The sequence below is a fragment of the Luteibacter sp. 1214 genome (assembly GCF_031455395.1).
GTDB lineage: Bacteria > Pseudomonadota > Gammaproteobacteria > Xanthomonadales > Rhodanobacteraceae > Luteibacter > Luteibacter mycovicinus.
Map to the genome: position 1 here is coordinate 230,409 of NZ_JAVDSQ010000006.1, position 57,671 is coordinate 288,079.

Genomic DNA, 57,671 nt, shown 5'->3' on the forward strand with positions numbered 1-57,671 from the left:
ATCATGATCGCGACGGTCAGCGCCAGTACCGGCGCCGATGCGACGCTCTGCAGGAACGGAATGCGTCGCGTGCGGATCATGTGCACGACCAGCGTCTGCGAAAGCAGACCCTCGATGAACCAGCCGGACTGGAACAGCGACTGGTGAGCGACATCGTTCGCCCCGAAGTAATGCCACATCAGCCAGAACGTCGTGATGTCGAACACCGAGCTGACCGGACCGATCCACACCATGAAACGACCGATATCGCCCGCGTCCCACTTACGCGGCACACGCAGGTATTCCTCGTCCATGCGGTCGAACGGGATGGACAGCTGCGACAGGTCGTACAGCAGGTTCTGCACCAGGATCTGCAGCGGCAGCATCGGCAGGAACGGCAGGAACGCGCTCGCCACCAGCACGCTGAACACGTTGCCGAAGTTGGAGCTGGCGGTCATCTTGATGTATTTCATGATGTTGCCGAAGGTGATACGCCCTTCGATCACACCCTCTTCCAGCACCATCAGGTTCTTTTCGAGCAGGATGATGTCCGCCGACTCCTTGGCGATATCGGTCGCCGTATCGACCGAGATGCCCACGTCAGCGTCGCGCAGTGCCGGCGCGTCGTTGATGCCGTCGCCGAGGAAGCCCACCGTGTGACCACGGCGCTGCAGCGCCTTGACCACGCGCGCCTTCTGCACGGGCGACATCTTGGCGAAGACCGTGGTGCGCTCGACCATCGCGTCGAGAGCATCGTCGTCGAGCTGCTCGATATCGCGGCCCAGGACGGACTCCTGCACATCGAGACCGACCTCGGTGCAGATCTTGCGCGTCACCGCCTCGTTGTCGCCGGTTATGACCTTCACCGCCACGCCGTGGTGGTTCAGCGCGCGAATGGCGGTCGCTGCGGAGTCCTTCGGCGGATCGAGGAACGCGAGGCAGCCGACAGCCGTGAGGCCCGCTTCGTCCGCCACGCCATAAGCGCGGTCGCCGGTGGGATCGCGACGCACGGCGACGATCAGCACGCGCAGCCCGTCCTCGTTGAGGCGATTTGTCATGGCGCGGATCTCGGCGCGCTTCTCCGAGGTCATCGGCTCCGTGACCTCACCGATGCGGGCCTCGCTGCAGATCGCCAGCATCTCTTCCACGGCGCCCTTGCAGACCAGCAACTGCTCGCCCTGCCCGTCCGCCACCACCACCGACATGCGGCGGCGCTGGAAGTCGAACGGAATCTCGTCGACGACGTGGAAGCGACGTGCCACCGGCTCGAGGTCGCGGTGGGCCAGCACGGCCTTGTCCATCAGGTTGCGCAGGCCGGTCTGGAAGCGGCTGTTGAGGTAGCCGTATTCCAGCGCGTCGTCGGAGTCGTCGCCGTTGAGGTCGACGTGACGCTCGAGCACGATCTTGTCGAGCGTCAGGGTGCCGGTCTTGTCCGTGCACAGCACGTCCATGGCACCGAAGTTCTGGATCGCGTTGAGGCGCTTCACCACCACCTTGCGCTTCGACATGGCGATGGCGCCCTTGCCGAGGTTGGCGGTGACGATCAGCGGCAGCATTTCGGGGGTCAGGCCCACGGCGACCGACAGGCCGAACATGAAGGCGCCCAGCCAGTCGTGCTTGTCGAAGCCGTTGATCAGGAAAACGACCGGCACCATGACCGCCATGAAGCGAATCAACAGCCAGCTCACCGAGGAGATACCGCGGTCGAAGCTGGTCTGCACGCGCTCGCCCGAGAGCGTGTGCGCCAGCGAGCCCAGGTAGGTGCGCGCACCCGTGGCCATCACCACGGCGGTCGCGGTGCCGGACACCACGTTGGTGCCCATGTAGCAGACGGTGGGCAGGTCGAGCGGACCGTTGGCGTCGCTGGCGAGAGTGGCGCCGGCCGCGGGCGCGACTTTCTCGACGGGGATGGACTCACCGGTCAGGATCGCCTGGCTGATGAACAGGTCCTTGGCCGCCAACAGGCGGAGATCGGCGGGCACCATGTCGCCCGCCCCGAGATGAACGATGTCACCGACGACGAGTTCCTCGACCGGCACCTCGATACGCTCGGCGTGGCCGTCCTCGGCGCGGCGGGTCACCGTGGAGGTATTGCGGACCATAGCCTTGAGCCGCTCGGCGGCCTGCGACGAGCGAAACTCCTGGGTGAACGACAGCAGCACGCTGATGCCGACCATCACGCCGATGATGATCGGCCCGGTGTAGTCGTCCTCGGTGAACAGCTGCACGACCGCGAGCACGAGCAGCACGATGATGAACGGGTTGCGAAAGGCATGCAGCAGCTGGATCGACCAGTGCGGCGGCTTCTCGTGGCCCACCTCGTTGATCCCGTCACGGTCGAGCCGCTCGGCGATGGCCTCTTCATCCAGGCCGTCCGGCCGGGAATGCAGCGCGCGCAGCAACTCGTCCGCCGGACGGTAGGCGTCCGCGGCGACGGTGGTGAAGGTCTTGGCGGCGACGGCCGCCTGCGAGGTGTGCTTCTTCATGACTCGCTGCCTTTCCGGACGCGGTGTCCGGTAGGGCGCGGGCGGCTCTCAGCGCTTAGCTGAAGGCGTGCGCGCCGGCGCGGAGCCGACGTTCGGTGTTCCGGGTAAACGTGAGGAACGGCGTAAGCCGCGCCGTAGTGTCTATGTCGCTGTTCATCGTTACGGGAGTTTGACGTCAGCCGGTTTCGCCTGGCTTTCCGCAAGTTCCAGCGGACGCGGCACGGTGATCGTGCGCTTGGCCGGGGCGGAGGCAGCGCCACGACGGCGGGCGAGAGCAAAAGCGAGACGGCGACCGAACATGCGCGGGCCGGTCTTTTCGATCTGGAGGTTCATGGCTCAATCCTCGGATAGCGGAAGCTCACGGCTTCCGACCGGGGAGAGCCGGACTTTCCCTAGCGGAGGAAAGCGCCGGCCGACCGGGTACGGTCGCCGTAGGCGTTGTTGTTTGCCAGCGCCGGGACCCGATGCGTGCGGGAGCCGGCGCGTCGACTAGGGTAGACGTCCATATGCCTGGGTAAGCTAAGAAGGGTGCCAGCCGAACCTGAGACGGCTCGGTAGCCGGGCAATTGTCGCGCCGCAGCGAAGATCGGTCAAGGGGTGGCGACGTTCCTACGCCGGTAGCGGGGCGGCGTCGGTGATTCGGGCCTCATACTCACGCGCCTCGCCCAACAACCATTCGCGGAAGCGCCCTACGCCACTGTGTGACTCGGACCGCTTCGGATACACGAGGTAATACGCTTCCGCCACGCGCAGCCTCTCCTTGCACAACACGGTCAGCGCGCCGCACTCGATCAGCGACCGCGCCATGACCAGACGTCCAAGCGCGACGCCCATGCCTTCGAGCACCGCGCGCTGCAGGTGCTCGGTATTGTCGAAGCGGGCGACATATCGGGAAGGCAGTGGCATGCCGAACGCCTCGGCCCAGTCGTTCCATCGACCCGACGGATCGCCCAGCAGCGGCCAGCCTGCCAGCGACACGTCCGGCAGGCCGCCCATCTTGCGCACCAGCGACGGACTGGCGATCGGAACGATGTACTCGCCGAACAGACGATCCGACTTCGTACGCGGCCATGACCCGAGCCCGTAGCGGAACGCGACGTCGATCGTGGGCTCGCGGTCGAAGTCGACCACCGAGACGGATGATGAGAGGCTGAGCTCCAGTTCGGGATGCGCGCCCACCAGTTTCGGCAGTCGCGGTACGAGCCAGCTCGAGGCCACGGAAGGCATCACGCTGAGCGTCACGGCGTCCTCGTGGCGACTCTCGTAACGATTGAGCGCGTGCTCGATTCCCTCGAAATGATGGCCGATCGCATCGAGCAGATGGGCGCCATCCGCCGTGAGGGTCACGCCGCGCGGACCCCGGTCGAACAGCGACCGCCCGAGACGCTCCTCCAGATTGCGGATCTGATGGCTCAACGCGCTGACCGTGAGGTTCAGATGTTCCGCGGCGCGCGACAGCTTGCCCGTGCGGGCGACCAGGACGAACCCCTGAAGCAGACCGAGCGGGAGGCGGGACATGTGAATTTTCCTCAAGGCCGGGTTGCAAACATATCGCTTTTTGGCGTCTTGCGGAACGGGCACCCTTTAGCTCACTGATAGTCGCAAGGGGTTGCGACTCCACCGCACGGGAGCACTCTCATGGCATCGATCTTCACCGGCCTCGCCTTCATGCACGGTCACATCGTGGACCGCGATCTGGTCATGCGCCTGGGTCGCGATGAGCCGACGCCGCAGGCAGGTGCGGGGGCCCCGGCGCCGGTCGCCCGTCCGCGAAAGGAATGGCCCCGAACCGTCGACGCAACCGCGGTGCACGCCGCGTGCCCCACCTGCTGCTGACCGACACATCACGTGAACCTTGCGTGCTTCACCATGGGGGTTTCCGCCCACATCGGAGAGACGCATGAAGCATCGTCAACTGGGACGCTCGTCCCTGCAGGTCGCGCCACTGGCGTTCGGTGGCAACGTGTTCGGCTGGAGTGCGGACGAAGCGCGCTCGTTCGAACTGCTGGACGCGTTCGTCGATCACGGGCTCAACCTGATCGACACGGCGGACGTCTATTCGCGCTGGGTCGAGGGTAACGAAGGGGGCGAGTCGGAAGCCATCATCGGCCGCTGGCTGAAACAGTCGGGCAAGCGTGACAAGGTGCTGATAGCGACCAAGGTGGCCAAATGGGACCGCTATCCCGGCCTGTCGCCGATCAACATCAGGGAGGCGGTGGAGGATTCGCTGCGTCGGCTTCAGACCGATCACATCGATCTGTATCAGGCGCATGAAGACGATCCGAAGGTGCCGCTGGAGGAAACCCTGCGCGCGTTCGACGACCTCGTGCAGGCGGGCAAGGTACGCGTCATCGGCGCATCCAATTTCGAAGCGACGCGTCTGGACGATGCATTGAAGACGAGCGAGGAAAAAGGCCTTTCACGCTACGAATCGCTGCAGCCCGAATACAACCTGATGGATCGCGCGGGGTTCGAAAGCGCTCTGCAACCGCTCTGCGTCAGGGAGCGCGTTGGAGTGATCAGCTACTACTCGCTGGCCAGCGGGTTCCTCAGCGGCAAGTACCGCAGCGAAGCGGATCTGAGCAAGAGCAAGGCACGCGGCGGCAAGGTCAAGGCTTACCTCAACGACCGGGGCTATCGCGTCCTTGCCGCGCTGGATCAGGTTGCCGAAGCCCACAGCGCAAAGCCCGCGCAGGTGGCGCTCGCCTGGGTGATGGCGCAGCCTTCCATTGCTGCCGCCATTGCCAGCGCAACGACGGTGGAGCAGTTGGCGGAACTGGCGAAGGCCGCGGAGCTCACGCTGTCCAGCGAGCAGCTGGACGCACTGAAGCAGGCGTCGGATAGCTGAGGTCTGGCGATCAGTGACTGCCGCGTCGTCAGACGTCGGCCGTGTATAAAAAAACGGGCCCCGGTCGTCATGACGACCGGGGCCCGTGCGTTTCGCGGCCAGGGGCCGCTCCTACATGATCAGCGTGCGGCGTTCAGCGCATCCAGTGCCGCGTTGAGCGTAGCGCTCGGGCGCATCGCCGCGCTGACCTTCGCCATGTCCGGATGATAATAACCACCGATTTCGACGGCCTTGCCCTGCGCACCGTTGAGCTCCCCGATGATCTTGTCCTCGTTTTCAGCCAGCGTCTTCGCCACCGCCGTGAACTTCGCCTTGAGGTCGGCATCGTCGCTCTGTGCCGCCAGCGCCTCGGCCCAGTACATCGCCAGGTAGAAGTGGCTGCCGCGATTGTCGATCTCGCCGACCTTGCGAGCGGGCGACTTGTTGCTGTCGAGGAAACGGCCGTTGGCGATATCGAGCGTCTTCGCCAGCACGCGGGCATGCTTGTTGTCGTAGCGCTCGCCGAGGTGCTCGAGCGACGCTGCCAGGGCGAGGAATTCACCGAGCGAATCCCAGCGCAGGTAACCCTCTTCGACAAACTGCTGGACGTGCTTCGGCGCCGAACCACCCGCGCCGGTCTCGAACAGGCCGCCACCCGCCATCAGCGGCACGATGGAAAGCATCTTCGCCGACGTACCCAGCTCCATGATCGGAAACAGGTCGGTGAGGTAGTCGCGCAGCACGTTGCCGGTGACCGAGATCGTATCTTTCCCCTGGCGGATGCGCTCCAGCGAGAACGTCGTCGCGGCGACGGGATCGAGCACGCGGAGATCGAGGCCACTGGTGTCGTGATCCTTCAGGTAACGCTCGACCTTGGCGATCACCTGCGCGTCGTGCGCGCGGTTCCTGTCCAGCCAGAAGACCGCCGGGGTTTCGGAAAGACGGGCGCGCTGCACGGCGAGCTTCACCCAGTCCTGGATCGGCGCATCCTTGGTCTGACACATGCGCCAGATGTCGCCCTGCTCCACGGCATGTTCGAACACGACCGTGCCGTCGTCGGCGACGACGCGAACCGAGCCATCGGCGGGCACCTGGAACGTCTTGTCGTGCGAACCGTATTCCTCGGCCTTCTGCGCCATCAGGCCGACGTTGGGCACACTGCCCATCGTGGCCGGATCGAACGCCCCGTGGGCGATGCAATCCTCGATCACCGCCTGGTAGACGCCAGCGTACGAACGATCGGGAATCACCGCCTTCGTATCCTGCAACTTGCCTTCGGCATTCCACATGCCGCCGGAGTCGCGGATCATCGCCGGCATCGACGCGTCGACGATCACGTCGCTGGGCACGTGCAGATTGGTGATGCCCTTATCCGAGTTGACCATGGCCAGCGACGGACGGTTGGCGTATTCGGCCGTCAGGTCGGCTTCGATAGCGGCGCGGGTGGCGTCATCGAGTTTGCCGAGCCGGGCGTAGAGGTCACCGATGCCGTTATTGGCGTCGAAGCCGACCTGCTTCAGCGCGTCGGCGTGCTTTGCCAGCACGTCCTTATAGAACTCGCGCACCACGATACCGAACATGATCGGGTCGGAGACCTTCATCATCGTGGCTTTCAGGTGCAACGAGAACAGCACGCCCTTAGCCTTCGCGTCGGCAATCTGCGCATCGATGAACGACGCCAGCGCCTTCCGGCTCATGACCGCGGCGTCGACGATTTCGCCGGCTTTCACCGCGACCTTTTCTCTCAGAACCTTGCTGCTGCCATCCTTGCCGGCAAATTCGATGCGCAAGCTGCCGGCCTTGTCGATGGTCGCCGACTTTTCGCTGCCATAGAAATCGCCGCCCTCCATGTGCGAGACATGCGACTTCGACTCGGGCGACCACTTACCCATGCGATGCGGATGCTTGCGCGCGTAGTTCTTGACCGAAAGCGGTGCGCGGCGATCGGAGTTGCCTTCGCGCAGCACGGGATTGACAGCGCTGCCCATGGCCTTGCCATAGCGCGCGTTGATCTCTTTCTCTTCGTCGGTCGACGGCGCGTCGACGTAATCGGGCAGCGTGTAGCCCTGCGACTGAAGCTCCCGGATGGCCGCCTTCATCTGCGGCACGGAGGCGCTGATGTTGGGGAGCTTGATGATGTTGGCTTCGGGCGTCGTCGCCAGCTCGCCGAGTTCGGCAAGGTGGTCGCCGATCTTCTGCTCAGCCGTGAGGCGGTCGGGGAACTGCGCGAGGATACGAGCGGCGAGCGAGATGTCGCGCGTTTCGACGGCCACACCCGCCGTGCCGGCGAAGGCTTCGACGATGGGCAGGAAGGAGGCGGTGGCCAGGAACGGCGCTTCGTCGGTGAGCGTGTAGATGATCTTGGGCGAGCTGGACATGATTCGGCGAGCCTTATGCTTGAGTGGGCCAGGTCATGGGGGCTGGCCGGCGCAAGCCTCAAGGGGCGCGCCGGCGAGCGGGAAACCGGACCATTGTGGCCCGATTGGGCGACTATCGCCAACAGGCCCGGGCGCCACCGCGGGCTGTCCGACTGACACCCGCCCCTGTCGCCAGCAGGCCTGCATGCCACCCGTCTGCGCCGAGCCGGTGGAGACGCGTCCGTGCTCCCGTGGGAGCCACCCTCCTGGCGATGCGTTACGCGCCGGTATCGAGCGCGAGCCGCCGGGCTTTCCGACGTGCCTTACGCGCTTTCCAACGCTCCGACAGGCAGGCGAAGATCACGTACAACGCCGGCGTCGACAACAGGGTCAGGCTCTGCGAAATCAGCAAGCCGCCGATCATCGCGATACCCAGCGGGCGACGCAGTTCCGAACCCTCGCCCAGGCCGATCGCCAAGGGCAGTGCCGCCAGAATGGCGACCATCGTCGTCATCATGATCGGACGGAAGCGCACCAGGCAGGCCTCACGGATCGCCTCCTTCGAGGTGAGGTGATGCTCGCGCTCGGCCACCAGGGCGAAGTCGATCATCATGATCGCGTTTTTCTTCACGATACCGATCAGCAGCACCAGGGCGATCATCGCCACCACGGACAGTTCGGTATCGGTGATCACAAGCGCGGCCAGTGCACCCACACCCGCGGCCGGCAGCGTAGAGATGATCGTCACCGGATGGATCAGGCTCTCGTAAAGCATGCCCATCAGCAGATACACCACGACGATCGCGGCAAGAATCAGCAGCGGCATATCGCTCTGCGACTGCTGAAAACGCCGGAAGTCGCTGCCGGTATCCAGACGGATGTCGCCCGGCATGCGCATGCCGTCGATCGTCTTCTGGATGATCTCCATCGCCTCACCCATGCTGACGTTGGGCGCGAGATTGAAGCTGACGCCCATGCTCGTGTACTGATCCTCGTGCACGATCTGGCTGGGCGCGAGGCCCGCCTCCTGCTTCGTCACGGCGGACATCGGCACCATCGCGCCGTTGTCGGAACGCACGTAGATCTGGTTGAGCGCTTCCGGGGTCGCCGCGAACTGCGGCAGCGAGTTGACGATCACCCGGTACTGGTTGATATCCGAATAGATCGTGGATACCGCGCGCTGGCCGAAGGCGTTGTACAGCGCCCCGTCGATGTTGCCGATCGACACGCCGAGGCGGGACGCCGTGTCTCGGTCGATCACCATGTTCTGACGCAGGCCCTGCGCGTCGATGTCGCTGCCCACGTCGGTCAGCATCTTGTTCTTCTTCAGCGCATCGACCAGCTTCGGCAGCCAGGTCTGCAGTTCGACGATGTCGTTGCCCTTCAGCGACACCGAATACTGACCGCCCTGCGTCGAACCGCCACCGCCACCGGTCGGCAGGTCCTGAATCGGACGGAGCCGCAGGTTGAGATCGGGGTATTTGTTCGCCGCCGCGGAGAGACGGTCGAGCACGTCGAACGTCGTACCCTTGCGGCCCTCGGCCACCGTCTTCAGCTCGATATTGAACTGACCGGTGGAACCCGTGCGGCTCGTACCCAGGCGCGAGCCCACGGCCTTCACGTCCGGATCGTCGAGCAGCATGGTCGTCAGTCTGGCCTGGCGCGTCTGCATCTCACCGAACGACACGGTGGAGCTGGATGTCGCACGCGCACCGATGAGCCCGGTGTCCTGGGGCGGGAAAAAGCCGCCCTTCACCATGCCGAAGAGGACGATCGTGATGCCGATCAGCACCAACGGCGTGAGAGCCATCAGCAAGGCGTGACGCAAGGTCCAGTCGAGCGCACGGCGGTAGACGCCGACCATGCGCTCGTGCATGCGCTCGAGAGCCAGCCCGAACTTCGACTCCGGCTCGTCGTTTTTATGCGCGGTGAGAAAATGCGCGCACAACGAGGGTGTCAGCGTCAGCGAGATCACGGCGGAGACGAGAATCGCCGCCACCAGCGTGACCGTGAACTCCTTGAAGAACATGCCGATGATGCCCGGCGCGAGCAGCAGCGGAATGAATACCGCGACCAGCGAGCCGGTAATCGAAACGATGGTGAAACCGATTTCGCGCGCACCGAGCAACGCGGCCTCGAATCGGGGAATCCCTTCGTCCATATGACGGATGACGTTTTCGATCACGACGATGGCGTCATCGACGACGAAGCCGATCGCGATGACCAGCGCCAGCAGCGTCAGGTTGTTCAGCGTGTATCCGAACGCATACATCACGACGAACGCGCCGGCCAGCGACAGCGGCACGGCAAGCCCGGCGATCACCGTCGGTGCCAGTCGGCGCAGGAACAGCGCCATGGTCATGATCACCATGGCTAGACTGATCAGCAGCGTCGCCTGTACTTCGTGCAGCGACGCGCGGATCGTGGGCGTGCCATCGAAGAACGAATGCAGCTGGACACCGGCGGGAAGCCAGGTCTGCATCGTGGGGATCTGCGCCTTGATGCGATCCACGGTGTCGATGACGTTCGCGTCCGACTTGCGGAACACGTACATCAGGATACCGGGGCGTCCGTTGAACCACGCCGCCTGGTACGCGTCCTGCTGACCGTCGTACACCTTGGCCACGTCGGACAGGCGGATCGGCACACTGTTGTTCACGCCGATGATCAGCTTGCCGAACTCCTCCGCCGTATGCAGCGAGTCGGTGGCGGTCACCGCCATCGTCGTCTTGCCGTCCGAAAGAAAGCCCTGCGGCGAGGTGACGTTGGCCGCGGTGAGCGCATTACGCAGCTGATCCGGCGACAGGCCCATGGCGTTGAGCGCGCGAAGGTTGACGTCGACACGGATCGCGGGCGTCGCACTGCCCGCGATGTCCACCGAGGCGATGCCTTCCTGCTGGCGAAGGCGCTGGGCGAGGATCGAGTCGGCGACGTTGTAGAGAGCGGTGGGCGCGACGGTGTCCGAGGTCAGCGCCAGCACGATCACCGGATCGTCGTTGGGATTGGCCTTCTGGTACGACGGCGCATTCAGCAACCCGCTGGGCAGGTCCGGCTGGGCGGCATTGATCGCGGACTGAACGTCGCGTGCCGCGGCATCGATATTGGTGCCGTTCTGGAAAAACAGCAGCACGAAGCTGCTGCCCTCGGAGCTGTTCGACCGCATCGACTCCACACCGGGCACCTGGCCCAGGTGGCGTTCCAGCGGCGCGGCTACCGTCGATGCCATCGTGCTGGCGTCCGCACCCGACTGCTGCGCCTGGACGAAGATCGCCGGGAACTGGATGTTCGGCAGCGCGGCCACGCCGAGCAGCGAATAACAGATGACGCCGATCACGAAGATACCGATCGCCAGGAGCGATGTACCGATGGGACGACGGATGAACGGACCGGAGATATTCATGGATGGGAACGGGACATCGTGCTCGGGATGGCGCGGAGTGATCCGTTCCTAACGCGCCATCCGGAAAAAGGTTTCGCCGGGCGGCGAACCGTCCGGCGAAAAAGGGGGTTTCCAGGGGCTTCGAAGCCTGGCGTCATCGGCTAGCCGGCCGGGCCTGCGAGGCTTCCAGTGCCAGGGCGCGTTGTCGCTTGCGCTCCGCCAGCCAGTCGGAGAACCGCTCCATGTAGAGGTAGATGACCGGCGTGGTGTACAACGTGACCAGCTGCGAAAGCAGCAGGCCGCCTACGATCGACACACCCAGCGGCTTGCGCAGTTCCGAGCCGATACCGTTGCCCAGTGCCAGCGGCAGCGCGCCGAGCAGCGCCGCCGCCGTGGTCATCATGATCGGACGGAAGCGAAGCAGGCAGGCGCGGCGGATGGCGTCGTGCGCGTTCAGGCCGGTCCGCTTCGCCTCGATGGCGAAGTCGATCATCATGATCGCGTTTTTCTTCACGATACCGATCAGCAGCACGATACCGACGATGCCGTCGACCGAGAGGCTCATGCCGCAGAGGATCAATGCGAGCAGCGCGCCGACACCCGCGGGCGGCAGCGTCGAAATGATCGTCAGCGGGTGGATGTAGCTCTCATAGAGCACGCCCAGCACGATGTAGATCACGATGATCGATGCCAGCAGCAGCAACACTTCGTCGCCGACGGACGAGGAGAACTCCGCGGCCTTGCCGATGAACTGACCGCGCACCTGCGGCGGGAAGTTGAGCTGCTGCTCGACCTCGTGGATCGCGTCCACCGCGCTGGAAAGCGATTCGCCCGGCGCCAGGTTGAAGGAGATCGTCACCGCGGGTAGCTGCTGCAGGTGGCTGACCACCAGCGGTGCCGTGGTGACGACCGCGCTGGCAAGAGAGGCGATGGGAATGTTGCCGCCTGCACCGACCTGAAAGCCGACGTTACCCGTGTTGCCGATGCCCGACGGGGTCGCCGAGTTGCTCGACGCCAGCTGACCGAAACTGGTCGCGTTGGAACCGGTCAGGGCGCCGTTGCCGTTGCCGCGGACCGTCAGCTTGTTCAGCAGATCGTTGCTGTTGCGGAACTCCGGCGCGACTTCGAGTACGACGCGGTACTGGTTGAGCTGGGTGAAGATGGTCGAGATCTGGCGCTGGCCGTACGCGTCGTACAGCGTGTCGTCGATCGTCTGCACCGGCACGCCGAGGCGGCTGGCGCTGTCACGATCGATGGTCAGCTTGAGCGCGGTGCCCTGATCGGCCAGGTTGTTGTCGACGTCGGCCAGTTCCTTGCGTTTACGCAGCGCGGAAGTCATCTGCTGCGCATAGCCGGCCAGTTCGGTCGAGCTCACGTCCGACAGCGAGTACTGGTACTCCGTGGCGGACACCTGCGTGTCCAGCGTCACGTCCTGCACGGGCTTCAGGTAGAGCGCGACGCCGGCGATACCCGACGCCGCCCGCTGCAGACGTGGCAGGACGGTGTCGAGCGCTTCGCGGTCGCCGCGGTCCTTCAGCACCAGCGACAGCTGACCCTGATTGAGTGTCGGATTGATCGAACCCGCACCGATGAAGGCGGCCACGCCGGCCACGGCGGGGTCCTTGGCCAGGGCATCGGCCACGGCCTTGGTGCGGACTTCCATCTGGGGGAAGGCGACGTTCTGGTCGGCCTGCACGACAGCCGTGATCATGCCGGTGTCCTGCTCGGGCAACAGGCCTTTCGGAATGACGATGTAGAGCACAACCGTGAGGGCGACGGTGAGCGCGGCGACGATCATCGTCAGCGGGCGATGATCGAGCACCCAGTCGAGGCTGCTGCCGTAACCTTCGACGATGCGCGACCACGCGTTGTGCTTGCCCGAGGCGGCCGCGTGCTCGTGCGCGTCTTCCGCGTCCGGCAGTTCGTCGGCCTTGAGCAGGTAGGCGCACATCATCGGCGTGAGCGTCAGCGAGACGAGCATCGAGATGATGACCGCGATCGTCAGCACCCAGGCGAACTCGTGGAACAGGCGACCCGTGACACCCGGCATCAGCAGGAGCGGCAGGAACACGGCCACCAGCGAGACGGTCAGCGACAGCACCGTGAAGCCGATTTCCTTCGCGCCGACTTCCGCAGCGGTCTTCGCGTCCTGACCCTGCTCGATATAGCGGACGATGTTTTCGATCATCACGATCGCATCGTCGACCACGAAGCCCGTCGCGACCGCCAGCGCCATCAGCGACAGGTTGTCCAGCGACATGCCGGCGAAGGACATCACACCGAACGTGCCCATCAGCGACAGCGGCACCGCCACGGACGGAATCACCGTGGCCCACAGACGGCGCAGGAAGACGAAGATCACCGCGACGACGAGGCAGATGGTGAGGATCAGCGTGAACTGCACATCCTCCACCGAGGCGCGGATGGTGATCGTGCGATCCGAGAAGACCTTCAGGTGGACGTCGGCCGGCAGCACCTTCTGCAGATCGGGAATGGTCTGACGGATGGACTGCACCGTCTGCACGATGTTGGCACCGGGCTGGCGACGGATGTCGAGCAGCACGGCCGGTTTGCCGTTGGCCCAGGCCGCCAGCTGATCGTTCTCGACACCATCAATGACATTGGCCACGTCGGACAGGCGCACGGGCGCACCGTTCTTGTAGCTGATGATCGTGCCCTTGTAATCGGCGGCGTCGGCCAGCTGGTCGTTCGTGCCAATGCTGTAGGACTGCGTCTTGCCGTTAAGCGTACCCTTGGGCGCGTTGACGTTGGCTTCCGTGAGCGAGCTGCGCACGTCTTCCATGGTCAGGCCGAGGTTGGCCAGCTGCGCCGGGTTGACCTGAATGCGCACGGCGGGACGCACGTTGCCGGCGATCGAGACCAGGCCCACGCCCTGAACCTGGGCGAGTTTCTGCGCGATGATCGAGTCCGCGTAATTGTTGACGTCGCGCAGCGGCAGGCTGTCGGACGTGAGCATCAGCGTCATGATCGGCGCATCGGCCGGGTTCACGCGGTTGTAGACGGGCGGATACGGCAGGTTGTTGGGCAGCGTGCCGCGTGCCTGGTTGATCGCCGCCTGTACGTCCTGCGCGGCGATGTCGATATCCCGGTCCATGTTGAACTGCAGGATGATCGTCGACAGGCCCGCCGACGAATCCGAGCTCATCGAGGCCAGACCGGAGATCTGTCCGAAGTTACGTTCGAGCGGCGTGGTGATCAGCGCCGCCATCGTGGACGCGCTGGCGCCGGGATACTGCGTGGTGACGACCAGGCTCGGGGCATCGATTTCCGGCAGCGCCGAAACCGGCAGCTGGCGGTAGCCAAGGATGCCGAGCAACAGCACCGCCACCATCAGCAGCGAGGTCGCGATCGGCCGGCGAATGAAGAGTGTCGAGAAACCCACGAGTAAGTCCTGGTGTCGGGACCTTGCGGTCCGTTGGTGGCGCGTCCGTCATGGACGCGCCACGCGCGCTATCAGCCGCGGCGACCGCCGCCCTGGCGACCCTGCTGACCCGTCTTGGCCTTCTGCAGTTCTTCCGCCGTCGGCGCCGCGGGCACCTGGCCCGGCGCCAGCGGGTTCACCTTCGAACCCGGCTTCAGGCGGAACTGGCCTTCGGTGACGATCTTGTCGCCCAGCTTCACGCCCTTGGTCAGCATCACGTGGCTGTCGCCCACTTCCGTGGCGATTTCCACCGTCTGCATCCTGACCGTGTTGTCGCCCTGCACGACGTAGACGTAGTCGCCATCCGGACCACGCTGTACGGCCTGCGAAGGCACCACGAGGCCGTTCTTGACGGTGCGCACCTTCAGCTGCACGTTGACGAACTGGCCCGGCCACAGCTGGGTCTTTTCGTTGTCGAACAGCGAGCGCAGACGGAAGGTGCCGGTCGTGGTATCGATGGTGTTGTCGAGCACGTCCAGGTGGCCCGTGGCGATCGGATGCGCATCGACACGGTCGAGCGCCGACACCTCGAGCTGGGACAGACCGTCGCCACTCACCGAGCTGCGGACCAGGTCCAGGTTTTTCTCAGGGAGGTAGAACATCACGTAGATCGGATGCAGCTCGGTCAGGGTGACGATGGCATCGCCCGACGCGACGATGTTGCCGGCGTCGACTGAGCGGATGCCGGCCAGGCCGTCGATCGGCGCGATGACCTTGGTAAAGCCCAGTTGCACCTGTGCGGCGCGGATGGCCGCCTGATCGGCCGTCACGGTCGAAGCCGACTGGTCGAGGGTGTTCTTCAGGTTGTCCAGGTCCTGCTTGGACACATACTGCTGGCCGCCCTTGCTGACCAGATTCTGGGAACGGTCGAGGTTGTTCTTGGCCGTCGCCACCAGAGCCTGGTCCTGCCTGAGCTTCGCGACGGCCTGGTCGTAGTTGGACTGGATGGTGCGCGGATCGATTTCCGCGATCACGTCACCCTTCTTCACTTCCTGGCCTTCCTGGAAGTTCAGCTTCATCAGCTGACCGCCGACCTGCGGGCGGACCGTGACGGTGTTGCGCGCCTGGACGGTGCCCAGCGCGGTCAGGTAGACGGGCACATCCTGGCTGGCCACGGGCACGACCGTGACCGGAACCGGCGGCTGATCCTTGCCCTGCCCCTCGCCGTTGGCCTGCGCACTGGCCGCGTGGGCGGGGTCGCCCTCCTTGGCACGGTGGCTACGAACGACAAAGAAGCCCGCGATCAGCACGACGACAATGACGGCCAGCGCGATTTTCCAGAAACGCGACATGAAACACTCCCAGGTGGATAACCGGACGAAACAGCGTTCTCGTCCGTGCGCGCCGTGCGCCAGGGGGTTTATAGCCCCTGAAGGTTAAGATTCGACGCCGACAATATAGGGTTAGGGGAACGGCATTGAACAATGCCGGTTGACAGGGGTACAGCATGACTGACGGCACGGGTTGGCGGGTGAGCAGGCCGTTTCGGCAGACCGCCGACTCCCGGGGAGGTTCCGTTATACTCGCCCGGTTCGACGCCGCATCGCGGCTTGCAGGCACGCCGAATCCCGGGGAGGGGGCCGGCACACCCAAATCCAGTGGAGTGAATGCGTGAGCGGTTCTCCAAGCAAGTCCGACCAGAACTTCATGCGTCAGTTTTCCCTGCTGACCGCCGGCCTCAGTGTCCTCGCCATCGTCCTGATGGTCGTGGCGTACCTTATATACAGTCGCATCCCCAAGGATGAGGACCCGGCCGTCGCCAAGCGGACCGAAGCCCGTATCGCGCCCGTCGGCGCGGTCTATGCCGGCGACACGGGCCGTGCGGCCATGCAGGCCGCGCAGGAGGCCGCCGCCAAGGCCGCCGCCGCGCAGGTCGCCTACGGCGGCAGCACCGACGGCAAGACGATTTACGACAACCTCTGCCACAGCTGCCATACGGCCGGCGTCGCCGGTGCGCCCAAGCTGGGTGACAAGGGCGCCTGGTCGGCACGTCTCGCCGAGGGCATCGCGACCCTGACCAAGCACGCCATTGAGGGCTACACGGGCCCGGACGGCAACCACATGCCGGCCAAGGGCGGTAATCCGTCGCTGACGGACGAGCAGGTCACCAACACCGTCAAGTGGATGGCCGACCAGGCCAAGTGATCGCGGCCGGGGCTTCCCCGGTCCGTTCCGCTTGCCGGACGATCAGCTCCGCCCGAGCACCCAGTTCGCCGCGAAGGCCCTGAGTTCCGGGAAGAAACGCTCGAACGTCCCCTTCAGCGCGTCGTCTTCCGAGAGCAAAAGCGGCATGGCATCGCCCACCGGGTTCGCTCGGGAGAGTCGCTGGGAAATCCCGCGCAGCGCCTTGCCGATCGCCTCGGCGTTCCGATAGCCCGCCGGCAGGTCATTGGCGTCCATGTAGCCGAGGAACCGCTTCAGGTGGTCCGGCAGCAGGGCATCGGCCTCGTGCAGCTCCTGGCGTAGCCGGGTCGAGTAGGTCTCCAGCGGCACATCGGACCAGCGGGCGAAGTCGCGCGCCAGACAATGGTCGAACCACATGTCCAGAAGGATTCCCGCGTAGCGGCGGAACGGCGCGGGCATACGCTCGCGGGCGGCACGAACTTCCTCATGCCGGTCGGTGAAGCTGTCGATGGCCCGGTGCAGATGGATCCCGTCGCGGACGCGCGGCGGCAGGTGATCGCCGGGGGTGCCGTGCACGAAGTCCCCCATCGTTCCGCCCAGCCGCAACGCCGCGTCGTCACCCGCCAGCAGGGCGTGGGCGAGGACGTTCATGGCGTGTCACCGCCGCGTCGCGAACGGCCACCGGTTATCATGGAGGGCATGAGCGCACTTCAACCTACAGCGCCGGAGCATTTTCCGGACGAGACCGTGAGCTTCGCGCTGGCGGGTCCCGCAGGCAAGCTCGAATGCGAAGCCAAGCCCAGCGACGCCGAACTCCGCCGCGATGCCATCGCCGTCATCTGCCACCCGTTGTCCACCGACGGCGGCAGCATGCATAACAAGGTGGTCACGATGGTCGAGCGCGCGCTACGCGAGTCCGGCCTGGACACCGTCATCTTCAACTTCCGCAGCGTCGGTCAGTCCGAAGGCGAGTTCGACGGCGGTGAGGGTGAGAGCGACGATCTCGCCGCGGTGGTCGACTGGGCGCGTAAGGCGCGACCGGGCGCCGCGCTCTGGCTCGCCGGCTTCTCCTTCGGCAGCTACGTGACCCTCCGCAACGCCGTGCGCCTCGACGCCCGTGCGCTGATCAGCATCGCGCCTCCCGCCGCCGGTCGCGGCTGGGATTTCTCACAGGTCGAGCTGCCCGCGTGCCCGTGGCTGGTCGTCATGGGCGACGCCGACGAAATCGTCGAGCCGCAGGCCGTCTACGACTGGATCGAGAGCATCCCCGACGCGCAGCGGCCGCATCTGGTGAAGATGGAGGAGACCAGCCACTTCTTCCACCGCCGTCTCATGGATCTGCGGGGCGCCATCAAGAACGCGGTCAAGGAATGGCCGCCGGCGCCGCACGCCGCATGAACGACACGGCAGCGACACCCGGCGAGCGTTACCGGGACGGCATCGCGGGCCACCGGTGGGAATCCGACCCCGCCCAACTGCCGGTGATCACCGAGTTCGACCGGCTGCACGCCGGCCTGTGCGCGCCGGTATCGGCGCCGGCCGGGGGCTTGTTCGGCCGCCTGCGCAACATGCTCGGCAGCGAGCCGCGTCAGGCGGTTCCCGGGTTGTACCTGTGGGGAAGCGTCGGTCGCGGCAAGACCTTCCTGATGGATCTGTTCGTCTCGAGCCTCGCCCCCGGGCTGGCGCTGCGCCGGCACTTCCACCGTTTCATGCTGGAGGTTCACGGCATGCTGCGCGAGCTGGGCGAACGACAGAACCCGCTCGACGAAGTGGCCGGGCAGCTCGCCGCGAAGTGCCGGGTGCTCTGTCTCGACGAGTTTCTCGTGTCGGACATCGGCGACGCCATGATCCTCGCCGGGCTGCTCGACGGCCTGTTCGCCCGTGGCGTCACGCTCGTCACCACTTCGAATACACCGCCATCCGGGCTCTACAAGGACGGCTTGCAGCGTGCGCGTTTCCTGCCCGCCATCGCGGCGATCGAGAAGCACTGCGTCGTCCACGAGATGGTCTCGCCGCGCGACTGGCGACTGCGCGCACTCAGCCAGGCGTCCGTCTATCTGGTGCCGCCCGGCCTGGAAGCCGAGCATTCGCTGACGCGGATCTTCTCGGGTCAGGCGCAGGGCGACACGATCGACGGTGGCGAACTCGCCATCAACGGACGCGAGGTGCCGGTTCGCAAGCGTGCCGGGAACATCGTGTGGTTCGACTTCGCCGCGCTCTGCGAGGGGCCCCGTGCCGTCGCGGACTACATCGAACTGGCCAGGGCCTACCCCGCCGTCATCGTGTCCAACGTGCCTCAGTTCACCGTCTTCACCGAGAATGAAGCCAAGCGCTTCGTGCTGCTGGTCGACGAATTCTACGACCGCCACGTCAAGCTGGTGATATCCGCCGCGGCGCCGATCACCGAGCTCTATGACGGAACGAAGCTGCGCGCGGAGTTCGGTCGTACCGAGTCACGGCTGATCGAGATGCAGAGCGAGGACTACCTCGGGCGTGACCATAAGCCTTGATCCAGCGTGGACAGCGACGGCTGGAAGGCCGCATGCTTGGGGCTTCATGCTTTACGGGCGGGGTCACCCGCGCCACCTGACGAGGAACGCCATGGAACATTGCGAGCTGATTCCGGGTCGCGGCATTCGCCGCGGCGACACCGACATTTTCTTTGGCATGACGCGCAAGAAGCTCCGCGACGCGCTCGGCTGGAAGTCCGGTGGTGACAACATCTGGGACGATGAAGACGAATACAGCGATGCCGAAGGCAAGGACTGGGTCCGGCTGCGCTTTCTCGACGACAAGCTTTGCGACATCGAAGTCATGGGCGGCCAGCTCACCCACGAAGGCATCGATCTGCTTCCCACCAGCATGCCCGCGTTGCGCGCGGCCCTGAAGAAAGGCGGCATGGCCCTGGAGAAGACGGAGTGGCTGTCCGAAGGGCACGACTGCGTCGACCTGCAGATCGTCGTCGCGTCCAGAGACGATATCGGCGACGCGGGCGACGAGATCGAATGGGTCATCACCAGCAGCGACTTCCGCGTCGAATGATCGGCCATGGCGCCATGATGGCAGGGCGCCTGCGCGCCGCTTCAGGCGTCCTGCTCGCCTTGTTGCTCACGGCCTGCGCCTCCGCGCCGGCCATCGCGCCCCAGCGCAGTCCGCTGGCTCATTGGACGCCGTCGCCGAACTTCAATGCGCGCAAGCCCCAGCTCATCGTGCTTCACCACACGTCCATCGGCGATGCGAGCGCCGCGCTCCGCGTCCTGCGCACGCGCAACAGCGAAGGCCCGGTCAGCGCGCATTACCTGGTGGAAATGGATGGCCGCATCGACCAGCTGGTCGATGATGGCAACCGCGCCTGGCATGCGGGTGCGGCGCGCTGGGGCGACATGACCGACCTCAATTCATCGTCGATCGGCATCGAGATCGACAACGACGGGGTGTCGCCCTTCACCGAACCGCAGATCCAGGCACTGATCAACCTGCTCGCCGACCTGACCTCACGCCTTGGCATCCCGCGACAGGCCGTGGTCGGCCATGGTGATATCGCACCGGGCCGCAAGAACGACCCCAGCGCACGCTTCCCATGGGCCACGCTGTCACGCTACGGCTTCGGTCTGTGGCCCGATGCCGCGCTGGTACCCGCACCGGCCGGCTTCGACAGCCTCGCGGCCATGCGCCTTGTCGGCTACGACGTATCCAATCCTCGCAGCGCCATCATCGCGTTCCATCGGCACTACCGCGCCATGGAGACCGATGCGCTGGACGTGACCGACGCGGCGATCCTGTATTCGCTTCAGCGCAAGCTGATGGCGCCGCGTCAGTAAGCGAACGACGCGAACGCGGCGATGGTCCGGTCCACGCCTTCATCGTCGATGTCCAGATGGGTCACCAGGCGGACCGACGGCAGATAACCGATGCTCAGTCGCACGCCGGCATTCGCCATGTGCGTGGCCAGATCCTTCAGCCGCGGGGCCGGAACGTCGACGAAAACCATGTTCGTATGGCAACCGGTGACATCGAGGCCATCGATTGCGCGCAGTCCGTCAGCGAGTCGCGCGGCACGGGCATGGTCGTCGGCGAGGCGCTCCATGTGGTGATCGAGCGCGTACATCGCGGCGGCGGCAAGCATGCCTGCCTGACGCCAGCCGCCACCGGCGACCTTGCGCCAGCGGCGGGCGCGTTCGATCAGGGCCGTGTCGCCCAGCAGCACCGAGCCCACGGGCGCGCCCAGGCCCTTCGAGAGACAGACGGAGACGCTGTCGAAACCTGCGACGACATCGCGTGCCGGGCGACCGTAGGCGGTGGCCGCGTTGTAGAGGCGCGCGCCATCCAGATGCAGGCCGAGACCGCGACGGGTCGCGACTTCGCGCGCCTGCGCCAGATAGTCGAAAGGCAATGCCCGACCGTGCCAGGTGTTTTCCAGCGCCAGCAGGCGCGAGCGGGCGAAGTGCGGGTCCACCGGCTTGATCGACGCCTCGACCTTATCCAGCGGCAGCGTGCCGTCGGCGGCCTGCGGAATCGGCTGCGGCTGGATCGAACCGAGCACCGCCGCGCCGCCGCCTTCAAAACGATAGGTGTGGGCATCCGCACCCACGATGTACTCATCGCCGCGCTCGCAGTGAGCCATCAGCGCCAGCAGATTGCTCTGCGTGCCGGTCGGCACGAACAGCGCGGCGGCAAAGCCGAGCTCACCGGCGAGGCGCTCCTGCAACACGTTGACCGTGGGGTCCTCGCCATAGACATCGTCACCGACCGGCGCACGCAGCATGGCCTCGCGCATGGCGTCGGTGGGACGGGTAACGGTGTCGCTGCGCAGATCGATGAGGTTCATGAGCGTTGTCGGCAAGGAAGACGTATCGCCGATGGTACGCGAAGCCGTTCACGAACCAGTGGCCGACGCCGCGGCATGCTTGTCCGATGATCACTATCGTCATGGGCGTCTCCGGCAGTGGCAAAAGTACGATAGGCGAGGGCCTGGCCGCGCGCCTTGGCCAGCCTTTCGTGGATGCCGACCCTCTCCATCCGCAGGCCAATCGCGACAAGATGGCCCGTGGCATTCCACTCGACGATACGGACCGCCAGCCCTGGCTGGAGGCCATCGTCGCCGAGATGGATCGCCATCGCGCGCTCGGCGAATCGATGGTGCTGGCGTGTTCGTCGCTGAAGAAACGCTATCGCGATTTCCTGCGGCATGGACATGACGATGTGCGCTTCGTCTACCTGCATGCTTCGCGCGAGTTGCTGGCGGAACGGCTCGGTCATCGTAGTGGGCACTTCTTCGATCCGACCTTGCTGGACAGTCAGCTGGCGACGCTGGAGGAACCGTCAGCGGATGAGGCGCTGCGGATCAATGTGGGAATGCCTCCGGCCGAGGCGATCGAGAAAATCGTCCGGGCGGGGTGTCACGATGAGCAGGACGTGTGACGGTTCTAGCCGCGGTAGTGACTCGGTGGCTTGCCCAGCGCCCGCCGGAACATCGTCGAGAAGCTCGCCGGACTCTCGTAGCCCAGATCCAGCGCGACCGTCGTCACCATCGCGCCCGCGCCGAGGCGCGGCAATGCCGCAAGCAGGCATGCCTGCTGCCGCCATTGCGCGAAACTCATGCCGGTTTCCCGCCGGAACAGCCGCGTAAAGCTTCGCCGGTGCGTACCCAGCTCATCCGCCCAGTCGTCGATGCCCTCGGTCATCCGCGGGTGCTCCAGAAAGCGCGCGCAGCGCGCGGCAAGCCGCGTGTCGGTAGGGAGCGGTAACGCCAGCGGTATCGTCCGGGCGCTGCCCACTTCGGCCACCAGCAGCGACATCAGCATGCCGTCGCGGCCGACCAGATCGTATTCGCGAGGCACCTCGACCGCCGCGACCAGCAGCGCGCGCAGCAGGGGCGAGACGGCAAGTACACGGCAGACATCGCCCAGCGGGCTCGCGGCATCGTGTTCGATGTAGACGCTGCGCGTGCTGACCGTGCCGATCATGCGCACGGAATGGGGCGTGGTGGCCGGAATCCACACCGCGCGTTCGGACGGCGCCAGCCAGGCCCCGTCGGGCGTGGTCACGGCGACCGTGCCGGCGGACGCGTAGAGCAGCTGGCCGCGACGGTGCCGGTGTGTCGCCAGCTCGAACGACGAGGGGTATTCGTTGCCGCTCGATACGACCGCCCGCGGCGTATCGTCGAAGACGTCGCGAAACGGGATGTCTGCGGTGTCCCGATCTCCAATACTCATGACCCATATCCTAGCGCGGGACAGGGTGGCCTCGTGTTCTCATAAGCCTCCCCCGCCCCAGGACACCCGCATGCAAGCGCCCGCGAGCGCCGCGGCAGACACGCCGCGCGCCGACCCGACCGTTTACGGCGTCATCTTCGCTATCAGCTTCTGCCATCTGCTCAACGACATGATGCAGTCGCTGCTGCCCGCCATCTATCCGGGTCTGAAGGCCGGTTTTCATCTGGACTTCGGCCAGATCGGTCTGATCACGCTGACCTACCAGATCACCGCGTCGATCCTGCAGCCGCTGGTGGGCCTTTATGCGGACCGCCGGCCGACACCGCTGGCGCTGCCGGGCGGCACGCTGTTCTCGCTGGCCGGTCTGCTGGTGTTGTCGGCGGCACATACCTACCCGATGCTGCTGATCGGCGCGGCGTTGCTCGGCATGGGCTCGTCCGTGTTCCACCCCGAATCCTCGCGCGTGGCGCGGATGGCCTCGGGTGGTCGTCATGGTCTGGCCCAGTCACTGTTCCAGGTCGGCGGCAACGCCGGGCAGGCACTGGGTCCGCTTGCCGCGGCGATCGTCGTGGTCCGCTGGGGCCAGTCGAGCCTGGCCTTCTTCGCCATGCTGGCCCTTCTCTCCGGCGCGGTGCTGTGGAACGTCGGCCAGTGGTATCGCCATCACGGCCTGCCACGCCTCAAGGCGAGCGCCGGCAAGCACGCGTCCATCGCGCCGAGCAGCAAGGATGCGAAGCGCGGCATCGCCGTCCTGCTCGCGCTGATCTTCTCCAAGTACGTGTACCTCGCGAGTCTGACGAGTTACTTCACCTTCTACCTGATCCACCGTTTCAACGTGTCCGTGCAGAACGCGCAGCTGCACCTGTTCGTCTTCCTCGGCGCGGTCGCGGTCGGGACGGTGCTGGGTGGTCCGCTGGGCGACCGTTTCGGGCGCAAGCGGGTGATCTGGTTCTCGATCCTGGGCACCCTGCCGTTCACCCTGTTGCTGCCGCACGCCAGCCTGTTCTGGACGGCGCCGCTGACGGTGGCGATCGGGCTGATTCTGGCCTCGGCGTTTCCGGCGATCGTGGTGTTCGCGCAGGAGCTGGTGCCGGGTAAGGTCGGGATGATCTCGGGATTGTTCTTCGGCTTTTCGTTCGGGATGGGCGGGCTGGGTGCCGCGGGGCTGGGCGAGCTGGCCGACCACCTCGGGATCGAGGCGGTGTATCAGGTTTGTGCGTTCTTGCCGTTGATCGGGTTGCTGGCGGCGTTCTTGCCGGAGCCCAGAAAGGCCTGATCCTGCAGGAGCGCGCCTTGCGCGCGACATCGGCATGGCAGACCGGTCGCGCGCGGGGCGCGCTCCTACAGGAGCGGGCCCCGCGACGTTTTTTTACTTCGGCAACGCGTAAGCGATCACCCAGTCGCCCTGCTTCGTGCCCAGGGAACCATGTCCGCCGGCGACCACCAGCAGGTACTGCCGGCCGCTGCTGTCGGCATAGGTCATCGGCGTTGCCTGGCCGCCGGCCGGCAGACGCGATTCCCAGAGCTTCTTGCCCGTACGGACGTCGTACCCACGCACGTAATAGTCGAGCGTGCCGCTGAGGAAGGTGACACCGCCAGCCGTGGTCACCATACCGCCAAGGCTGGGCACGCCAAGCGGCATCGGGATTGGCAGCGGCGCGCTGTCGACGATGGTGCCGTTCTTGTGCCGCCACATCATCTTGCCGCTGCGCAGGTCCACGCCCGCGACATAGCCCCACGGCGGTGCCTGGCACGGAATGCCCAGCGGCGACAGGAAGGCCGACAGCTCGATGCCGTAGGGAATGCCTTCGGCTTTCTTGACGCCCTCGGTCTCGCTCTTCGCCGGGCCGACTTCCATCTTCGCCAGCTCTTCCTTTGGAATCAGCTTCGACTGGAAGGCCATGTAACTCGGATTGATCAGCATCAGCTGGCGCGTCGGATCGACCGACACGCCACCCCAGTCGAACACGCCGAAGTTACCCGGAAACACCAGCGATCCCTGCATCGAGGGCGGAGTGAACATACCGTCGTAACGCAGCGAGCGGAAACGTACGCGGCACCAGAGCTGATCCAGCGGCGTGGTGCCCCACATGTCCCTCTCGCGTACCTGCGGCGGCGCGAAGTTCAGGTCGGACAACGGCTGCGTGGGTGCCGTATGGTCGCCCGCCACGGCACCCTGCGGGCGCGGTACTTCCTGAATCGGCACGATCGGTGTCCCGTCGCGGCGGTCCAGCACGTACACGCTACCCTGCTTGGTCGAGGCGATCACCGCGGGCTTTACGCCGTCCGCGGTCTGCAGGTCGATCAGGGTCGGCTGGCCACCCACATCCATGTCCCACAAATCGTGGTGGGTGAACTGGTAGTTCCACTTCACCTTGCCCGTGGCGACGTCGAGGGCGACGAGACCTGCACTGTACTTTTCCGACGTCGGCGTACGACCGCCGCCGAACTGATCCGGCGTCTGGTTGCCCATCGGCAGATAGACGATGCCGAGGCCTTCGTCGACGCTGAAGAGCGACCAGACGTTGGGCGAGTTGCGCGTGTAGATGCCGTCGGGCCCGATCGGCGCGGTCGCGTCCGGATTGCCCGGATCCCAGTTCCAGACGAGGTGACCGTCATGCACGTCGAAGGCACGGATCACGCCGGACGGCTCGTTGGTCGACTCGTTGTCGGTCACGTGACCGCCAATGATCACGAGGTCTTTCGTCACGGCGGGTGGCGACGTCGAGTAATAGCCGCCCGGGGTGAACGGGCCGACATTCGTCCGCAGGTTCACCGTCCCCTGCTGGCCGAAGTCCGTGCACGGCTGGCCGTTGTCCGCATCGAGCGCGATCAGGCGCGCATCCGCCGTCGGCAGGAACAGACGGCGCGGGCAGCTTGCCGTGGCGATGGCCGACGGCGGCAGCGGTGCGGTCGACGCGACCGCCGGCACTCCGGCCGCCGTGGTCGCCGGAGCGGGAATCACCGCCGCCGCATACTTCGCATCGTCGTGATAGGACACGCCGCGGCAGGTCATGTGCTCCCAGTGTTTGAAGCCGACGGGGCTCTGGATCTTCGGGTCGAACTCCCAGCGCTTCTCACCGGTGGCCGCGTTCACCGCGATCACCTTACTGTGCGGCGTGCACAGATACACGGTGTCACCGATCTTCAGCGGCGTGTTCTCCGCCGTGGTCTCGGCGGGGTCATCCGGGCCGGGCACATCGCCGGTCTGAATCTTCCACGCCACCTGAAGCTGGCCGACGTTATCGGGGGTGATCTGCTTCAACGGCGAGTACCGCTGACCGTAGGGCGAACCGCCGTAGTCGGTCCAGTCGCTGTCCGGGCGCGCGGCACGGTCGCCCTGCGGTCCCGAGACATCGGCCATCGGAAGCTCGCCCGGCAGGTCGTGATCGATATGCAGCGCACCGACGATGCCGACGGCGGCGACGATCAACAGCGATAGAAAGAGAAAACCGCCGCCGGTGCCGCGTGCCGTTTCGCCAAAGCGATCGTGGCCGAGCCCGCGTCGCGGCCAGGGCAACAAGAGCCATAGGCCGAGCACAAACCAGACATCCAGGCGCGGCAGAAGCTGCCACCAGTCCCACCGTACTTCCCACACGGCCCAGGCCGCGGTGGCGATCAGCAGCAGGGCGTAGATCGGTACGGCGAGCCGCACGCGGAACAGCAGCAGCGCGGCGACCAGCAACGTGATCGCGCCCGCCGCCAGGTAATACACGGATCCGCCCGACCCGAAGAGGCGGATGCCGCCCAGCAACATCACGGCGCCCCAGAGGGCGAAGACCAGCGCGCTGAACAGCGTCGCCGGGTGGAATCTCCTGACTCGGTTCATACGGACTCACTCATGGCGTCGGCCCTCCCCTGGCGGACAGATTCGTGCGGAAGACGTGAATCCGAGGTAGAGGCGCGGATGAGCCGGATCGTGCCCAGAATCATCCTTTCGCGGGGCTTACATCGCCTCGCTTCCGGCAAGCTCCGCGATCATCGTGTCCCGCATCAGATACTTCTGCACCTTGCCAGTGACCGTCATCGGAAACGCGTCGACGAAGCGCACGTAATGCGGCACCTTGAAGTACGCGAGATGCTTGCGGCAATAGTCCTGAATCGAAGCGACCGTCGCCGGCGAGCCTTCACGCAGACGAATCCAGGCGCATACCTGCTCACCCAGCCGCGGGTCGGGCACGCCGAACACCTGCACGTCCTGAATGTCCGGATGGCCGTAGAGGAACTCCTCGATCTCACGCGGATAGATGTTCTCGCCACCGCGGATGATCATGTCCTTCAGCCGGCCAACGATGGTGCAGTAACCGGCATCGTCCAGCGTCGCCAGGTCGCCGGTGTGCATCCAGCGCGCCTCGTCGAGCGCCATGCGCGTGTTCGCATCGTCGTTCCAGTAGCCGCGCATGACCGAGTAGCCGCGGGTCAGCAGTTCGCCCGTCATGCCTCGCGGTACCACGCGGCCCTGCTCGTCGACGATCTTCACCTCGACATGCGGGTGTACGCGGCCCACCGTCGACACACGCAGGTCGAGCGGGTCTTCCGGAATGGTCTGGAAACTGACCGGGCTGGTCTCGGTCATGCCGTAGGCGATGGTCACCTCGCTCATGTGCATCTCACGAACCACGCGTCGCATCACCTCGATGGGACAGGGCGAACCCGCCATGATGCCGGTACGCAGCGTGCTGAGATCGAACTCGTGAAAGCGTGGATGCTCGAGCTCCGCGATGAACATGGTGGGCACGCCGTGCAAGCCGGTACATCGTTCCTCGGCCACGGTCTCCAGCGTCGTCAGCGCGTCGAACCCTTCGCCCGGGATGACCATGCAGGCGCCGTGCGTCACGCAGGCCAGATTACCCAGCACCATGCCGAAGCAGTGATAGAACGGCACCGGAATGCACAGACGATCTTCCTCAGTCAGACGCATCGCCTCACCGATGAAGAATCCATTGTTGACGATGTTGTGGTGGGTCAGCGTGGCGCCTTTGGGCGCACCCGTGGTGCCGGAGGTGAACTGGATATTCACCGCGTCGTCGAAACCCAGCTCCGTTTCGATCGCCCGCAGTCGGGCGCGTGCGGCGTCATCCGCGCGCAGGTCCTGCCAACGCAGCGTGCCGGGGGCGGCTTCATCGTCCAGCAGGATGACGTGGCGCAGATCGGGCAACGCAGCCGCACGCAGACCGCCCGGCGGGGCGGAGGCCATCTCGGGCGCGAGACCGGTAAGGATCTCCAGGTAATGCGAACTCTTGAAGACGCGGGGCAGGATCAGCGCGCGACAACCGACCTTGTTCAACGAATAAGCCAGTTCGTGAGAACGATAGGCCGGGTTGATGTTGACCAGGATCAGTCCGGCTTTGGGCGCCGCGAACTGGGCCACCACCCACTCCGCGCGATTGGGCGCCCAGATGCCGACGCGATCGCCCGGATCCAGACCGAGGGCGAGCAGCCCGGCCGCCACGCGGGCGACTTCGGCCTGGAACTCCGCATACGTCCAGCGCACACCCTGCTGACGCACGACCAGCGCGGGCCGGTCGGGCCAGCGCCCGGCGATACGGTCGAGCAGTGCGCCGACCGTCTCCCCGAGGAGGGGCGTGGCGCTTGCGCCGTGGACGTAGCTGGGAGCGTGGTGCATGCGGGGTCTCGTGCCGGTGCGATGACACCAGCATAAAACACCCTCAGGCGAACTCCACCCAGGCATCGCTGCCGGTCGCGGCCGGTGCGGTCGCCTTGCCGACCTGACCGAAACGGGCATCGTGCGCGGCGCGTTCGGCGGGCGAGGCTTTCAGCGCCGGCCGCTCGACCGCGTCCACGGTGAAGAACGCCACCTGATCGCGCAGCGACTGGGCCTGGTCCTGCATCGACTTGGCGGCGGCCGCGGCCTCCTCGACCAGTGCCGCGTTTTCCTGGGTGACCTGGTCGATCTGTGCGATCGCGGTATTGACCTGATCCACGCCGGCCGACTGCTCGGCGCTCGCGGCGGCAATCTCCGCGACGATATCGGTGACCTTCTTGACGCTGGCGACGATGCTCGTCAGGGCGGTCGACGACTGCTCGACCAGTGAGGCACCCGCTTCGACACGCTCGCCACTCTCGACGATCAGGCGTTTGATCTCCCTGGACGCGGACGCGCTGGACTGAGCCAGGCGGCGCACCTCGGCGGCGACTACCGCGAAGCCACGCCCCTGCTCGCCGGCACGTGCCGCTTCCACCGCCGCATTCAATGCCAGCAGATTGGTCTGGAAAGCGATCTCGTCGATCAGGCCGACGATGTCGGCGATGCGACGACTGGAATCGCCGATCTGGATCATCGCGTCCATCGCCTGGGCGACGACGTCGCCGCCCTTCTCCGCTTCGCCACGCGCATGCCGGGAGAGGCGATCCGCGGCGACGGCGTTCTCCGCGTTCTGTTTCACCGTCGCGGTCATCTCTTCCATCGACGCGGCGGTTTCTTCGAGGCTGGACGCCTGTTCCTGCGTGCGCTGCGACAGGTCGTCGTTGCCACGGGCAATCTCGCCCGAGGTGGTCGACACGACATGTGCGCCTTCCTGTACCTCGGTCACGATGGACGACAGCGTGGCGCGCATGCGCTCGAGCGCGCCGAGCAGGCTGGCGGGCGCGAACGTGGTGCCATCGGTGCGCAGATCGCCCCCGGCGATACGCCCGGCGATCTCCACCGCGTCACGCGGCTCGCCGCCCACCGTGGTACGGATGCTGCTCATGGACAGCCAGACGATGAACATCGCGAGCACCGCGATGATGCCCGACTTCATCAGGTCGCGTTTCAGCTGCGCGGCGAAGGCGGCGTCGATATCATCGAAGTAGGCACCGGAAATCAGATGCAGATCCCACGGCTTGTACCACGACGAGTAGCTGATCTTGTCGCGCAGCTCCTTCGTCTTGGGCATGATCTGCGTGTAACGCGTGACGCCGTGGCCGGCGGCGATATCCGCCTTGAGCATGGCCTCGTAATGGTGGAAGCCCTTGCCATCCGCATCGTCGCGGATGTTCTGGCCGACCTCGTCGTGGCGCAGAGGATGCATACGCATGGCCAGCGTCGAATCGAAAGCGAACACGTAGCCCTTGCCGTCGTCCCAGCGCATCGACTCGACCACCTCAAGGGCGGCGACACGGGCTTCCACGTCGCTCATCTCACCCCGGGCGGCTCGCGCGTGGTAGCCGTCGACGATGGCGATCGCCGCGTCCACGTGCTGGGTCAGCGTGTCCTGCAGGTCGCGCATCTGCACCGCGCGGCTTTCGATGCCCGACATCACGGTCTGCGCCAAGAGGCCGAGCACCACGACCGTCATCACCATCCACACGCGCGTATTCAGCCGCGTGCGGCCAAACCAGTTTTTTATCGACGACATGCCCCTCACCCCCGTGATTCCCCGTATAAGCGTTATCGGCAAGCCGGGCGTCAAACTTTATTGCAGAGATGTGAAGGGACAATGCGGCAGCGCATCATCCGGTAAAGAGCAGGCGCCTCCCTCACGCGACTCACCTACGGCGTGGAAAAGCGATGCCTCCCCGAGGAAACCACCACCTCGCCCCGCCCCGGTAACCGCACCACCGCCTCCGCCCCCACCGGCACAAGCACCTCGGCCACCACTTTCCCACCCTCTTTGCTCCAGGCCACCGAGGCCTCGCCATAAGGCGTCATCACCGATGCCGATGCGTGGTCCAGCCATGCTGTCAGCGCGGGACGCACCTCGAACCGGCGCCATCCCGCCTCCAGCGGACGCAGGCCCGCGACATCGCCAAAGAGCCAGTCGTCCACGGTGCCCAGGAAGTAATGGCCCCTGGAGCGCGATGCGAGCTTCCAGTGCTCCCACAAGCTGGTCGCCCCGTGGTCGCGCCAGAACCCCCAGCTCGGAAACGTCGTCTGCGTCGCGATACGCCAGGCTTCATCGGCGTGACCGGTCGCGGTGAGCACCGGCAGAATCACCTTCGTCGCGAGCGCACCCGTGTCGAGGTGATCGCCCCGCGTTTTCGCATCCGCCGCCACGCCGGCGGCGACCCGCTCGCGCAACGCGTCGGGCACGAGCCCGAACGACAGCGCCAGCAGGTTGTGCGCCTGGCGGTAGCCGCTATCCCCTTCCCCACGGTATCGGGCGGCGTCGCGGTCGAGGAAGCGCGCATTGAACGCATCGCGCACGATCGCCGCCTTCGCGTCGAAACCGTCCGCGCGCTTTGTGTCGCCGCTGAGGCGATACATGCTCGCCACCGTACGCTCCATGCCGTAGAGGTACGCCGTCGCTGCGACATGCTTGTCCTCGGGCGCGTTCTCGCCACCCGGGTCGGTCTCGGGACTGACCCAGTCACCCAGTTCGGTGTCCGCGATGCCTCCCGGCGACCGGGCATCCTCCATCGCGACATAGCGCGAGATGCCATCGAGGTGTTCCTCCATGGGTCGACGGTCTCCCGTCTGCATCCACAGCGACCAGGGGATGAACACGTACGCCGAGTGCCAGGTGGGCGCGCGCACCTTGCCCCAGCCGGGGTTGGGTGCGATCAGCAACGGGGCACCATCGGGCCCGCGCGTGTCGGCGATATCGCGGACCCATTTCGCCAGCAGGCGTCCCGTGTCGAGGTTCCGCAGGAACATGTCCGCACCGACCATGCCGTCACCGGTCCAGCCATTCTTCTCGTACATCGGCGTATCGGTCGGAATGCCGTAGAGATTGTTGAGCATGGTGTCGACGGCCGCGCGGTGGATCCAGTCGAGCAACGCATTCGCGCTGTCGAAGTGCCCGGTCTCGGCGACGTCGGTGTGTATGACCTGTGCGGTCACCGCGCCGGGGAGCGGCTTGCCGCCAGGCCATCCATCGACCTGTACATAGCGAAAGCCCTTGTACGAGAAATGCGGATGCCAGTGCTCACGCACGCCAGCCAGGGTAAGCCGGTCGGTCTGGAAACCCTGCCTGAAATAATGATGCTCATCGCGTGCGTCGACCGTGCCGTCGGGCATCAGCTTCTCACCGTAGTGCGCCGTGACCGTCGCTCCCGACGGTCCCGACACGTCGAACGTCGCCCAGCCCGCGATAACGCGCGGAAAAGCGAAAACATACGTACCGGGTTTCGGCTCCGTCACCTCGACGGCGTTCAACGTATCCACGACCCGTATGGGCTGCTCGGTCTGCGCGACGAGCGTTCCGCGCGGGGCGGGCAGCTCACTTGCGGCGGCCCATGTCGACGGGGATGCGAGACGCGCATCGTAGTTTTCGCCGCCGTACAGATCGTCGAGCCGTGTCGGGCCATCGGCGAGCTTCCACCCCGCGTCGCTGACGATGTCCTGCCGGTGACCGTCGGCATAGCGGATGCGCAGCAGTGCTCGCAGGCGCGGCTGCCCGTGCCACGGGGCTTTCTCCCAATGCCAGACGTTGGGGTTGGTCATGCCATAGAAGCCGCGGCCGAGCTCGGCACTCAGCGTATGCTCCCCGGCATCGAGCCGCACGTCGGTGGCGACGACTTCCACGCGCTTGTCGTAGTCGGTGAAGCCGGGCGACAGCACCGCGTCGCTCACGGGCTGCCCGTCGATCGACATATCCGCGTATCCGCCAGCCGCCACGTAGAGCGTGGCGCGATCGACCTTGCCGTTTACCCGAAACGTCTTGCGCAACAGCGGCGCGGGCAGGCTCGTGGCGTCCGCCTTGCCGATCCAGCGCGCGCCCTGCCAGCCTGAGTCATCGAGCGCGGTGTCGAAGTGCGAGCTCACCACACCCTGGCCGTCCGACGTACGCACCTGCGCACGCCAGTCGTAACGTTCGCCTGGTGCCAGCGCGGGTCCCGCGTAGTCGATGTCGAAGGATCGGGTCGAACGTACGTCGCCGCTGTCCCACACGGTTCTTCCGGCTTGCGTGACGACGATGCGAAAGCCCGTCTGCACCGTGCCGTTGCGATCGCTCCGGACGATCCACGAAAAACGTGGCTTGGCCACGTCGACATACGTGGGAGTGTCGCTGCGCTCGACACGTGGCGCATGGACGCTGACGGTGGCATGGGCCAGCGGAGCGAAGGGCAGAAGAACGAAAGCGAACCGGCGGAGTGCGTGCAAGCGGATGGCCTCGGGCGCGATGACTTCCGAGCATATCGCGAAGGCGCAGTGAGGAGACCGCATACATCCATCTAACGTGAAAAGGTTTATCCCTTTCCCACCTTCGCCACCGGAGCCACGTCATGAAGACCGCCATTGCCGGCATCGTCCTCGCCGCCACGCTTGCCTCGGGCGGCGCCGCCGCAGCCCAGCTCGACAGCCTCAAGGGCATGATGGGAGGATCCGGATCGCTCACCTCGGGCAGCGCCAGCAACGCCGCAGGCATTCTCCAGTACTGCATGACCAACAACTACCTCGGTGGCGACAGCGGCGCCAGCGGGGTCAAGGACAAGCTGCTCGGCAGCCTGAGCGGCGACCACCAGGCTGCGGACAACGACGCCGGCAGCTCCTCGACCCGCTCGATGCTCGGCAAATTTACGGGCGGATCGAACACGAAAACCGACACCGCGCCCACCCAGGACAAAGGGTACCTGGATGGCGCACGGGGCATCCTGACGTCGGGCGACGGCAAGTCGCTGAATCTGGGTGGCGCCAGCGGCGCGTCATCGGGCAACGGTGACCTGAAGGCGCAGCTCACCCGCAAGGTGTGCGACGCCGTACTGAAGCAAGGCAGGAAGATGGCCGGCATGTAACGAACACTGACAGTGCGTGGACGGCGCATGGACGCGCCGCCCCGTACACCTGACGTCCTCCCCACCCAAGAGGACTTCCCCATGACCGATGTCATGAACGACCCGTATGCGATGCGCGACCCACGCACGCAGTATCCGCAACCCGACTTCTCCAAACAGCCGCAGCCCGCGCCGGGTCTCGCAAAGGAGATGTCACCGAAACCCGATCACGGCGAAACCAGCTATCGCGGTAACGGTCGCCTGAAAGGCCGTAAGGCACTGGTGACCGGCGGTGATTCCGGCATCGGCCGCGCGGCGGCGATCGCGTTCGCGCGGGAAGGTGCCAGTGTGGTGATCAACTATCTTCCGTCCGAACAGAAGGATGCCGACGAGGTCGTCGCGCTGCTCAGCGGCGAAGGTCACACCATCGTCGCCGTGCCGGGTGACCTGAGCGACGAGGCGTTCTGCAAGGATCTGGTCAAGCGCACCGTGAAGGAACTCGGTGGCCTCGACATCCTCGCCAACGTGGCAGGCCGTCAGCAGTTCAGTAAGTCGATCGACGAACTGGACACCGCGTCGTTCGAAGCGACGTTCCGCACCAACGTCTTCGCGCTGTTCTGGCTGAGCAAGGCTGCGCTGGAACACATGCCGCCGGGCGCGACGATTGTCAACACGGCCTCGATTCAGGCTTATGAGCCGTCGGACATCCTGCTGGACTATGCGCCGACGAAAGCGGCGATCGTCGCCTTCACCAAGGCATTGTCGAAGCAGGTGATCGAGAAGGGCATCCGCGTGAATGCCGTGGCGCCGGGTCCGGTCTGGACACCGCTGCAGCCGAGCGGTGGTCAGCCGCAGGAGAAGGTGGTGGAGTTCGGCAAGAACGTACCGCTGGGACGTCCGGGCCAGCCGGTGGAATGTGCGCCATTGTACGTGTTGCTCGCCAGCCAGGAGTCGAGCTTCATTACCGGTGAGACGTACGGGGTGACGGGGGGCAATACCCTGCCCTGACTTCCGGTGTCGTCCTCGTGGCGGCCGGTGCACTGGCCGCCGTCAGCCCCGGGTGATCCGTCCCAGTGCTTCCATCAGATCGGCGACGCCGTAGGGCTTGATGATGACCGCCGTATGCGAATCGCGCTGAACGCCATTCGCCAGGTGATCGCCTGTAGCGAATATCACCGGTAGCTCCGGCTGGTTTTCGCGCAGGCGCTCCGCCACCTCGACACCGCTCATGCCGGGCAGGCCCACATCGGCGAGCAGCACGTCAATACCCTCGACACCGTGCAGGCGGATCGCCTCGTTGCCGTCGCCCGCCTCGAACGCCGTGTGCCCGCGGCTTTCCAGCATCTCCGCGATGGACATGCGGATCAGCGCATCGTCCTCCAGGACGAGGACACGCAAAGGACGCAGCGCGGCAGAAGACGACGCTGAGGAACCGGCAGCGGGTGCCGATACCGTTTCGGCGATCGTGCGCGGGACGCGCGAGCTCAACAACTGACGCACACGCCGTGCCAGCTGCTCGCGCGTGTACGGCTTGCTGAGCAGTTCAACGCCTTCGTCGAGACGGCCACCGTGGACGATGGCGTTCTCCGTGTAGCCCGAGGTGAACAACACGGCGATCCCCGGCTGGCGCTCGACGGCTTTGCGCGCCAGCTGCGGACTGCGCAGCGGACCGGGCATGACCACGTCGGTAAACAGCAGGTCGATGGCGATGCCACTTTCGATGATCGACAGGGCGCTCTCCGCGTCACGCGCCTTGAGCACGCGATAGCCGAGTTCACCCAGCATGCCCACGACGGTCTCGCGCACGGCTTCATCGTCTTCGGCGACGAGGATCGTCTCGTCACCGCCGCGCACCGCTTCCTCCTCGATGGCTACCACGCGATCTTCGCTCTGCGTCGAACGCGGCAGGTAGATCTTGACCGTCGTGCCTTCACCGGCCTCGCTATACATCTTGACGTGGCCGCCGGACTGTTTGACGAAGCCGTAGACCATCGAAAGGCCAAGGCCCGTTCCACGCCCTTCCGGCTTGGTCGTGAAGAAGGGATCGAACACCTTGTCGAGGATGTCGTGCGGAATACCGGTACCGGTATCGGTCACGGCGAGCATGACGTACTGGCCCGGACGCAGGTCGCCGTGTGCTGTGGCATAGGCCTCGTCGAGCAAGGCGTTACCGGCTTCGATGGTGAGCTTGCCCTGCCCGTGCATCGCGTCGCGTGCATTGATCGCGAGATTCAGCAGCGCGTTCTCGACATTGGACGGATCGACCAGCGTGTTCCACAAGCCACCGGCGATGACGGTCTCGACCTCGATGGCCTCACCGAGCGCGCGGCGCAACAGTTCGTCCATGTCGCGGATGAAGCGACCGATGTTGACGACCTTGGGGGCGAGGGGCTGACGCCGACCGAACGCGAGCAACTGGGCGGCCAGCTTGGAGCCACGCGTGACGCCGGCCATCGCATTGGCGACACGCCGTTCGGCCCGCTCGTTGCCCGACACATCCGCGCCAAGCAGCTGCAGATTGCCGCTGATGACTTGCAGGAGGTTATTGAAATCGTGCGCGACGCCACCGGTCAGGTTGCCTATCGCATCCATCTTCTGCGCCTGGCGCAGCTGTTCCTGGGCGGCATCCAGTTCAGCGTCGCGTGCGCGCTCGCTGGTGACGTCACGCGCCACGGCGAAGATCATGCCCTCACTCGGGACCGCCCGCCAGGACAGGTGCCGGAAGCCACCGTCCGCGGTGCGGTAGCGGTTCTCGAAACGGAGCGTAGCCACACCGTCGGCCAGCTGCTCGGTTTCCTCACCAGTGCGCCCGGTGTCGTCCGGATGCACGAAGTCCAGATAGGAGCGGCCGATGGTGTCGCGCTCGCTCCAGCCGAGAATCGCGGTCCACGCCGGGTTGACCGAGAGCAGGCGGGTGTCGGTGTCGGCGACGACGAGGATGTCGCTCGACAGGCGCCAGATGCGGTCGCGTTCCAGCGTACGTTCGGCGACCTGACGCTCCAGACTGTGCGCGAACTCGAGCAGCTCGGCCTCGGCGCGACGGCGCTCCACCGCGACGCGCGTGCGATGGGCGACCTCGCGGACGAAGTCGATCTCTTCTTCCGGCCACTCACGCGGGCTTTCGTGGTTCAGATAGAGCAGCGCCACCGTGCCGCCACGCTCGGTCACCGGCATGTTGATGAACGAGGTGGCGCTGATCGACGCCAGCGCATCCGCCGTATGGATCGTGCGCGGGTCCTTGTACGCGTCGGACACGACCGCGGTACGGCCGGCCTTGATATCGTCGATGTAGGAGCCGTATTCACGGAAGTTGAGGACACCGGCGATCGTGACGATGCCCGGCGCGTTCCAGTCGCGCTCGATCGTGATGGTCTCCGCGATCGTGTCCACCGAGCCATAGCCCGCACGGCTGACATGAAGCGCGCGGCCGAGTACCTCGGCCACGCGGTAGGCGATCTCGGCGGGATCTTCGACTTCGCGGAGGATGTCGCTGACCTCGATCAGCGCCACACGACGCTCTTCGATGGTGCGCGCGGCCTCGGTCTGCCCGGACAGCGGGCGGATGCTCACGACGAAGGACGCCTGGCCCAGCGCCGATGCGCGCCACGGCTCGATCGAGACCCGCCAGGTGGCGCCCTCCACGGAGCCCAGGGCCAGCTCTCGGACGCCCCCGGCGTCAGCAAGCGACAAGGCGGTCTCGAGGCGAGACCGGCTTTCCTCATTCCACCAGGTCAGAAAGCGGCACGCACCCGCGTCGCGGAGGCGTGCCGTCATCCAGGCATTGGCATACAGGAGCTCGCCATCCGCCGTGACGGCGGTGAAGCCGAAGGGCAGCGCGTCGAACGCATCGGTGACCAGGGCATGTTCCTGCAGCGCGAACGTCAAGGTCATCTAGCGAGCGATCCTATGAGGGATCGCAGATGTTATCGGTTAGAGGTCATGCGCTTTGTGTAGACGATCTTCACAAAACCCTCATGGTCCTCTTCGTCGCGGGGCGGGAAAGGGGTTGCAAAAAATCACTTGCGGCGGATCAAGCACATAGCGGCGACACCCTACATCTTGTGTTGACGCTGCCACCCCCCGCCTATATGGTGTGTCCCGTTGGTGTCCGGAGAGGCGCGACTGCCCGTCGGACTTAATAGGGAATCCGGTGCGAATCCGGAACTGCCCCGCAGCGGTAAATGGAAACGATCCCGTTCAATGCACTGGTCCTTCAGGGGCTGGGAAGCGACGGGTAGGCGGACCGAAAGGTCCATGTCCATGAGTCCGAAGACCTGCCAGCAATCGGTGCCCGGGCGGCCTCGATAGTGGTGACGGCTTCCGCGGGGAAGCACGTCGCGGACCGGAGCCCCTTCGCGGCGCGCTCCGTCCCCGGCCGTTTCCCGCATCAGCCCCATCCCTCACGAGCCAGCCGACCGGGAACGGGTGATAGAACCTGGGGCGAGCCAAGACAATGACCACGATGGATTCTTCCGCGCGCGAGCGCACCGAGACGGCCGATGCCGCCGTCTCCGCCAATAACACCACGGACAAGGCGCCTGCCGCCGGCTACCGCAACGACCCGCCGCCGGCGTTCGCGCTGACGCCCCCGCACAACCCTGGCCAGATGCGCGTCACCAAGCGCAACGGCGGCCAGGAAGTCGTCGACGTGAACAAGATCGTGCGCGCGGTGACCCGCAGCGCCGACGGCCTGTTCGCGGTCGACCCCATGCGCGTCGCCCTGAAGACCATCGGCGGACTCTACGATGGCGCCACCACGCAGGAACTCGACCAGCTGTCGATCCGTACCGCCGCGGCGCTCACCGCCGAGGAACCGGAGTACGGCCAGCTGGCCGCACGCCTGCTCGCCGCCTTCGTCGACAAGGAAGTATCCGGTCAGGACATCCAGTCGTTCTCGCAGTCGATCTCCACCGGTTTCGACCTGGGCATCCTCAACGAGCGTCTGCGTGACTTCGTCCAGGTCAATGCGCGCAAGCTCAACGACGCCATCGACACGACCGGTTCGCGCCGCTTCGAGTACTTCGGCCTGCGCACGGTTTATGACCGCTACCTGCTGCGTCACCCGACGAAGCGCTTCGTCATCGAAACGCCGCAGTACTTCTTCATGCGCATCGCCTGCGCGCTCGGCGGCAACGACGTGGCCGAGACGCTCGAGCTGTATCGCATGCTGTCGTCGCTGGAATACCTGGCCAGCTCGCCGACCCTGTTCAATGCCGGTACGGCGCACGAGCAGCTGTCGTCGTGCTTCCTGCTGGACTCGCCGCAGGATGCCCTGGAGTCGATCTACGCCAAGTACGGCGACGTGGCCCAGCTGTCCAAGTTCGCCGGCGGTATCGGCCTGGCTTACTCGCGCATCCGTTCGCGCGGTTCGCTGATCAAGGGCACCAACGGTCATTCCAACGGCCTCGTGCCCTGGCTGAAGACGCTGGACGCCTCGGTCGCCGCGGTGAACCAGGGTGGCAAGCGCAAGGGCGCCGCCTGCGTGTACCTCGAGTCCTGGCACGCCGACATCGAGGAATTCCTCGAGCTGCGTGAGAACACCGGCGACGACGCGCGCCGTACGCACAACCTCAACCTGGCCAACTGGGTGCCCGACCTCTTCATGCGCCGCGTGGAGACCGACGGCGACTGGTCGCTGTTCGATCCGAAGATCGTGCCGCACTTCGTCGACACCTGGGGCGCGACGTTCGAGGCCGCCTATGAGAAGGCCGAGGCCGAGGGCCTGGCCGCCAAGTCGATCAAGGCGCGCGAGCTGTACGCCCGCATGCTGCGCTCGCTGGCACAGACCGGCAACGGCTGGATGACCTTCAAGGACCGCTCGAACGCCACGAGCAACCAGACCGCGCGTCCGGAAAACGTCATTCACCTGTCCAACCTGTGCACCGAGATCCTTGAAGTCACCTCCGAGGGCGAGACCGCCGTGTGCAACCTCGGCTCGGTCAACCTGGCCCGGCACGTGGTGGACGGTCAGTTCGACTACGAGAAGCTCGGTACCACGGTGCGCACCGCCGTGCGTCAGCTCAACCGCGTCATCGACCTCAACTTCTACCCGATCGCCACGGCGAAGACGGCCAACATGAAGTGGCGTCCGGTGGGTCTGGGCGTGATGGGCCTGCAGGACGTGTTCTTCAAGCTGCGCCTGCCCTTCGACTCCGAAGAAGCGCGCAAGCTGTCCACGCGCATCCAGGAAGAGATCTATTTCCACGCGCTGTCGATGTCCAACGAGATCGCCGAGCGCGACGGTGCCCACCCGGGCTTCGACGAAACCCGCGCCGCCAACGGCGAGCTTCAGTTCGACTACTGGCCGGCGGCCACGCCGACCGGCGTAGAGGGCCGCTGGGCCGAGCTGCGCGAGAAGATCAAGGCCAAGGGCCTGCGCAATTCGCTGGTCATCGCCATCGCTCCGACCGCCACGATCGCTTCGATCGCCGGCTGCTACGAGTGCATCGAGCCGCAGGTGTCCAACCTGTTCAAGCGCGAGACGCTCTCGGGCGACTTCCTCGTCGTCAACCGTTATCTGGTCGATGAGCTGAAGACGCTGGGCCTGTGGACCGCCGACGTGCGCGATCAGATCAAGCTCGCCGAAGGTTCGGTGCAGGGCATCGCCGCGATTCCGGCCGCGCTGCGCGAGGTCTACCGCACGACGTGGGAGCTGCCGCAGAAGGCACTGATCGATCTCGCCGCCGCGCGTGGTGCGTACATCGACCAGAGCCAGTCGCTGAACCTGTTCATGGAAAACCCGAACATCGGTCAGCTTTCCTCGATGTACATGTACGCGTGGAAGTCGGGCATCAAGACGACGTATTACCTGCGTTCGCGTCCCGCCACCCGCATCGCCAAGACCACGGTGAGCTCGTCGTCGGCCTCGCTGCCCACGCCGGCCGCTCCGGTCGCCGATGCGCAGGAACAGGCCGAAGCCGCGGTGTTCTGCTCGCTCGAGAACCCCGAGTACTGCGAAGCCTGCCAATAAAAGCAACGCGCCCCTACAGGGGCGCAGCACCCCTGTAGGAGCGCGCCCCGCGCGCGAAGCCGCTGCCTGCGCCAAACGTTCCAGTATCGCCGCTTCGTTGGTTTTTCGCGCGCAGGGCGCGCTCCTACACGTAATTAATTCGAGGTAGCCCGATGTCCGCTTCTCCCGTCACCCGCGATACCCATATTCTCGATCCCGGCTTCGAGCTGACCCTGCGGCCGATGAAATACCCGCAGTTCTACGAGATGTATCGCGCGGCGATCCGCAACACCTGGACCGTGGAAGAAGTGGATTTCTCGCTCGACACCACCGACCTGAAGTCGAAGATGTCGGATGCGGACCGTCACCTGATCCATCGTCTGGTCGCGTTCTTCGCCACCGGCGACACCATCGTGTCGAACAACCTGGTACTCAATCTGTACCAGCACGTGAACTCGCCCGAAGCGCGCATGTACCTTTCGCGCCAGCTGTACGAAGAAGCGCTGCACGTGCAGTTCTACCTCACGCTGCTGGACACCTACATTCCGGAACCGGCCGAGCGCAACAAGGCCTTCGCCGCGATCGAGAGCATCCCGTCGATCCGTCAGAAGGGTGAGTTCTGCTTCAAGTGGATCGACTCGATCCAGAACCTCAACCGTCTCGAGACGCGCGAGCACCGTCGCCAGTTCCTGCTCAACCTGATCTGCTTCGCCGCGTGCATCGAAGGTCTGTTCTTCTTCGCCGCCTTCGCTTACGTGTACTACCTGCGTTCGCGCGGGCTGCTGCACGGCCTGGCTTCGGGCACCAACTGGGTGTTCCGCGACGAGTCCGGCCACATGGCGTTCGCCTTCGAGGTCGTGCGCACCGTGCGCGAGCAGGAGCCGGACCTCTTCGACGACCAGATGCGCCAGGAAGTCGAAGCGATGCTCGAGGACGCCATCGCCTGCGAGACCCAGTTCGCCGCCGACGTGCTCTCGGGCGGCGTGGCCGGCCTGTCGGTCAACGACATGCGCCAGTACCTCGAATACTGCGCCGACCAGCGTCTGGTCCAGCTGGACATGCCCAAGAAGTATGGCTCGAAGAATCCGTTCGACTTCATGGACCTGCAGGACGTGCAGGAACTGACCAACTTCTTCGAGCGGCGCGTGTCGTCGTACCAGGTCGGCGTGCAGGGCGAGGTCGCGTTCGACCAGTCGTTCTGAGGGAACGGGGGACCCTGTATGATGCATGCTGCACTGCAACAGGACTCGTCCCCCATGACCGCTATCGACCGCCCCACCGAGGCTCGCGTCCTCGAAATCGTCTTCCCCGACCACACCAACCACCTCGGCACGCTGTTCGGCGGCCAGGCGCTGGCGTGGATGGATAAGGCCGCCTTTCTGGCGGCCTCGCGTTACTCCCGCCAGATCGTCGTCACCGCCCGTTCGGAGCAGGTCGACTTCCACGTGCCCGTCCGCAAAGGCCAGATGGTCGAGCTGATCGCCACGGTGATTTCGGTGGGCCGTACGTCGATGAAGATCGACGTGGCGATGTACACCGAGGATCTGATCACCGGCGCGCGCGAGCTGTGCACGCGGGGTACGTTCACGATGATCGCGCTGGACAGCGAGTACAAGCCGACACCCGTGCAGCCGCTGCCCGCAGCCGCATAAAAAGAGGCGCTTGACCTAGAGCGCACTCGAAGGCGTAGGCTTTCGGCATGACCACCTACCTGACCATCGCCGAGGCCGCCCTGGCGACCGGCCTGACCGTCCATACCCTGCGTTATTACGAGCAGATCGGCCTGATCGACCCGGTGCCGCGCCGCAGCGGCCAGCGGGTATACGGCGAGCACGAGCTCGCCCTGCTGCGTTTCGTCGTCCACATGCGCGCCACCGGCATGTCGATGCGTACGCTGCAGGAGTATTCCGAGCTGCGCCGCCAGGGTGAGACGCCCGACAGCATCCGCCTGCGCGGCGACCTGCTGGCACGCCACGCCGCTTTTCTGCGCGACGAACTGGTCACCCTGACCGAGACGATCGCGCGGCTGGACAAGAAGATCGCCATGTACCGCTCCGCGTATGGCGAGGAAGGTGTGTCATTCCCTGAACCGGCGCCTCCCGCCGTGACGGCGCCCCCGCCGCCCACGGCGCGGCCCCGCGAAAAGGCCCCCACCTCCCCGCGCAGGAAACAGGCATGAAGACACGCAAACTCGGTAAGAACGGCCCGGACGTATCGGCTCAGGGCCTCGGCTGCATGGGCATGAGCGAGTTCTACGGCCCCGGCGACGAGAAAGAGTCCATCGCGACACTGGAAACGGCGCTGGATCTGGGCATCACCTTCTGGGACACCTCCGACGCCTACGGCCCGCACACCAATGAAGAACTGATTGGCCGCTTTCTCGGCGGTCGTCGCGACAAGGTGTTCCTCGCCACCAAGTTCGGCATCGTGCGCGATCCGAACGACCCGTCGAAGCGCGGCATCAGCGGTCGCCCGGAATACGTGCGCGAGTCGGTGGAAGGCAGCCTGCGCCGCCTGAAGACCGATCACATCGACCTGTATTACCAGCACCGCGTGGACGCCAACGTGCCCATCGAGGAAACCGTCGGCGCCATGGCGCGGCTGGTCGAGGAAGGCAAGGTGCGTTACCTCGGTCTTTCCGAAGCCTCGGCCGAGTCGATCCGCAAGGCGGCGGGCGTACACCGGATCACCGCCCTGCAGAGCGAGTACTCCCTGTGGACGCGCGATCCGGAAACCACCGGCACGCTGGCCGCCTGCCGCGAGCACGACATCGGGCTGGTCGCGTATAGCCCACTGGGCCGAGGCTTCCTCACCGGTGCGATCACCTCGCCGGACGACTTCGCCGAGGACGACTATCGCCGCAACAATCCGCGTTTCGAGGGCGAGAACTTCACGAAGAACCTCGAGATCGTCGAAAAGGTCCGCCGCTTCGCCACCGACAAGGGCTGCACGCCGGGTCAGCTGGCGCTGGCGTGGGTGCTGGCGAAGGGTGAGGACATCGTGCCGATCCCAGGCACCAAGCGTGTGAAGTACCTGAAGGAAAACGCCGGCGCCGATGACGTCAGCCTTACGGCTACCGAGATCGCCGAGATCGACGCGGTGTTCCCGCCGGATGCGGCGCTTGGCGATCGTTATCAGAGCAGCATGATGGGCTTCGTCAACGCCTGAACGCCCGGACAGCCGCCCCGATACCGGTACCCGGTCGCGGGGCGGTCGTCCCTTATAATGGCGGCCTTTACCGCCGCCGTTGCCGCCATGTCGTCCCCCGAACATTCGCCCCTGGGCAAGTCCACCGTCTACGCGGATCGCTACGACGCCGGCCTGCTGTTTCCCATTCCCCGCCAGGGCAAGCGCGATGAGATCGGCGTGGCGGAAGCCGCGTTGCCCTTCCACGGGGTGGACGTGTGGAACGGCTACGAGCTTTCGTGGCTGGATAAACGCGGCAAGCCGCACGTGGCGGTGGCTGAATTCCGCTTTCCGGCGACGACGCCCAACATCGTTGAATCGAAGTCGTTCAAGCTGTATCTGAACAGCTTTGCCCAGGAACGCGTGGCCGATGCGGCGACACTGCGCCAGACACTGGTCCGCGATCTCTCAGCCGCCGCGGGTGGTCCGGTCGGCATCGTCCTGCACGCGCCCGGCGAGCTGGACGGCACTCCAATCTCGGAGCCGGAAGGCCTGCTGCTGGACACGCAGGAGCTGGACTTCGACAGCTACGGCCCGCCCAGGGCGGATTTCCTCGTCACGAACGACGGGGACGCCCGCGAAGTACTGGTTTCGCACCTGCTCCGCTCCAACTGCCCGGTCACCGGCCAGCCGGACTGGGGCAGCGTGCAGATCGCCTATACCGGCGCGCCGATCGACCGCGCGGGCCTGCTTCGCTACCTCGTCTCCTTCCGTAACCACACGGAATTCCACGAGCAGTGCGTCGAGCGCATCTTCATGGATGTCACGGCCCGCTGCGCGCCCCGCGAGTTGTCCGTGTACGCCCGATACACCCGTCGTGGCGGCCTGGACATCAATCCGTTCCGCAGCACGGACCCGGCCGCCGTGCCGGCCAACCCGCGCGGCGCCCGCCAATAATGAATGACACATTCATGCGTTCTTCATTGGTCTTGCCTTTAGTTGTGTAGCCTGTACTCTGCGGCGGCCAAGGGGATCGGCCCCGATACCGCCCCGTTCGAACCTGACTCGTCATTCCGGAATCCAGACATGAAGCTTTCCTTCCGCTCGTACGCCCTCTGCACGGCCACCGTCGCCGGCCTGCTGGTCCTCACCGCCTGCGGCAAGAAGGAAGAGCAGCAGAACACCGCGCCGGCCGCTGCCGCGACCGCCCCGGCTCCGGCTGCCGCCCCTGCGGCGGCGACCACGGCGCCGGCCGCGCCTGCCACCTCGCCCACCGCCGCTGCCGCTCCGGCTGCTCCGGCCGCCGCCCCGGCTGCGCCCGCCGCCGCCAGCGAGTCGCTGAAGGTCGGTTCGGTCACCCTCGGCAGCGCCGTCGGCGCCGACAAGAAGGTCGCAAAGGCGAAGAACGCCTTCGCCCCGGGCGACAAGACCATCTACGCTTCGGTCGCCACCGAAGGCACCACTGCCGGCGCTACGCTGAACGCGAAGTGGACCTTCCAGGACGGCGAAACGACCACCACGGTCAGCGACATCAGCCAGTCGATCAGCACCGACGGCCCGGCCGTCACCACGTTCAAGATTCAGAATCCGAACGAGTGGCCGGAAGGCAAGTACAAGGTCACCGTGTCGCTCAACGGCCAGGCCGTGGGCAACGAAGCCTTCGAGGTCAAGAAGAAGTAATTCATCGACCCCGATGCGATGGAAAAGGGCAGCGAAGGCTGCCCTTTTTTTTGGGTCCGGCGTGCATTGCCGATGAGGCAACAGGGTCGCGCGCCCGCCCGGATGCGTGTAGACCGTGTCAGCGAGCGGTGAGAACACGCCTCACCGCGTGAAGACGCTCCTTTCAGACCGGCGATGGTCGAATGGCACCCGACTCGACGCGGCGATGGACGCCCGGCGGGGCGCCATCAACCAACCCGCATCCCTAGGAGAAACATCATGCTTCAGTGGGCCGTTATCTTCTTCGTCATTGCGCTGATCGCAGCGATCTTCGGTTTCACCGGCATCGCCGCCGGCGCAGCCAGCATTGCGAAGATCCTGTTCGTGGTCTTCCTGATCCTGTTCATTCTGTCGCTGCTGTTCGGCGGCCTGCGTCGCGGGCCGAGGATATAAGCCTCGACACACCCAGGTAAGAAAGAAGAGCGCCCCGGCCCCAGACCGGGGCGTTGTTCTGTCCGCGGTACGGATTTCCCACACTGAGGGCCCAGGCCATGAATCGCATTCTCGTGACGCTGCTTGCGTTGTCCATGACCGGCACCGCCATCGCCCAGCAGGCGAAGACGACTGCCACCGATACCGACTTTATCCGGCGCGCCAGCAGTGCCAGCCTGACCGAGATCGCACTGGGCAAACTCGCCGCCGATCAGGCGTCGTCCAGCGACGTGAAGAAATACGCCGAACGCATGGTCGCCGACCACACGAAGGCGAACGAGTCGCTGGGCAAGCTTGCGGGTAGCAAGGGCGTGCAGATTGCGGTCGCACCGGAGCCGGCGCAGCAACAGGACATCGACCGGATGAAGGGCCTGGACGGTGCGAAGTTCGACCGCGCTTACTCCGATGCGATGGTTCGGGACCACAAGCTGGCTACAGGCCTCTACGAACTCGAAGCGGAAAAAGGCGAAGACGTGGACATCCGCGATTACGCGCGCGGCCAGTTGCCCATGCTGAAGGAACACGAGAAGCTGGCACAGAGCCTGCCGCCGTTCTGACGTCGCCGCGAGGCGCCGTCGATCAGGCCGGATGCCGCTTCAGAAACTCACACGCTCCGGATGTCAGCACCGAAGCAGTTGAGCCCTAAGTGGCGTGATTGGGCATACCCAGCAGTTCCGACAGTCCACCCCAGAGCAACTGGATGCCAATGCAAAAAATCACGAAGGCCAGCAGTTGCAGAATGACCTTGGTGCGCTCCTTGCCCAGCCGGTGCCCTATCCGGTCGGCGTAACGCATGCTCAGATAAATGCTGACGCTGATCGCAGCGAGTGCGACCGCTGCGGCCACGAAGTGCACCCAGTCGACACCATGGCGCGGTGAGCCGGTACCCACGGCGATGGCCACCGCGATGGAGCCCGGCCCCACGGTGAACGGCAGTGTCAGTGGGTAGAACGAGGGGTCGCCATGGTGCCGGTGCACTTTAGCGTCGTCCTCATCATCGTCGTTCGGGCCGTTGAGCATGCGCCAGCCAGCGGCGGCGATGACCAGACCACCGCCGACCCGCAGCACCGGAATCGAGATGCCGAAGAAGGCGAGCACATAAGCCCCGATGAACAGCGATCCGGTCAGCAGGAGCAGGCTGTTGAGGGCGACTTGTCGCGCAAGGCGCTCGCGCTCTTCCGCCGTGGCTACAGGCACGATGCCCAGCGACATCAGCGCCGAGCCGGGCGGGTTCACGATGGGCAGCAAGGCTGCCACGATGACGAAGATGGCCTTACCGATGTCCATCCACATGCGCGCATCGCTCCGGGTCGCCACTATGCAGCGTTGTATACCTCAGTGACGGCCTGCCCGATAGCAGGTAACAGCTGCGCCACGAAGCCAGCCATCGTTACCTCGCCCATGTCGACGGACTTCGCCCCACCACCCGCGACGAGCAGCACATCCAGCTGGTGCTGACCGATCCGGTCGACCCGGGCACGGAAAGTTACGGACTGGCGATCCACGCCGCCCGCGCCGTATCGGCGCAACCCGGGGCGAGCGATACCTTCCGCTAACTTCGACGGGTGTACGCTCGACGGGCTTCCAACCACAGAGAGATGACCCATGGAATACCGTTCGCTTGGCGGCTCCGGCTTGCAGATTCCCGCCCTGATCCTGGGCACCGCGACCTTCGGTGGCGGCAACGAGTTCTTCAAGAAATGGGGCGACACCGACGTCAAGGAGGCAACCTCCATGATCGACGCCTCGCTCGAACTCGGTTGCAACATGTTCGATACCGCGGACGCCTATTCGGGCGGTTTGTCGGAAGAGATTCTCGGCAAGGCCATCGCCGGCCGTCGCGATCAGGTGCTGCTGTCGACCAAGACCGGCATGGGCATGGGTGCCGGCCCGAACGACATCGGCACGTCCCGTGACAAGATCATCCGCAGCTGCGAAGCGAGCCTGAAGCGTCTGGGTACCGACTACATCGACCTGTACCACCTGCATGCCTTCGACGCGCTCACGCCCATCGAAGAAATGCTGCATGCCCTCGATACGCTCACGCGCGCCGGCAAGATCCGTTACTTCGGCGTGTCCAACTACTCGGGCTGGCACCTCATGAAGATGCTGGCACTGGCCGACCGCCACGGCTTCACCAGGCCGGTCATCAACCAGGTCTATTACGCCCTGACCGACCGCGAATACGAGTGGGAGCTGATGCCGCTCGGCCTCGACCAGAACGTAGGTGCACTTGTCTGGAGCCCGCTTGCCGGCGCCAAGCTGACCGGCAAGGTCGGTCGCCACAAGAAGCCCGCCGAAGGCAGCCGCGCCGCAACCGACGCGACGTGGGCGGTGCCGGACGAGCACCTCTTCGCCATCACCGACGTGCTTGAAGCCCTCGAGAAAGAGACCGGCCACAGCGTGCCCCAGATCGCCCTCGCCTGGGTGCTCTCGCGTCCCACCGTGTCAGGCATCGTCATCGGCGCACGTAACGTGACTCAGCTGCGCGACAACCTGGGCGCCACGTCGTTCAAGCTGGACGCCGACCAGATCAAGCGTCTCGACGACGCCAGCGCCACGCGTCCGATCTATCCGTACTGGCATCAGCAGGCGACTCTGGCGTCGCGCAATCCGAGTCCGGTGACATTGGGCAAGTAAGCGATCGCGGTGCGGGTCGCAGAATCCTGCGATCCGCCCCATCTACGAACGTGCGACGGCGTCGCTGGATTTAGCCCCGCCGGGCGGGCAATCTCGGTGAGGGCAGCCCATGGGCCCTGGTGGCTACGAGGTCTTTGCGTGACGACATTCAACCCGGTGCCGAATGCGCGTGCGCATGCGCTGCGGCTGGCCATGCTGGAAGACGACGACCTGCTGCGCGAACGCGTACTGACGCCGAAACTCGCGCAGTTTGGGTTCGAGGTCACGGCTTACGCCAGCGCGGCAGCGCTGGATGAGGCGATACGGCGAAACGTACCGGATATCTTCCTGCTCGATATCGGCTTGCCGGACGGCGACGGGTTCGAGGTCGCACGACGGTTGCGCGCGGCGATACCGGCTGCGGGCATCGTCATCCTCACCGGCCGGGGCGATAACGTGGATCGCGTGCGAGGCCTGTTCGAAGGGGCCGACGCCTACCTGTCCAAACCCGTAGAGATCGACGTGCTTGTGGCCACGTTGTACAGCGTCGCTCGACGTCTGCATCCCTCGCCACGAGCCCACGAACGATGGGCGCTCAGTCCGGACGAATGGTTTCTGCTCTCGCCTTCCGGTGCGCGCGTGATGCTCAGCAAAAACGAGCGCAAGCTGCTGGAAGCGATGCTTCAACACGCCGATGAGGTGGTGCCGCGTGAGGCGCTGATCGCCGCCCTGACCGATGACGTCCACGCCTTCGACCCGCACCGGCTGGACTCGATGGTCCATCGTTTGCGCCGCAAGGTGCTGGCCGCCATCGGCGAGCCGTTACCCCTCAACGCGGTACATGGGACCGGATACATCCTGGAAGCCTGATTCCACGGCCGAGACGCCCGCCCGCGGTAAGGACAGCCGGATCGTCGTGCCCTGCCCCGGCGTGCTCTCGACCGCGGTCCATCCACCGGCCTGTACTACGAGCCCCTGCACCACGCTGAGTCCGAGACCCGTACCGCGCCCCGCCGGCTTGGTCGTGAAGAAGGGTTCGAACACCTGCGCGCGTATCGACTCCGCCATGCCCATCCCGGTGTCGCTCACCGACAGCACCGTGTGCTCCGCGCCATCCTCGATGGCGATTGTGCAACACCCCCCATCCGGCATGGCGTCGCGCGCGTTCGTCACCAGATTGATGATGGCCAGCTCGAACTGGCTGCGATCGAAGCGGATCAGTCGAGGCGCATCGGGCAACCGCAGCATCAACTCGTTGTGCGAGGAGAGCGACTGCCGCAGCAGCGGATGCAGCTCGCGCAACGCCGCGACCACGTCGAACTCTTCCGTGAATGCCACATCGCGGCGGCTGAAGTTGAGCAGCTTGCGACACACCGCGGTGCCACGGCGGGCGGCCAGTTCGATCCCTTCGAGCGCATCCGCGATGGTCCGCATGTCGCCCGGGGGCAGATCGTCGCTTTCCGGCAGGCGGTCCCGCTCCGTGGAAAACCCCAGGATGATGTCGAAGACGTTGTTGACGTCGTGCGCCACGCCGCTGGCAAGCTTGCCCACCGCGTCCATCTTCTGCGCGTGCAGCAGTTGCTCCTGCGTACGTTCACGCTCCGCGATCTCGCGGACCAGTTGCAGGCGCCGGTGTTCCGATTCGATCAGGCTGTCGCGCAAGGCATGGATACTGCGATCCACGATCAGGGCGATAAGCAGGTAGCTGGTCAGGGCGCGCAGGGGCAGGACGTCGTAGACGGCCATCATCATCCCGGGAAGATGGCTGGCCGCCGATGCCTTCAGCGGATCCACGCTCATCACGAGAATGAGCGCTTCGACGCCGTAAGTGATCCACAGCGCCCTTCGGCCCAGCATCAGACCGCTCAGCGCCAGAATCATCATCAGCGTCAGGTTGCCGTCGGTCGCGCGATAACCGAAGGCGGCATAGGCCACCGCGCCGCACGCAAGCATCGTCGCCACGAATTGTGCGACGGCCTGCGAAAAACGACCGCGACGGATGAGGCAGAGACCCAGCCACGCCGACACGGTCATCGCCAGGTCGGTACCGATGTCTATCGCCATGGCGGCAGGCGCGCCGATGCGTGCCTTGCCGTAGAAACGATCCTGCAGATACGACCAGTGAAGGCCGAACAGATAGAGCTTGGTCGCCGGTATCCGGACACCTTCGAAGATCAGCAACAGCTGCATGAAGGTGGCATTGCGCCTGTCGACCGGATCACGGATCGGCGTGTCGGCGAGCCACTGACGGATACGGGACATCATCGTGCGGCTCCCAGGCAACCGACGGTGAGAATTCGGTGAGAAACGTGCCAGTCGAGCGTGTGTGACTTTGCCGGGAATGTAAAGCTATGGTGGGACAGCGTGCCGAGGGGCAGTCCTCCGGGCTGGGCACGAGCGACGTCACGGCGTTACGGGCTCTTTCCTTCGGGGGTACTATGTCAGCAATTCTTTCCAGGCCTTGGCTGGCCGGCGCGGCGATGCTCATCGCCACCGGCGGCGCGTGCGAGGCACACGCTTCCGTCGACACCGCGGGCAGCACCACGGCGACACCGCTGATCACCAGAACGGTCGACAGCCACCAGATGACCACGCTGCCGGGGAGCATCCCGGCGAGAGTCCATACCAGTGTCGACGCGGGGCCGATGGGCACCGCCGAGGTCATCCCTTCGATGACCCTGGTACTGAAGCGCAGCGCGGAACAGCAGAAGCAGTTCGATGCCTACCTCGCGTCGCTGGATAACCCCTCGTCGCCCAACTTCCACCAGTGGCTGACCGCGCGCCAGGTGGGCGAACGGTTCGGTCCGAGCAGGCAGGACATTGCCGCGGTAAAGACGTGGCTGAGCAGCCAGGGTCTCGGCGTGAAGACCATCTCCGCCGACGGCATGCTGATTCGTTTCACCGGCTCGGTCGGCGCCGTGCAGCAGGCCTTCGGTACCTCGCTGCACCGTTTCAGTGCGAACGGAAAGACGCACTTCGCCAACGCCGCCGAACAGAAGCTGCCGACCGCACTGATACCGGTGGTCCGTGGCGTCGCATCCCTGACCGACTTCTTCCCGGAGCCGCAGGTGAAGAACGTACGGCCGGTGAAGCGCGACAAGCAAGGGGCATGGATCGCCGCCGGCGCGCCCTCCGGCGACTTCAACTTCGTTTATCAGGGAGAGACGTTCTTCGATCTGGTACCCGCGGATTTCGCGACGATCTACAACGTCAATCCGTTGTGGAATCAGGCGAGCCCCGTGCGCGGCGCCGGACAGACTGTGGCCGTGCTGGAAAGAACCAACGTTCTCGATGCCGACATCAAGACCTTCCGCCAGGTATTCCTCCCGACGGATGCCAAAGGTGTCTTCACCCAGGTTCATCCCGCGGCTTTCACCGGCGACACCAGCTGCGTGAATCCCGGTACCAACGGCGATGAAGGTGAGGCCGCGCTCGACGCGGAATGGGCCGGCGCCGCCGCACCCGATGCCGACATCACGCTCGCCTCGTGCCAGGACACCGGCGCGGACTTCGGTGCGTTTCTCGCCGCGCAGAACCTGCTTGAGCAAGCCGCCCCACCACCGATCCTCAGCCTCAGCTACGGCGAGTGCGAACTCGTCAGCGCAGCGGTGGGTGACATCGACGAGGCCAGCGCGCTGTGGGCGACCGCCGCGGCCGAAGGCGTTTCGGTGTTCGTCTCGACCGGTGACTCCGGATCCGCGGGTTGCGACCAGGGACAGTCGGCTTCCAGCTTCGGCCTAGCCGTCAACGGCCTGGGCAGCACGCCGTATAACGTGGCCGTCGGCGGTACCGACTTCAACGACTACAAGCAGACCAGCAAGTACTGGCTGCCCGGTAACGGCGAACTCGGCGCCAGCGCCATCGGCTATATCCCGGAGCAAACCTGGAACGACTCCTGCGCCAGCGCGCAGCTGGATACGATCCTGGGATACAGCGACCCCAACACGGCCTGCAACTCATCCGCCGGGCTCGACTTCCTCAACACGGCGGGCGGAAGCGGCGGACCAAGCTACTACTGGAGTCAGCCCACGTGGCAGCAGGGTCTGGCCGGCATGGATCAGAACGTCACCCGTGCCACACCGGACGTCTCGCTGTTCGCGGCCAACGGCATTTACGGTCACGCGCTGATCTTCTGCATGTCGGACGCCGACGAAGGCGGTACGCCCTGTAATTACCTCAGCCCCACGGACTCGATCTACAACAGCGCGGGCGGCACATCGTTCGCGGCGCCCGCGATGGCCGGCGTGCAGGCCCTGGTGAACCAGTCCAGCGCGGCTCGCCTGGGTAACGTCGCGCCAACGCTGTACAGCCTGGCCCGCAGCCAGTACGGCACCATCGCTTCGCCCGGCACCGGGTGCGCCGCCACGGACGCCACGTGTGTGTTCCACGACGTCGCCACGGGGGATATCGACGTGCCTTGCTTCGCCGGCACCGGCGACTGCTACGTGAAGAGCGGACAGTCGTACGGCATCGTCAGCGATGGCGGTCGTGCATCCCTCGTCACCGCATGGAAGGCCGGCAAGGGCTACGACTATGCGACAGGCCTGGGCTCGATCGACGTGACCCATCTCGCCAACGCCGTGGCCGCCCGGTCGGCACGCGGCAAGACGATCTCGCGCACATGGGATCTGGCCGGCCGCGACGACAGCGGCAACCCCGGCGTCGGTCTCAACGCGATCCTCGACGGCAAGAGCACCTTGCTGCTGGTCGGTCCGAAGACCGGCAACGCCACGTTTGTCCGTATGAACGGCAGCACGGTGCTCAGCACCGACACATGGTTCCCGGGCAGCCGCGATGGCGGCGACACGATCGTCGACGGTTTCCAGGCCGGCGACCAGATCAAGGCCATTCCGTACGACATCTTCGGCGGCACGCTCGCCGGACAGACGGTGATGGAAAGCGATAACCCGACCACGCACACCATGAACCTCGCGATCTACAGCTATGGCTGGGAGGCGTTCCGCTTTCCGTACCCAGCCGGCTGGACGCTGGTCGGCGCGGGCGATGTGGATGACGCGGGCACGCCGCAGCAGATCTGGTTCAACGCCAGCACCAGCCAGCTGTCGTTCTGGACGATCAAGTGCAGCGGTGGCCTCCTGTTTGGCCGTCTGAACGATCTGGACTGCACGCAGGCCGTCGACCGCACGGTACCCGCTCCGGCCGGCTTCACCCCGCATCTGGCCGATCTCAATGGCGACGGCGTAATCGATATCGTCTGGACCAGCGCCAGCCGCGCGGTGAAGTACTGGGTCAACACCGGCAAGGACCGCTTCACCAAGACCGATGCACCGGACGCGTCACCGAACGGCTTCGACCTGATCGGCGCGGGCGAGATCGCCGGCACCGGCAGGACCGACCTGATCTGGTTCAACGCCGCGACCGGCAACATCGGCTGGTGGCTGATGGACGGCACGACGGTGACGGGCCGCAAGACCACGGCGGGCCCGGCGGGTTACAGCGTCGCCACCATCGAGGACTTCGACGGTGACGGTCTGGCGGACGTGTTCTGGACCAACGCCAAGAGAACGGCGTATGTCTGGCAGGGCACCGGCGGCGGCTTCATCTCACAGCAGGTCGCCGACGGGGCGGGCACGCCTTACGTGGTGCCAACCGGCTACAAGGTGCAGATGAACCGTTTGCAGGGCGTGGCCAACCCCATCGCCGCGCACGCCGCCAGGGCGCAGATCGCCGCGGGTTCGCACTGACTCGGGAGAGGTTCTGCGGAGAGGCGGACGGGAAACCGTCCGTCTTTTCTGAATGGTGCGCCTGGAGGGATTCGAACCCCCGACCAATGGCTTCGGAAGCCACTACTCTATCCGGCTGAGCTACAGGCGCTGATGCTGCGGTCGGGCATTGTAGCGGGAATCCCCGGGGCGGCCTAGCCTCAGTGTCAGGGCCTGGCCGCCAGGGGCTCAGCGCCGGCCGCCGTGGCGCGAAGGCTTTCCCTGTAACGCCGGCTGCACGGCAGAACCGTGCCGTCGGCCATGTGCAGGCGGGCTTCGCCCGCGTCCAGCGGCTCGATCGAGGTGACCTGAGCCAGTTGCACCACGTAGCTCCGATGCGCGCGGACGAAGACGGCGGGGTCGAGCTTGGCCTCCAGCGCGGCCAGGGTCGTCCGCAGCGGGTAGTCGCGACCGCGCACCCGCAGATTCACGTAGTTCCCCGACGCCTGCGCCCACTCGATATCGGCGGTGGCCACCAGGAAGTCGCGTCCGAGCTTGCGGACGAGAAAGCGCTCCGGGCGGTCGACCGGCTCCACGGGCGGACCTTCATCCGGAATGTCGAGCAGACTGGCCTCGCCTTTGACGTGTCGGCCGAACCACTCGACCATGTGGCCGACGGCGACGATCGTAAAGAACGTGCGGATGTCCTTCAGATATTCGTAGACGAACTGCAGGCCCAGCGACCCGGGATCGTAGTGGGCGCCGCCAAGGGTGTAGCCGAGCAGCCGGAGCAGGTCCATGCCGACGACGTGACCCACGCACCAGGCGAGACTGCCGGCGAAGTACAGCGGGAGATAGCGCCGCCACGTATCCGCATGCAGCGGCCAGCGGTCGCACGCCCGCAGGAGGAAGGGCAGCATGAGCAACGAGACGAGGACGCTGCTGAATTCGTTGACGGCGATCTGCCAGGTGGCGACGTGGATGTCGTAACGGTCCGCATCGATCCGCGCGGTCATCGTGTTGCCGATCGCGGCCGCACCGAAGACTGTGCCCCAGAAGACGATCATGAAGAGGCGACGACGGCGGTGAGCCTGGTCGAGTTCTTTGCCGGGAGGTGTGGGGGTGGCTTCCATCCGCCGGATGATAGCCGTGTCGCGGGTTGGAATCGCCCGCGGGGCGCGCTCCTACGTAAAGAAGAAGGGCCCCTTGCGGGGCCCTTCGGTGCATCACTTGGTCTTGTAAAGCTCGCCCAGCCAGTCGGGCTTGCTCTTGTCGCGTTCCAGGTGCGGGTACATCAGGCCGCCGTGGTAGTCGATCTTGATGGTCTTGTAGTCATCGAAGTTCTTGACCAGCAGCTCGATCGGCGCCTTGTCGGTCTTCGCGGTGGTGACGGCTTCCTTCAGCGCGTCGCCATCGAATTCCTTGTTGTTGACCGCGACGATGTGCATGCCCGGCGAGAGGCCGGCATTGAAGGCCGGGCCGTCCCAGCGCACGTCGGAGATATCGCCCTTGGACGACACGGCGAAGCCGGCCGAATAGGTGAGATCGACGTAGTGACGACGGCCTTCGAACGCCTTGACCGCTTCCGACGGCTTGTCGTTGTAGACGAGCTTCCAGCCGCCGCGCTCGATGCCTTCCAGGTCGCCCTTGTGACCGTCGATGCGGTCGTGCAGGTAAGTCGCCCAGTCGTACGGCGAAATGCCGTTGAGCGTCGAGACCACGTCCTCGAAGGTATACGGATTGACCTTCCAGTCGCCGTCCTTCATGCCGAAGAAGGCCTTGGCGAAATCGTCGAGGCTACGCTTGTTTCTGGTCAGTTCGCGCAGCTTGGTGTCGACGTCGAGCCAGACCATCTGGCCGCCCGAATAATAGTCTTCACTCATCTGGTAGTTGCGATACGACAGCGGACGACGCTGCGCGATCGTCGGATCATTGGTCGTGTCACCGATGGTGCGCCACGACAGACCCGGTCGACCCTTGTCGTACGTAGCGGCGACGAGTGCGAGCACGTCACGCGCCTGATCCTGCGAAACGAGGCCCGAGCGTGCGGCGACGACGTTGCCCCAGAACTGCGTCTGGCCTTCATACACCCAGAGCAGGCTGTCGCCCATCGGCACGTTGAAGCTCGGCGTGGCGAGGTCGGCACCGCGACGGTACTTGCCGTCCCACGAGTGGTTGTATTCGTGCGAGAGCAGGTCGCGTCCCAGCCAGCTCTTGTCCCACTCGGTGAAGTAGTTGGGCTGTGCGCTGTTTTCGGACGAACGGTGGTGCTCCAGACCGATGCCGCCGAGCTTGTCGGTCAGCGCCAGCAGGAAGTCGTAATGGTTGTAGTGACGCGCACCGTAGAGCTTGTCCATCTGCTGGACGAGCTTGCGGTGGATCTCGAGCGCTTCGGGCTTGATCTCGAGCGCCTTCGCGTTGTCGGCCACGATATTCAGGTGCACCGGCGACTTACCGTTCGGGTCGAGGTCGACTCGCTTGAAATAGCGACCGGCGAAGATCGGCGAATCGACGAGGTCGTCGTAGTTGATCTCCTTGAAGGTCACCGTGTCGCCGCTCTTGCTGGCCTGCTCGAGCGCGGTGCCGAACTGGAAACCGGCCGGCAGCTTCACGGACGCTTCGACGTTGACGCGATCGGCACGGTAGCCGGCCGGATACAGGGAGACCTGGTTCCACTGCACGTTGACGATGTCGGGGGTCATGACGATCCGACCCTGACGCGTGTCCTGCGGGGTCAGCGTCTGAAACTCGACGTCGACCGACGAGGCGCCGGCCGGCACGTCGACGTGGAAGGCGTAGACGTTGTACTCGTCACGCTTCCACTCGAGGCGCTTGCCGCCGGCGGTCACGATGAGACCGGCGAACTGGTCGATCGGGCCGGTCGGCGAATGGTGGCCCGGGATCCACTCGGGGAACAGCAGGGTCAGCGGACCGGCCTGCGCGGGAATGGATTCCTTGACGCGGAAAATGCGGTGATCGGTATCGGTAGCGTCGACGGCGAGCTTGACGGTACCGGCGAACGCGACGTCCTTCGGCGGCGGAACATCGTCCGCGCGGACGGCGGTGGCGCCTGCGCTGGCCAGGGCGGCCAGAAGCGCGGAGGCAAGGATGGTGGATTTCACTGGAATTCTCCCGTGGAGCGTGTGGATCGCCCGGCCATCCCTGCGAGCGGGTCGGCGCGGTCCCCTGCGGTCCGCGCAAGCCTTCGATGCTAAACGTCATGGTCCGGAGCGCCCTATGCCAGAGGTCACGGTCACGGCACTCAGAATTCTCGTAAAATGCCGCGCCCGCCCATGCGGGACCGTACGGCGCCGGAGCCGACGGACATCATCAGGAACAGGGAACACCATGCATAAGGTCATGCGCACGGCGGTCGTTACCGCTCTTCTCGCGATCGCTCCGATCGCCGCCCAGGCCGACGGCCAGGCCTTTATCACTGCCTCGGCTGGCAAGTCGCACTACAACGGGGATACCGGGGAAAGCGGCACGTATTCCTATTACGGCATCGACGCGACCGAGCGTGTCGACAAAAAAGACACCGCTTTCGGCGTCACCGGGGGCTACCGCTGGATGATCGACGACGTGTTCTCGATCGGACCCGAAGCCGGCTTCGTCGACCTGGGCAAGTTGTCGGACCGGGTGGATGCGACCTCGCCAGGCCGATGGACGGAGACCGACCGCTCCGAGATCAAGAA

At 65.4% G+C, this 57,671-nt stretch carries 44 protein-coding genes, 1 tRNA gene and 1 riboswitch (2 of these 46 cut by a window edge); of the genes, 24 read left to right on the forward strand and 21 right to left on the reverse strand.

The window, feature by feature from the left end; translation table 11 throughout:
- From mgtA to J2X57_RS15075, 3 genes are all read right to left on the reverse strand, one after another.
- On the reverse strand, positions 1-2,465 hold the 5' portion of the coding sequence (gene mgtA / locus J2X57_RS15065; protein ID WP_036116477.1) for a magnesium-translocating P-type ATPase. The gene continues 163 nt to the left of window position 1, outside the view; only the first 2,465 of its 2,628 coding nucleotides appear in the window; the start codon lies at positions 2,463-2,465; its stop codon lies off the left edge, out of view.
- A gap of 159 nt (positions 2,466-2,624) precedes the next feature.
- Positions 2,625-2,798: a hypothetical protein gene (locus tag J2X57_RS15070; protein ID WP_156108810.1), complete on the reverse strand. Its 174-nt coding sequence runs from the start codon at positions 2,796-2,798 to the stop codon at positions 2,625-2,627.
- Between the two features lie 276 nt (positions 2,799-3,074).
- Complete coding sequence (locus J2X57_RS15075) at positions 3,075-3,983, reverse strand: LysR substrate-binding domain-containing protein (RefSeq protein WP_309868350.1); 909 nt, start codon at positions 3,981-3,983, stop codon at positions 3,075-3,077.
- Between the two features lie 120 nt (positions 3,984-4,103).
- On the opposite strand from J2X57_RS15075, the gene J2X57_RS15080 reads away from it, so the two are divergent.
- Together J2X57_RS15080 and J2X57_RS15085 are read left to right on the forward strand one after the other, a co-directional pair.
- Positions 4,104-4,301, forward strand: coding sequence for a hypothetical protein (locus tag J2X57_RS15080; RefSeq protein WP_036116483.1), 198 nt, complete (start codon positions 4,104-4,106; stop codon positions 4,299-4,301).
- Positions 4,302-4,365: 64 nt separating this feature from the next.
- Positions 4,366-5,313: an aldo/keto reductase gene (locus J2X57_RS15085; protein WP_309868352.1), complete on the forward strand. Its 948-nt coding sequence runs from the start codon at positions 4,366-4,368 to the stop codon at positions 5,311-5,313.
- A 119-nt stretch (positions 5,314-5,432) separates the two neighbouring features.
- Here the strand turns inward: J2X57_RS15085 and J2X57_RS15090 are convergent, their stop codons facing one another.
- The 4 genes from J2X57_RS15090 to J2X57_RS15105 form a co-directional block, all read right to left on the reverse strand.
- Positions 5,433-7,670 (reverse strand): NADP-dependent isocitrate dehydrogenase, encoded by a 2,238-nt coding sequence (locus J2X57_RS15090; RefSeq protein ID WP_309868354.1) that lies wholly within the window; start codon positions 7,668-7,670, stop codon positions 5,433-5,435.
- A 256-nt stretch (positions 7,671-7,926) separates the two neighbouring features.
- Positions 7,927-11,049, reverse strand: coding sequence for an efflux RND transporter permease subunit (locus J2X57_RS15095; RefSeq protein ID WP_036116486.1), 3,123 nt, complete (start codon positions 11,047-11,049; stop codon positions 7,927-7,929).
- 133 nt (positions 11,050-11,182) lie between these two features.
- Positions 11,183-14,431 (reverse strand): efflux RND transporter permease subunit, encoded by a 3,249-nt coding sequence (locus J2X57_RS15100; protein ID WP_036116487.1) that lies wholly within the window; start codon positions 14,429-14,431, stop codon positions 11,183-11,185.
- A gap of 71 nt (positions 14,432-14,502) precedes the next feature.
- Complete coding sequence (locus tag J2X57_RS15105; RefSeq protein WP_309868357.1) at positions 14,503-15,762, reverse strand: efflux RND transporter periplasmic adaptor subunit; 1,260 nt, start codon at positions 15,760-15,762, stop codon at positions 14,503-14,505.
- Between the two features lie 355 nt (positions 15,763-16,117).
- Between J2X57_RS15105 and J2X57_RS15110 the strand changes: the two genes are divergently transcribed.
- The gene (locus J2X57_RS15110) at positions 16,118-16,615 is read left to right on the forward strand and encodes a c-type cytochrome (protein ID WP_036118559.1); all 498 of its coding nucleotides are present in this window, start codon (positions 16,118-16,120) and stop codon (positions 16,613-16,615) included.
- A 42-nt stretch (positions 16,616-16,657) separates the two neighbouring features.
- On the opposite strand, the gene J2X57_RS15115 is transcribed toward J2X57_RS15110, so the two are convergent.
- A complete protein-coding gene (locus tag J2X57_RS15115; protein WP_309868359.1) occupies positions 16,658-17,245 on the reverse strand; it encodes an ACP phosphodiesterase in 588 nt (195 codons plus the stop codon).
- Positions 17,246-17,293: 48 nt separating this feature from the next.
- Here J2X57_RS15115 and J2X57_RS15120 point away from each other — a divergent pair, with 48 nt between their 5' ends.
- The 4 genes from J2X57_RS15120 to J2X57_RS15135 all read left to right on the forward strand — a co-directional run bounded on the left by J2X57_RS15120 (position 17,294) and on the right by J2X57_RS15135 (position 20,415).
- Positions 17,294-17,992: an alpha/beta fold hydrolase gene (locus J2X57_RS15120; RefSeq protein ID WP_036116490.1), complete on the forward strand. Its 699-nt coding sequence runs from the start codon at positions 17,294-17,296 to the stop codon at positions 17,990-17,992.
- A complete protein-coding gene (gene zapE / locus J2X57_RS15125) occupies positions 17,989-19,104 on the forward strand; it encodes a cell division protein ZapE (protein WP_309868362.1) in 1,116 nt (371 codons plus the stop codon). The genes J2X57_RS15120 and zapE overlap by 4 nt, the downstream gene beginning before the upstream one ends.
- A gap of 91 nt (positions 19,105-19,195) precedes the next feature.
- Complete coding sequence (locus J2X57_RS15130) at positions 19,196-19,636, forward strand: hypothetical protein (RefSeq protein WP_309868364.1); 441 nt, start codon at positions 19,196-19,198, stop codon at positions 19,634-19,636.
- Positions 19,600-20,415, forward strand: coding sequence for an N-acetylmuramoyl-L-alanine amidase (locus J2X57_RS15135; protein WP_309868366.1), 816 nt, complete (start codon positions 19,600-19,602; stop codon positions 20,413-20,415). Before J2X57_RS15130 ends, J2X57_RS15135 begins: the two co-directional genes overlap by 37 nt.
- On the opposite strand, the gene ltaE is transcribed toward J2X57_RS15135, so the two are convergent.
- A complete protein-coding gene (gene ltaE, locus J2X57_RS15140) occupies positions 20,409-21,422 on the reverse strand; it encodes a low-specificity L-threonine aldolase (RefSeq protein WP_309868368.1) in 1,014 nt (337 codons plus the stop codon). The two genes, J2X57_RS15135 and ltaE, sit on opposite strands and share 7 nt — an antisense overlap.
- A gap of 86 nt (positions 21,423-21,508) precedes the next feature.
- On the opposite strand from ltaE, the gene J2X57_RS15145 reads away from it, so the two are divergent.
- Positions 21,509-22,015, forward strand: a complete 507-nt coding sequence (locus J2X57_RS15145; RefSeq protein WP_043691821.1) for a gluconokinase — start codon at positions 21,509-21,511, stop codon at positions 22,013-22,015.
- A 5-nt stretch (positions 22,016-22,020) separates the two neighbouring features.
- On the opposite strand, the gene J2X57_RS15150 is transcribed toward J2X57_RS15145, so the two are convergent.
- On the reverse strand, positions 22,021-22,809 hold the full coding sequence (locus tag J2X57_RS15150) for a helix-turn-helix transcriptional regulator (protein ID WP_309868371.1): 789 nt from the start codon (positions 22,807-22,809) through the stop codon (positions 22,021-22,023).
- A 70-nt stretch (positions 22,810-22,879) separates the two neighbouring features.
- On the opposite strand from J2X57_RS15150, the gene J2X57_RS15155 reads away from it, so the two are divergent.
- The gene (locus tag J2X57_RS15155; protein ID WP_043691818.1) at positions 22,880-24,085 is read left to right on the forward strand and encodes an MFS transporter; all 1,206 of its coding nucleotides are present in this window, start codon (positions 22,880-22,882) and stop codon (positions 24,083-24,085) included.
- Positions 24,086-24,178: 93 nt separating this feature from the next.
- Here J2X57_RS15155 and J2X57_RS15160 read toward each other — a convergent pair whose 3' ends face one another.
- From J2X57_RS15160 to J2X57_RS15175, 4 genes are all read right to left on the reverse strand, one after another.
- Positions 24,179-26,638 (reverse strand): membrane-bound PQQ-dependent dehydrogenase, glucose/quinate/shikimate family, encoded by a 2,460-nt coding sequence (locus J2X57_RS15160; protein WP_309868374.1) that lies wholly within the window; start codon positions 26,636-26,638, stop codon positions 24,179-24,181.
- A gap of 117 nt (positions 26,639-26,755) precedes the next feature.
- Positions 26,756-28,435, reverse strand: a complete 1,680-nt coding sequence (locus J2X57_RS15165) for an AMP-binding protein (protein WP_309868376.1) — start codon at positions 28,433-28,435, stop codon at positions 26,756-26,758.
- Positions 28,436-28,478: 43 nt separating this feature from the next.
- Complete coding sequence (locus J2X57_RS15170) at positions 28,479-30,170, reverse strand: methyl-accepting chemotaxis protein (RefSeq protein ID WP_309868379.1); 1,692 nt, start codon at positions 30,168-30,170, stop codon at positions 28,479-28,481.
- Between the two features lie 134 nt (positions 30,171-30,304).
- Positions 30,305-32,857 carry a family 78 glycoside hydrolase catalytic domain gene (locus tag J2X57_RS15175; protein ID WP_309868381.1) on the reverse strand — a complete coding sequence of 851 codons (2,553 nt, stop codon included), beginning with the start codon at positions 32,855-32,857 and terminating at the stop codon, positions 30,305-30,307.
- Positions 32,858-32,979: 122 nt separating this feature from the next.
- Between J2X57_RS15175 and J2X57_RS15180 the strand changes: the two genes are divergently transcribed.
- Positions 32,980-33,489 (forward strand): DUF2501 domain-containing protein, encoded by a 510-nt coding sequence (locus J2X57_RS15180; RefSeq protein WP_036116497.1) that lies wholly within the window; start codon positions 32,980-32,982, stop codon positions 33,487-33,489.
- An 81-nt stretch (positions 33,490-33,570) separates the two neighbouring features.
- Entirely contained in the window at positions 33,571-34,476 is a 906-nt protein-coding gene (locus tag J2X57_RS15185) for an SDR family oxidoreductase (RefSeq protein WP_043691809.1), read from the forward strand.
- A 42-nt stretch (positions 34,477-34,518) separates the two neighbouring features.
- On the opposite strand, the gene J2X57_RS15190 is transcribed toward J2X57_RS15185, so the two are convergent.
- Positions 34,519-37,359, reverse strand: a complete 2,841-nt coding sequence (locus J2X57_RS15190; protein ID WP_309868385.1) for a response regulator — start codon at positions 37,357-37,359, stop codon at positions 34,519-34,521.
- Positions 37,360-37,553: 194 nt separating this feature from the next.
- Positions 37,554-37,765, forward strand: a riboswitch (cobalamin riboswitch).
- Positions 37,766-37,921: 156 nt separating this feature from the next.
- On the opposite strand from J2X57_RS15190, the gene J2X57_RS15195 reads away from it, so the two are divergent.
- From J2X57_RS15195 to J2X57_RS15235, 9 genes are all read left to right on the forward strand, one after another.
- Entirely contained in the window at positions 37,922-40,438 is a 2,517-nt protein-coding gene (locus J2X57_RS15195; protein WP_043691807.1) for a ribonucleoside-diphosphate reductase subunit alpha, read from the forward strand.
- A 152-nt stretch (positions 40,439-40,590) separates the two neighbouring features.
- Positions 40,591-41,619 (forward strand): ribonucleotide-diphosphate reductase subunit beta, encoded by a 1,029-nt coding sequence (locus J2X57_RS15200; RefSeq protein ID WP_036116501.1) that lies wholly within the window; start codon positions 40,591-40,593, stop codon positions 41,617-41,619.
- 54 nt (positions 41,620-41,673) lie between these two features.
- Complete coding sequence (locus J2X57_RS15205) at positions 41,674-42,069, forward strand: acyl-CoA thioesterase (protein WP_036116503.1); 396 nt, start codon at positions 41,674-41,676, stop codon at positions 42,067-42,069.
- Between the two features lie 47 nt (positions 42,070-42,116).
- Positions 42,117-42,596 carry a MerR family transcriptional regulator gene (locus tag J2X57_RS15210; RefSeq protein ID WP_309868398.1) on the forward strand — a complete coding sequence of 160 codons (480 nt, stop codon included), beginning with the start codon at positions 42,117-42,119 and terminating at the stop codon, positions 42,594-42,596.
- Positions 42,593-43,585, forward strand: a complete 993-nt coding sequence (locus tag J2X57_RS15215; RefSeq protein ID WP_036116507.1) for an aldo/keto reductase — start codon at positions 42,593-42,595, stop codon at positions 43,583-43,585. Before J2X57_RS15210 ends, J2X57_RS15215 begins: the two co-directional genes overlap by 4 nt.
- Positions 43,586-43,672: 87 nt before the next feature.
- Complete coding sequence (gene queF, locus J2X57_RS15220; RefSeq protein WP_043697110.1) at positions 43,673-44,500, forward strand: NADPH-dependent 7-cyano-7-deazaguanine reductase QueF; 828 nt, start codon at positions 43,673-43,675, stop codon at positions 44,498-44,500.
- A gap of 129 nt (positions 44,501-44,629) precedes the next feature.
- On the forward strand, positions 44,630-45,223 hold the full coding sequence (locus J2X57_RS15225; RefSeq protein WP_036116508.1) for a hypothetical protein: 594 nt from the start codon (positions 44,630-44,632) through the stop codon (positions 45,221-45,223).
- A 258-nt stretch (positions 45,224-45,481) separates the two neighbouring features.
- The gene (locus tag J2X57_RS15230; protein ID WP_036116509.1) at positions 45,482-45,655 is read left to right on the forward strand and encodes a DUF1328 family protein; all 174 of its coding nucleotides are present in this window, start codon (positions 45,482-45,484) and stop codon (positions 45,653-45,655) included.
- A 98-nt stretch (positions 45,656-45,753) separates the two neighbouring features.
- Positions 45,754-46,251, forward strand: a complete 498-nt coding sequence (locus J2X57_RS15235; protein WP_051944070.1) for a DUF4142 domain-containing protein — start codon at positions 45,754-45,756, stop codon at positions 46,249-46,251.
- Between the two features lie 85 nt (positions 46,252-46,336).
- Here J2X57_RS15235 and J2X57_RS15240 read toward each other — a convergent pair whose 3' ends face one another.
- Together J2X57_RS15240 and J2X57_RS15245 are read right to left on the reverse strand one after the other, a co-directional pair.
- Positions 46,337-46,987, reverse strand: a complete 651-nt coding sequence (locus J2X57_RS15240; RefSeq protein ID WP_309868403.1) for a MarC family protein — start codon at positions 46,985-46,987, stop codon at positions 46,337-46,339.
- Positions 46,988-47,010: 23 nt separating this feature from the next.
- Positions 47,011-47,199 carry a hypothetical protein gene (locus J2X57_RS15245; protein WP_309868405.1) on the reverse strand — a complete coding sequence of 63 codons (189 nt, stop codon included), beginning with the start codon at positions 47,197-47,199 and terminating at the stop codon, positions 47,011-47,013.
- A gap of 100 nt (positions 47,200-47,299) precedes the next feature.
- On the opposite strand from J2X57_RS15245, the gene J2X57_RS15250 reads away from it, so the two are divergent.
- Together J2X57_RS15250 and J2X57_RS15255 are read left to right on the forward strand one after the other, a co-directional pair.
- Entirely contained in the window at positions 47,300-48,334 is a 1,035-nt protein-coding gene (locus tag J2X57_RS15250) for an aldo/keto reductase (protein WP_308846346.1), read from the forward strand.
- A gap of 138 nt (positions 48,335-48,472) precedes the next feature.
- A complete protein-coding gene (locus J2X57_RS15255) occupies positions 48,473-49,183 on the forward strand; it encodes a response regulator transcription factor (RefSeq protein WP_255364041.1) in 711 nt (236 codons plus the stop codon).
- Here J2X57_RS15255 and J2X57_RS15260 read toward each other — a convergent pair.
- Positions 49,136-50,578, reverse strand: coding sequence for an ATP-binding protein (locus J2X57_RS15260; RefSeq protein WP_309868408.1), 1,443 nt, complete (start codon positions 50,576-50,578; stop codon positions 49,136-49,138). The genes J2X57_RS15255 and J2X57_RS15260 overlap by 48 nt on opposite strands.
- A 173-nt stretch (positions 50,579-50,751) precedes the next feature.
- Here J2X57_RS15260 and J2X57_RS15265 point away from each other — a divergent pair, with 173 nt between their 5' ends.
- Positions 50,752-54,018, forward strand: coding sequence for a protease pro-enzyme activation domain-containing protein (locus tag J2X57_RS15265; RefSeq protein WP_309868410.1), 3,267 nt, complete (start codon positions 50,752-50,754; stop codon positions 54,016-54,018).
- A 53-nt stretch (positions 54,019-54,071) separates the two neighbouring features.
- Here J2X57_RS15265 and J2X57_RS15270 read toward each other — a convergent pair.
- The 3 genes from J2X57_RS15270 to J2X57_RS15280 all read right to left on the reverse strand — a co-directional run bounded on the left by J2X57_RS15270 (position 54,072) and on the right by J2X57_RS15280 (position 57,068).
- Positions 54,072-54,148, reverse strand: a tRNA-Arg gene (locus J2X57_RS15270).
- A 55-nt stretch (positions 54,149-54,203) separates the two neighbouring features.
- Entirely contained in the window at positions 54,204-55,043 is an 840-nt protein-coding gene (locus tag J2X57_RS15275) for a LytTR family DNA-binding domain-containing protein (RefSeq protein ID WP_309868452.1), read from the reverse strand.
- Positions 55,044-55,202: 159 nt separating this feature from the next.
- On the reverse strand, positions 55,203-57,068 hold the full coding sequence (locus J2X57_RS15280) for a M61 family peptidase (protein ID WP_239740021.1): 1,866 nt from the start codon (positions 57,066-57,068) through the stop codon (positions 55,203-55,205).
- A gap of 256 nt (positions 57,069-57,324) precedes the next feature.
- Between J2X57_RS15280 and J2X57_RS15285 the strand changes: the two genes are divergently transcribed.
- Positions 57,325-57,671 carry the 5' portion of an outer membrane beta-barrel protein gene (locus J2X57_RS15285; protein ID WP_309868412.1) on the forward strand. 337 nt of this gene lie beyond the right edge of the window, so the window shows 347 of its 684 coding nt (coding positions 1-347); its start codon is at positions 57,325-57,327; its stop codon lies off the right edge, out of view.

What these genes read in the sequence shown, in the direction of transcription:
- J2X57_RS15070 (WP_156108810.1), bottom strand. Translation starts at nt 2,798, where the DNA reads ATGAACCTCCAGATCGAAAAGACCGGCCCGCGCATGTTCGGTCGCCGT.
- J2X57_RS15075 (WP_309868350.1), bottom strand. Translation starts at nt 3,983, where the DNA reads ATGTCCCGCCTCCCGCTCGGTCTGCTTCAGGGGTTCGTCCTGGTCGCC.
- J2X57_RS15080 (WP_036116483.1), top strand. Translation starts at nt 4,104, where the DNA reads ATGGCATCGATCTTCACCGGCCTCGCCTTCATGCACGGTCACATCGTG.
- J2X57_RS15085 (WP_309868352.1), top strand. Translation starts at nt 4,366, where the DNA reads ATGAAGCATCGTCAACTGGGACGCTCGTCCCTGCAGGTCGCGCCACTG.
- J2X57_RS15090 (WP_309868354.1), bottom strand. Translation starts at nt 7,670, where the DNA reads ATGTCCAGCTCGCCCAAGATCATCTACACGCTCACCGACGAAGCGCCG.
- J2X57_RS15095 (WP_036116486.1), bottom strand. Translation starts at nt 11,049, where the DNA reads ATGAATATCTCCGGTCCGTTCATCCGTCGTCCCATCGGTACATCGCTC.
- J2X57_RS15105 (WP_309868357.1), bottom strand. Translation starts at nt 15,762, where the DNA reads ATGTCGCGTTTCTGGAAAATCGCGCTGGCCGTCATTGTCGTCGTGCTG.
- J2X57_RS15110 (WP_036118559.1), top strand. Translation starts at nt 16,118, where the DNA reads ATGCGTCAGTTTTCCCTGCTGACCGCCGGCCTCAGTGTCCTCGCCATC.
- J2X57_RS15115 (WP_309868359.1), bottom strand. Translation starts at nt 17,245, where the DNA reads ATGAACGTCCTCGCCCACGCCCTGCTGGCGGGTGACGACGCGGCGTTG.
- J2X57_RS15120 (WP_036116490.1), top strand. Translation starts at nt 17,294, where the DNA reads ATGAGCGCACTTCAACCTACAGCGCCGGAGCATTTTCCGGACGAGACC.
- zapE (WP_309868362.1), top strand. Translation starts at nt 17,989, where the DNA reads ATGAACGACACGGCAGCGACACCCGGCGAGCGTTACCGGGACGGCATC.
- J2X57_RS15130 (WP_309868364.1), top strand. Translation starts at nt 19,196, where the DNA reads ATGGAACATTGCGAGCTGATTCCGGGTCGCGGCATTCGCCGCGGCGAC.
- J2X57_RS15135 (WP_309868366.1), top strand. Translation starts at nt 19,600, where the DNA reads ATGGGTCATCACCAGCAGCGACTTCCGCGTCGAATGATCGGCCATGGC.
- ltaE (WP_309868368.1), bottom strand. Translation starts at nt 21,422, where the DNA reads ATGAACCTCATCGATCTGCGCAGCGACACCGTTACCCGTCCCACCGAC.
- J2X57_RS15145 (WP_043691821.1), top strand. Translation starts at nt 21,509, where the DNA reads ATGATCACTATCGTCATGGGCGTCTCCGGCAGTGGCAAAAGTACGATA.
- J2X57_RS15150 (WP_309868371.1), bottom strand. Translation starts at nt 22,809, where the DNA reads ATGAGTATTGGAGATCGGGACACCGCAGACATCCCGTTTCGCGACGTC.
- J2X57_RS15155 (WP_043691818.1), top strand. Translation starts at nt 22,880, where the DNA reads ATGCAAGCGCCCGCGAGCGCCGCGGCAGACACGCCGCGCGCCGACCCG.
- J2X57_RS15160 (WP_309868374.1), bottom strand. Translation starts at nt 26,638, where the DNA reads ATGAACCGAGTCAGGAGATTCCACCCGGCGACGCTGTTCAGCGCGCTG.
- J2X57_RS15165 (WP_309868376.1), bottom strand. Translation starts at nt 28,435, where the DNA reads ATGCACCACGCTCCCAGCTACGTCCACGGCGCAAGCGCCACGCCCCTC.
- J2X57_RS15170 (WP_309868379.1), bottom strand. Translation starts at nt 30,170, where the DNA reads ATGTCGTCGATAAAAAACTGGTTTGGCCGCACGCGGCTGAATACGCGC.
- J2X57_RS15180 (WP_036116497.1), top strand. Translation starts at nt 32,980, where the DNA reads ATGAAGACCGCCATTGCCGGCATCGTCCTCGCCGCCACGCTTGCCTCG.
- J2X57_RS15185 (WP_043691809.1), top strand. Translation starts at nt 33,571, where the DNA reads ATGACCGATGTCATGAACGACCCGTATGCGATGCGCGACCCACGCACG.
- J2X57_RS15190 (WP_309868385.1), bottom strand. Translation starts at nt 37,359, where the DNA reads ATGACCTTGACGTTCGCGCTGCAGGAACATGCCCTGGTCACCGATGCG.
- J2X57_RS15195 (WP_043691807.1), top strand. Translation starts at nt 37,922, where the DNA reads ATGACCACGATGGATTCTTCCGCGCGCGAGCGCACCGAGACGGCCGAT.
- J2X57_RS15200 (WP_036116501.1), top strand. Translation starts at nt 40,591, where the DNA reads ATGTCCGCTTCTCCCGTCACCCGCGATACCCATATTCTCGATCCCGGC.
- J2X57_RS15205 (WP_036116503.1), top strand. Translation starts at nt 41,674, where the DNA reads ATGACCGCTATCGACCGCCCCACCGAGGCTCGCGTCCTCGAAATCGTC.
- J2X57_RS15210 (WP_309868398.1), top strand. Translation starts at nt 42,117, where the DNA reads ATGACCACCTACCTGACCATCGCCGAGGCCGCCCTGGCGACCGGCCTG.
- J2X57_RS15215 (WP_036116507.1), top strand. Translation starts at nt 42,593, where the DNA reads ATGAAGACACGCAAACTCGGTAAGAACGGCCCGGACGTATCGGCTCAG.
- queF (WP_043697110.1), top strand. Translation starts at nt 43,673, where the DNA reads ATGTCGTCCCCCGAACATTCGCCCCTGGGCAAGTCCACCGTCTACGCG.
- J2X57_RS15225 (WP_036116508.1), top strand. Translation starts at nt 44,630, where the DNA reads ATGAAGCTTTCCTTCCGCTCGTACGCCCTCTGCACGGCCACCGTCGCC.
- J2X57_RS15230 (WP_036116509.1), top strand. Translation starts at nt 45,482, where the DNA reads ATGCTTCAGTGGGCCGTTATCTTCTTCGTCATTGCGCTGATCGCAGCG.
- J2X57_RS15235 (WP_051944070.1), top strand. Translation starts at nt 45,754, where the DNA reads ATGAATCGCATTCTCGTGACGCTGCTTGCGTTGTCCATGACCGGCACC.
- J2X57_RS15240 (WP_309868403.1), bottom strand. Translation starts at nt 46,987, where the DNA reads ATGTGGATGGACATCGGTAAGGCCATCTTCGTCATCGTGGCAGCCTTG.
- J2X57_RS15250 (WP_308846346.1), top strand. Translation starts at nt 47,300, where the DNA reads ATGGAATACCGTTCGCTTGGCGGCTCCGGCTTGCAGATTCCCGCCCTG.
- J2X57_RS15260 (WP_309868408.1), bottom strand. Translation starts at nt 50,578, where the DNA reads ATGATGTCCCGTATCCGTCAGTGGCTCGCCGACACGCCGATCCGTGAT.
- J2X57_RS15265 (WP_309868410.1), top strand. Translation starts at nt 50,752, where the DNA reads ATGTCAGCAATTCTTTCCAGGCCTTGGCTGGCCGGCGCGGCGATGCTC.
- J2X57_RS15275 (WP_309868452.1), bottom strand. Translation starts at nt 55,043, where the DNA reads ATGATCGTCTTCTGGGGCACAGTCTTCGGTGCGGCCGCGATCGGCAAC.